Annotated in this window: 49 protein-coding genes, 2 tRNA genes and 1 riboswitch (1 of these 52 only partly in view); of the genes, 20 read left to right on the top strand and 31 right to left on the bottom strand. The window is 64.9% G+C overall.

The genetic code is table 11. The features are described 5' to 3' along the window. A protein-coding gene (locus tag ACOXXX_RS07165) for a valine--tRNA ligase (protein ID WP_422825878.1) crosses the window boundary here: on the top strand, positions 1-3,047 show its 3' portion. 31 nt of this gene lie to the left of the window's left edge; only the last 3,047 of its 3,078 coding nucleotides appear in the window; the start codon falls outside the window, past its left edge; it ends in the stop codon at positions 3,045-3,047. A gap of 201 nt (positions 3,048-3,248) precedes the next feature. Here ACOXXX_RS07165 and ACOXXX_RS07160 read toward each other — a convergent pair whose 3' ends face one another. From ACOXXX_RS07160 to metZ, 4 genes are all read right to left on the bottom strand, one after another. Next, entirely contained in the window at positions 3,249-4,832 is a 1,584-nt protein-coding gene (locus tag ACOXXX_RS07160; protein WP_422825877.1) for a thiamine pyrophosphate-binding protein, read from the bottom strand. Beyond that, positions 4,832-6,280, bottom strand: a complete 1,449-nt coding sequence (locus tag ACOXXX_RS07155) for a TrkH family potassium uptake protein (protein WP_422825876.1) — start codon at positions 6,278-6,280, stop codon at positions 4,832-4,834. The genes ACOXXX_RS07160 and ACOXXX_RS07155 overlap by 1 nt, the downstream gene beginning before the upstream one ends. 108 nt (positions 6,281-6,388) lie before the next feature. Next, positions 6,389-7,489 carry a GTP cyclohydrolase FolE2 gene (gene folE2 / locus ACOXXX_RS07150; protein ID WP_422825875.1) on the bottom strand — a complete coding sequence of 367 codons (1,101 nt, stop codon included), beginning with the start codon at positions 7,487-7,489 and terminating at the stop codon, positions 6,389-6,391. Positions 7,490-7,613: 124 nt separating this feature from the next. Beyond that, positions 7,614-8,783, bottom strand: coding sequence for an O-succinylhomoserine sulfhydrylase (gene metZ / locus ACOXXX_RS07145; RefSeq protein ID WP_422825874.1), 1,170 nt, complete (start codon positions 8,781-8,783; stop codon positions 7,614-7,616). A gap of 59 nt (positions 8,784-8,842) precedes the next feature. Beyond that, positions 8,843-8,942: riboswitch (SAM riboswitch) on the bottom strand. A gap of 110 nt (positions 8,943-9,052) precedes the next feature. Between metZ and ACOXXX_RS07140 the strand changes: the two genes are divergently transcribed. Together ACOXXX_RS07140 and ACOXXX_RS07135 are read left to right on the top strand one after the other, a co-directional pair. Continuing rightward, complete coding sequence (locus ACOXXX_RS07140; RefSeq protein WP_422825873.1) at positions 9,053-9,430, top strand: hypothetical protein; 378 nt, start codon at positions 9,053-9,055, stop codon at positions 9,428-9,430. A 65-nt stretch (positions 9,431-9,495) separates the two neighbouring features. Continuing rightward, positions 9,496-10,155, top strand: a complete 660-nt coding sequence (locus ACOXXX_RS07135) for a glutathione S-transferase N-terminal domain-containing protein (protein WP_422825872.1) — start codon at positions 9,496-9,498, stop codon at positions 10,153-10,155. Between the two features lie 42 nt (positions 10,156-10,197). Here the strand turns inward: ACOXXX_RS07135 and ACOXXX_RS07130 are convergent, their stop codons facing one another. Continuing rightward, a complete protein-coding gene (locus tag ACOXXX_RS07130) occupies positions 10,198-12,624 on the bottom strand; it encodes an ATP-dependent helicase (protein WP_422825871.1) in 2,427 nt (808 codons plus the stop codon). A gap of 300 nt (positions 12,625-12,924) precedes the next feature. Between ACOXXX_RS07130 and ACOXXX_RS07125 the strand changes: the two genes are divergently transcribed. The 7 genes from ACOXXX_RS07125 to ACOXXX_RS07095 all read left to right on the top strand — a co-directional run bounded on the left by ACOXXX_RS07125 (position 12,925) and on the right by ACOXXX_RS07095 (position 20,075). After that, entirely contained in the window at positions 12,925-13,461 is a 537-nt protein-coding gene (locus tag ACOXXX_RS07125) for a hypothetical protein (protein ID WP_422825870.1), read from the top strand. 153 nt (positions 13,462-13,614) lie between these two features. Continuing rightward, on the top strand, positions 13,615-14,754 hold the full coding sequence (locus ACOXXX_RS07120) for an alpha-hydroxy acid oxidase (RefSeq protein ID WP_422826167.1): 1,140 nt from the start codon (positions 13,615-13,617) through the stop codon (positions 14,752-14,754). 128 nt (positions 14,755-14,882) lie between these two features. Beyond that, positions 14,883-18,326, top strand: a complete 3,444-nt coding sequence (locus ACOXXX_RS07115; protein ID WP_422825869.1) for a pyruvate carboxylase — start codon at positions 14,883-14,885, stop codon at positions 18,324-18,326. 196 nt (positions 18,327-18,522) lie between these two features. Beyond that, complete coding sequence (locus tag ACOXXX_RS07110; protein ID WP_422825868.1) at positions 18,523-19,329, top strand: phosphodiesterase; 807 nt, start codon at positions 18,523-18,525, stop codon at positions 19,327-19,329. A 12-nt stretch (positions 19,330-19,341) separates the two neighbouring features. Beyond that, the gene (locus tag ACOXXX_RS07105; protein ID WP_422825867.1) at positions 19,342-19,728 is read left to right on the top strand and encodes an MAPEG family protein; all 387 of its coding nucleotides are present in this window, start codon (positions 19,342-19,344) and stop codon (positions 19,726-19,728) included. 176 nt (positions 19,729-19,904) lie between these two features. Beyond that, positions 19,905-19,979: transfer RNA gene (locus ACOXXX_RS07100), tRNA-Gly, on the top strand. Positions 19,980-20,000: 21 nt separating this feature from the next. Continuing rightward, a tRNA-Gly gene (locus ACOXXX_RS07095) sits at positions 20,001-20,075 on the top strand. Between the two features lie 102 nt (positions 20,076-20,177). Here the strand turns inward: ACOXXX_RS07095 and ACOXXX_RS07090 are convergent. The 11 genes from ACOXXX_RS07090 to glpD all read right to left on the bottom strand — a co-directional run bounded on the left by ACOXXX_RS07090 (position 20,178) and on the right by glpD (position 31,904). Further along, positions 20,178-21,317: an iron-containing alcohol dehydrogenase gene (locus ACOXXX_RS07090; protein WP_422825866.1), complete on the bottom strand. Its 1,140-nt coding sequence runs from the start codon at positions 21,315-21,317 to the stop codon at positions 20,178-20,180. Next, a complete protein-coding gene (gene glpK / locus ACOXXX_RS07085; RefSeq protein WP_422825865.1) occupies positions 21,314-22,801 on the bottom strand; it encodes a glycerol kinase GlpK in 1,488 nt (495 codons plus the stop codon). Before glpK ends, ACOXXX_RS07090 begins: the two co-directional genes overlap by 4 nt. Positions 22,802-22,919: 118 nt before the next feature. After that, positions 22,920-23,765 (bottom strand): N-acyl homoserine lactonase family protein, encoded by an 846-nt coding sequence (locus tag ACOXXX_RS07080; RefSeq protein WP_422825864.1) that lies wholly within the window; start codon positions 23,763-23,765, stop codon positions 22,920-22,922. Positions 23,766-23,884: 119 nt separating this feature from the next. Continuing rightward, positions 23,885-25,597: an ABC transporter substrate-binding protein gene (locus tag ACOXXX_RS07075; RefSeq protein ID WP_422825863.1), complete on the bottom strand. Its 1,713-nt coding sequence runs from the start codon at positions 25,595-25,597 to the stop codon at positions 23,885-23,887. Between the two features lie 69 nt (positions 25,598-25,666). Next, the gene (locus ACOXXX_RS07070) at positions 25,667-25,939 is read right to left on the bottom strand and encodes a DUF2160 domain-containing protein (RefSeq protein WP_422825862.1); all 273 of its coding nucleotides are present in this window, start codon (positions 25,937-25,939) and stop codon (positions 25,667-25,669) included. Between the two features lie 70 nt (positions 25,940-26,009). Beyond that, positions 26,010-26,342, bottom strand: a complete 333-nt coding sequence (locus ACOXXX_RS07065) for a hypothetical protein (RefSeq protein ID WP_422825861.1) — start codon at positions 26,340-26,342, stop codon at positions 26,010-26,012. Further along, positions 26,342-27,208, bottom strand: a complete 867-nt coding sequence (locus tag ACOXXX_RS07060) for a carbohydrate ABC transporter permease (RefSeq protein WP_422825860.1) — start codon at positions 27,206-27,208, stop codon at positions 26,342-26,344. Before ACOXXX_RS07060 ends, ACOXXX_RS07065 begins: the two co-directional genes overlap by 1 nt. Position 27,209: 1 nt before the next feature. Then, a complete protein-coding gene (locus tag ACOXXX_RS07055) occupies positions 27,210-28,079 on the bottom strand; it encodes a carbohydrate ABC transporter permease (protein WP_422825859.1) in 870 nt (289 codons plus the stop codon). Beyond that, positions 28,079-29,170, bottom strand: coding sequence for an ABC transporter ATP-binding protein (locus ACOXXX_RS07050; RefSeq protein ID WP_422825858.1), 1,092 nt, complete (start codon positions 29,168-29,170; stop codon positions 28,079-28,081). Before ACOXXX_RS07050 ends, ACOXXX_RS07055 begins: the two co-directional genes overlap by 1 nt. A 12-nt stretch (positions 29,171-29,182) precedes the next feature. Further along, positions 29,183-30,271: an ABC transporter ATP-binding protein gene (locus ACOXXX_RS07045; RefSeq protein WP_422825857.1), complete on the bottom strand. Its 1,089-nt coding sequence runs from the start codon at positions 30,269-30,271 to the stop codon at positions 29,183-29,185. A gap of 31 nt (positions 30,272-30,302) precedes the next feature. Then, on the bottom strand, positions 30,303-31,904 hold the full coding sequence (glpD, locus tag ACOXXX_RS07040) for a glycerol-3-phosphate dehydrogenase (protein WP_422825856.1): 1,602 nt from the start codon (positions 31,902-31,904) through the stop codon (positions 30,303-30,305). Between the two features lie 288 nt (positions 31,905-32,192). Between glpD and ACOXXX_RS07035 the strand changes: the two genes are divergently transcribed. From ACOXXX_RS07035 to ade, 8 genes are all read left to right on the top strand, one after another. After that, complete coding sequence (locus tag ACOXXX_RS07035; protein ID WP_422825855.1) at positions 32,193-32,960, top strand: DeoR/GlpR family DNA-binding transcription regulator; 768 nt, start codon at positions 32,193-32,195, stop codon at positions 32,958-32,960. Positions 32,961-33,033: 73 nt separating this feature from the next. Beyond that, a complete protein-coding gene (locus tag ACOXXX_RS07030) occupies positions 33,034-33,696 on the top strand; it encodes an ABC transporter ATP-binding protein (protein ID WP_422825854.1) in 663 nt (220 codons plus the stop codon). Next, on the top strand, positions 33,693-36,092 hold the full coding sequence (locus ACOXXX_RS07025) for an FtsX-like permease family protein (RefSeq protein ID WP_422825853.1): 2,400 nt from the start codon (positions 33,693-33,695) through the stop codon (positions 36,090-36,092). Before ACOXXX_RS07030 ends, ACOXXX_RS07025 begins: the two co-directional genes overlap by 4 nt. Continuing rightward, positions 36,082-37,143, top strand: a complete 1,062-nt coding sequence (locus ACOXXX_RS07020; RefSeq protein WP_422825852.1) for a lipocalin-like domain-containing protein — start codon at positions 36,082-36,084, stop codon at positions 37,141-37,143. Before ACOXXX_RS07025 ends, ACOXXX_RS07020 begins: the two co-directional genes overlap by 11 nt. Next, positions 37,136-37,678, top strand: coding sequence for a pyridoxamine 5'-phosphate oxidase family protein (locus ACOXXX_RS07015; RefSeq protein ID WP_422825851.1), 543 nt, complete (start codon positions 37,136-37,138; stop codon positions 37,676-37,678). Before ACOXXX_RS07020 ends, ACOXXX_RS07015 begins: the two co-directional genes overlap by 8 nt. A 69-nt stretch (positions 37,679-37,747) precedes the next feature. Then, complete coding sequence (gene xylB, locus ACOXXX_RS07010) at positions 37,748-39,205, top strand: xylulokinase (RefSeq protein ID WP_422825850.1); 1,458 nt, start codon at positions 37,748-37,750, stop codon at positions 39,203-39,205. Positions 39,206-39,217: 12 nt separating this feature from the next. Next, the gene (locus tag ACOXXX_RS07005; protein WP_422825849.1) at positions 39,218-39,607 is read left to right on the top strand and encodes an acyl-CoA thioesterase; all 390 of its coding nucleotides are present in this window, start codon (positions 39,218-39,220) and stop codon (positions 39,605-39,607) included. Positions 39,608-39,641: 34 nt separating this feature from the next. Then, positions 39,642-41,339: an adenine deaminase gene (ade, locus tag ACOXXX_RS07000; RefSeq protein WP_422825848.1), complete on the top strand. Its 1,698-nt coding sequence runs from the start codon at positions 39,642-39,644 to the stop codon at positions 41,337-41,339. A gap of 233 nt (positions 41,340-41,572) precedes the next feature. On the opposite strand, the gene ACOXXX_RS06995 is transcribed toward ade, so the two are convergent. The 10 genes from ACOXXX_RS06995 to ACOXXX_RS06950 all read right to left on the bottom strand — a co-directional run bounded on the left by ACOXXX_RS06995 (position 41,573) and on the right by ACOXXX_RS06950 (position 50,137). Continuing rightward, positions 41,573-42,403 (bottom strand): 3-keto-5-aminohexanoate cleavage protein, encoded by an 831-nt coding sequence (locus ACOXXX_RS06995; RefSeq protein WP_422825847.1) that lies wholly within the window; start codon positions 42,401-42,403, stop codon positions 41,573-41,575. A 102-nt stretch (positions 42,404-42,505) separates the two neighbouring features. Then, positions 42,506-43,783: an organoarsenical effux MFS transporter ArsJ gene (gene arsJ / locus ACOXXX_RS06990; protein ID WP_422825846.1), complete on the bottom strand. Its 1,278-nt coding sequence runs from the start codon at positions 43,781-43,783 to the stop codon at positions 42,506-42,508. Continuing rightward, entirely contained in the window at positions 43,780-44,778 is a 999-nt protein-coding gene (locus tag ACOXXX_RS06985; RefSeq protein WP_422825845.1) for an ArsJ-associated glyceraldehyde-3-phosphate dehydrogenase, read from the bottom strand. Before ACOXXX_RS06985 ends, arsJ begins: the two co-directional genes overlap by 4 nt. Beyond that, positions 44,775-45,611, bottom strand: a complete 837-nt coding sequence (locus ACOXXX_RS06980) for a helix-turn-helix domain-containing protein (protein ID WP_422825844.1) — start codon at positions 45,609-45,611, stop codon at positions 44,775-44,777. Before ACOXXX_RS06980 ends, ACOXXX_RS06985 begins: the two co-directional genes overlap by 4 nt. A 129-nt stretch (positions 45,612-45,740) precedes the next feature. Then, positions 45,741-45,878, bottom strand: a complete 138-nt coding sequence (locus ACOXXX_RS06975; protein WP_422825843.1) for a hypothetical protein — start codon at positions 45,876-45,878, stop codon at positions 45,741-45,743. Between the two features lie 103 nt (positions 45,879-45,981). Continuing rightward, complete coding sequence (locus ACOXXX_RS06970; protein WP_422825842.1) at positions 45,982-46,719, bottom strand: gamma-glutamyl-gamma-aminobutyrate hydrolase family protein; 738 nt, start codon at positions 46,717-46,719, stop codon at positions 45,982-45,984. After that, entirely contained in the window at positions 46,716-47,675 is a 960-nt protein-coding gene (locus ACOXXX_RS06965; protein WP_422825841.1) for an amidoligase family protein, read from the bottom strand. The genes ACOXXX_RS06970 and ACOXXX_RS06965 overlap by 4 nt, the downstream gene beginning before the upstream one ends. 14 nt (positions 47,676-47,689) lie before the next feature. Then, positions 47,690-49,390 (bottom strand): sensor histidine kinase, encoded by a 1,701-nt coding sequence (locus ACOXXX_RS06960; protein WP_422825840.1) that lies wholly within the window; start codon positions 49,388-49,390, stop codon positions 47,690-47,692. A gap of 28 nt (positions 49,391-49,418) precedes the next feature. Next, a complete protein-coding gene (locus ACOXXX_RS06955) occupies positions 49,419-49,976 on the bottom strand; it encodes an RNA polymerase sigma factor (protein WP_422825839.1) in 558 nt (185 codons plus the stop codon). Then, the gene (locus ACOXXX_RS06950; protein ID WP_422825838.1) at positions 49,973-50,137 is read right to left on the bottom strand and encodes a NepR family anti-sigma factor; all 165 of its coding nucleotides are present in this window, start codon (positions 50,135-50,137) and stop codon (positions 49,973-49,975) included. The genes ACOXXX_RS06955 and ACOXXX_RS06950 overlap by 4 nt, the downstream gene beginning before the upstream one ends. Before the next feature lie 121 nt (positions 50,138-50,258). Here ACOXXX_RS06950 and ACOXXX_RS06945 point away from each other — a divergent pair, with 121 nt between their 5' ends. Continuing rightward, a complete protein-coding gene (locus tag ACOXXX_RS06945; protein WP_422825837.1) occupies positions 50,259-51,059 on the top strand; it encodes a response regulator in 801 nt (266 codons plus the stop codon). Between the two features lie 109 nt (positions 51,060-51,168). Here the strand turns inward: ACOXXX_RS06945 and ACOXXX_RS06940 are convergent, their stop codons facing one another. The 5 genes from ACOXXX_RS06940 to ACOXXX_RS06920 all read right to left on the bottom strand — a co-directional run bounded on the left by ACOXXX_RS06940 (position 51,169) and on the right by ACOXXX_RS06920 (position 54,834). Continuing rightward, entirely contained in the window at positions 51,169-51,333 is a 165-nt protein-coding gene (locus tag ACOXXX_RS06940; protein ID WP_422825836.1) for a DUF1328 domain-containing protein, read from the bottom strand. 20 nt (positions 51,334-51,353) lie between these two features. Continuing rightward, positions 51,354-51,524, bottom strand: a complete 171-nt coding sequence (locus ACOXXX_RS06935; RefSeq protein ID WP_422825835.1) for a PLDc N-terminal domain-containing protein — start codon at positions 51,522-51,524, stop codon at positions 51,354-51,356. Between the two features lie 190 nt (positions 51,525-51,714). Beyond that, entirely contained in the window at positions 51,715-53,115 is a 1,401-nt protein-coding gene (locus tag ACOXXX_RS06930) for a TRAP transporter large permease (protein ID WP_422825834.1), read from the bottom strand. Further along, complete coding sequence (locus tag ACOXXX_RS06925) at positions 53,115-53,744, bottom strand: TRAP transporter small permease subunit (RefSeq protein ID WP_422825833.1); 630 nt, start codon at positions 53,742-53,744, stop codon at positions 53,115-53,117. Before ACOXXX_RS06925 ends, ACOXXX_RS06930 begins: the two co-directional genes overlap by 1 nt. Positions 53,745-53,820: 76 nt before the next feature. Then, positions 53,821-54,834, bottom strand: coding sequence for a C4-dicarboxylate TRAP transporter substrate-binding protein (locus ACOXXX_RS06920; RefSeq protein WP_422825832.1), 1,014 nt, complete (start codon positions 54,832-54,834; stop codon positions 53,821-53,823). A 433-nt stretch (positions 54,835-55,267) separates the two neighbouring features. On the opposite strand from ACOXXX_RS06920, the gene acs reads away from it, so the two are divergent. Then, positions 55,268-57,165 (top strand): acetate--CoA ligase (gene acs, locus ACOXXX_RS06915; protein ID WP_422825831.1); only part of this gene is annotated, 1,898 nt, incomplete at its 3' end.

Here is a 57,165-nt window from a genome sequence, read left to right as displayed (position 1 = left end):
CCGCCGAACAGCGCCTTTACAAGGCCTGGGAAGACGCGGGCGCCTTCAAGGCCGGGGCCAACGCGAAACCCGGCGCCACGCCCTTCTCGATCATGATCCCGCCGCCCAACGTCACCGGCTCGCTGCACATGGGCCATGCGTTCAACAACACGCTGCAGGACATCCTGGTGCGTTGGAAGCGGATGCAGGGGTTCGACACGCTCTGGCAGCCCGGCACCGACCATGCCGGCATCGCCACGCAGATGGTCACCGAACGCGAAATGGCCGCCAATGGAGAACCCTCGCGCCGCCACATGGGCCGCGACGCCTTCTTGGCCCGGGTCTGGCAGCAGAAGATCAAGTCGCGCGGCACCATCATCGGTCAGCTCAAACGCCTTGGCGCGTCGTGCGACTGGTCGCGCGAGGCCTTCACCATGTCCGGCGCCCCGGGCGCGCCCGAGGGCGAAGAGGGCAATTTCCACGATGCGGTCATCAAGGTCTTTGTCGAGATGTACGACAAGGGGCTGATCTACCGCGGCAAGCGGCTGGTGAACTGGGACCCGCAGTTCGAAACGGCGATTTCCGATCTCGAGGTCGAGAATATCGACACCGCCGGGCACATGTGGCACTTCAAATACCCGCTCGCCGGTGGCGCCACCTATGAATACGTTGAAAAGGACGAGGACGGGAATGTCCTGTTCACCGAAACGCGCGACTACATCTCCATCGCCACCACCCGGCCCGAAACCATGCTGGGCGACGGCGCGGTGGCGGTGCATCCGTCAGACGAACGCTATGCCCCCATCGTCGGGCAGCTGTGCGAAATTCCCGTGGGGCCAAAGGAACATCGCCGCCTCATCCCGATCATCACCGACGATTACCCCGATCCCGCCTTCGGCTCGGGCGCGGTCAAGATCACCGGCGCGCATGATTTCAACGACTATGGCGTCGCCAAGCGTGGCGAAATCCCGTGCTACCGGCTGATGGACACCCGCGCCGCGATGCGCGGCGATGGCGCCCCCTATGCCGAAGAGGCCGCAAAGGCCCTCGCCGTCGCGCGGGGCGAGACGACCCTGACCGAGGCAGAGGCCGACGCGATCAACCTTGTCCCCGATCACCTGCGCGGGCTCGACCGGTTCGAGGCGCGCAAACGGGTGGTGGAAGAGATCACCGCCGAAGGTCTGGCCGTGATGACCCAGGCCAACGATCCCCGGCTGGGTAAGGCGGCGCAGAAACCCCTCGCCCCCGAAGAGGGCGGCGAGGCGCGAGAGGACACGCTGGTTCCGCTGGTCGAGGCCAAGACGATCATGCAGCCGTTCGGTGACCGCTCGAAGGTGGTGATCGAACCGATGTTGACCGATCAGTGGTTCGTCGACACCGACAAGATCGTCGGGCCCGCGCTGGATGCGGTGCGCAATGGCGATACGCGCATCCTGCCCGAGCGCGACCGCAAGGTCTATTTTCATTGGCTCGAGAATATCGAACCCTGGTGCATCTCGCGCCAGCTCTGGTGGGGTCATCAGATTCCGGTGTGGTACGCCCCTGCGCCCACGGGCGGCGACGAATGGCACCATGTCTGCGCCGCGACCGAGGCCGAGGCGATCGACAAGCTCAAGGTGCTTTGGGGCGAAGATGCGGATTTCCGCGTCGTCGAGGACGAGCGCGCGGCCATCGACCTGCTGGGGGATCTGGTCGGCAACTGGCGGACCGAAGGCCGCATACAGCAGCGCGAAGCGCCCGCGACGATTCCGCTCTTCCGCGATCCCGACGTGCTCGACACCTGGTTTTCCTCCGGTCTCTGGCCCATCGGCACGCTGGGCTGGCCGGACGACACCGAAGAGTTGGCGAAGTATTTCCCCACCTCGACCCTGATGACCGGCACCGACATCCTGTTCTTCTGGGTGGCGCGGATGATGATGATGCAGCTGACGGTGGTGGATCAGGTGCCGTTCGATACGGTCTACCTGCACGGCCTGGTTCGCGACGCCAAGGGCAAGAAGATGTCCAAGAGCCTTGGAAACGTCGTTGATCCGCTCGATGTCATCGATGAATTCGGCGCAGATGCGCTGCGCTTCACCAATGCCGCGATGGCGTCGCTTGGCGGTACGCTCAAGCTCGACACCCAGCGGATCGCGGGCTACCGCAATTTCGGCACCAAGCTTTGGAACGCCTGCCGTTTTGCCGAGATGAACGGCGTCTTCGAGGCGCGCACCGACGCCCTGCCGCAGCCCGTCCAGACCGCGAACCGCTGGATTCTTGGCGAAACCGCGCGGGTCCGGGAAGAGGTTGACGCGGCGCTGGAAAACTACCGCTTCAACGACGCGGCGCTTGCGCTTTATGGGTTTGTCTGGGGGAAGGTCTGCGACTGGTACGTGGAATTCTCCAAGCCGCTTTTCGCCTCTGATGACAGCGCCGTCATCGCCGAGACGCGCCAGACCATGGCCTGGGTGCTGGATCAGTGCCTGATCCTGCTGCACCCGATCATGCCCTTCATCACCGAAGAGCTGTGGGGCACCCTGGCCCAGCGGAAAAAGATGCTGATCCACGCCGATTGGCCCAGCTACACCACCGCCGACCTGCTCGAGGGCGAGGCCGACCGCGAAATGACCTGGGTGATCGCGCTCATCGAAGGCACCCGGTCGGCGCGCGCGCAGATGCATGTGCCCGCCGGGCTCAAGGTGCCGATGCTGGTCACCGATCTGGACGCCGCCGGTCAGGCCGCCTGGGATCGCAACGCCGACATCATCAAGCGGCTGGCACGCATCGAGTCGCTGGAAAAGACCGACGCCTTCCCCAAGGGCTGCGTCACCATCCCGGTCGAGGGCGGCACTTTCGGCATGCCGCTGGCGGGGCTGATCGACATCGAAGAGGAAAAGGCGCGGCTGGAAAAGACGCTTGGCAAGCTCGGCAAGGAAATCGGCGGCCTCAAGGGGCGGCTCAACAACCCCAAATTCGCAGAAAGCGCGCCTGACGAGGTGGTCGAGGAAGCCCGCGAAAACCTGGCCGCCCGCGAAGAGGAGGAGGCCGCGCTGAAGGCGGCGCTGGCGCGTCTGGCAGAGATCGGCTGAGCCCTATCCGGGCCGGGCCGGCGGCGGTCCGCGGGATGCCGCACCGCGGGCTAGGCGGCGCGCTTTATGTCGGCCATGTCCGGACGACCGGGCCGCTTTTCGCCCAGCTCAGCCAAAGCGGCAGCCCGGTGGGGCGGGCCGACGCTGGCCCGGCACCTTCGGTGCTGTTCGGGCCGGGTGCGGACCAGCCGTTTCAACGGCTCAGGATACCAGATCCCGCGTCATGCGAATGACTGTCGGCACCGGCGCTTCGAACGCCTCCAGCAAAGCCGACTGCAGAGCTGACAGATCCGCAGGCTCTGCCGCGCGCGCACCATAAGCCTTTGCCAGTGCCAGAAAATCCGGATTGCGTGCGACCACGGCATTGGGCGCGATCTGGCTGCGGACCATGGCATCCTCGATCTCGCCCAGCTTGGCATTGTCCCACAGCAGGATCGGCAGGCTGAGGCCCAGTTCGACCGCCGTGCCCAGTTCCTGCAGCGTGTACTGAAAACCGTAATCCCCGGCGATCGCCACCGTGGGCCGCCCGCGCCGCGCAACCGCCCCGCCGATGGCGGCGGGCAGCGCGTAGCCCAGCGTGCCAAATCCGAAAGGGTGGTGCCAATGATGCGGGCGCGGCATGTCCCAGACCTCTTTCGCGCCATAGGCGAACTGCGTCATGTCGGAATATATCATCGCGTCTTCGGGCATGACCGCGCGCAGCGCGTCGCTGACCTCGACCACGCCGGGGCGTTCGGCCTGCACCTCGGCCCGCCAGCGGGCGCGGGTCCGCGCCACCTCTGCCGCGTCCCAGCAGGGCGCGCGATCCTCGACCCGGGCCGGGATCGCCACGGCCATCGCATCCAGAAACGCCGCGGCATCGCCAAGGATGCCGGTGTCGCCCGGGCGCAGGCCGGCCAGCACCTCGGGGTCGATGTCGACGCGGATCATCGGGCCCCCATGGCCCAACGCGTCACGCCAGAGATCCACCTCGGAGAGTTCGGTGCCAAGCGCCACAACCAGATCGGCCTGCGCGCAGACCGACGCCGAGTCGGGCCGCGCGAGATAGGAGCCGAAATGCAGCGGCTGATCCGGCGGCACCAGCCCCCGCCCGGCATAGGTGGTGAAGGACGCGGCCCCGGTCTGGCGCAGCACGTCCACGACCGCGCCGCCGCGCACCCCGCCGCCAAAGACGAAAAGCGGACGCCTGGCCCCCAGGATCGCTTCGATGGCGTCATAAAGCTGCGCATGGCTGGCCTGCGGCAGCGCCACCGGGGCGGCCGGTGCAGGCGCGGGATCAGCCAGCGCCCCCAGTGCCGGGATCGGCACCTTCAGCGCCTTGGGCCGGGGGCGCGAGGCGGCGAATTCCGACAGCGCCCGGTCGATGAGCCTGTAGGCGGCCGCAGGCGCGCGCGCCTCGGCGGACCAGTCACAAACGGTTTCCGCCGCCGCGCGCTGATCGCGCATCTGGTGCAACTGACCACGCTGCGATGTGACATCGTCAAGCGAGGAGGACAGCATCAGCACCGGTACCGAATCCGAATAGGCCTGCCCCAGCGGCGTCAGCGCGTTCAGAACCCCCGGCCCGGTAATCACATAGGCCACCCCGGGCCGTCCGGTGGCGCGGGCATAGCCATCCGCCATGAACCCCGCCCCCTGTTCGTGCCGCGCGAGTACATGGGCGATCCCGGCCTCTTCGATGCCGCGGTACATCTCGACATTGTGCACGCCGGGTATGCCAAAGATCACGTCGACGCCGCGCGCCTTGAGCATGTGCGAAATCTGTGCGCCAAGGGGTCGTTGCATCAGGTCCTCCAGAATCGCACGGTAAAGATCGCGTAGACCGCCAAAAGCTCCAGCCGGCCGATCAGCATGGAGAAGGTGAGGATCCACTTGGCGGTATCGTTGAGTCCCTGGAAATTGCCCGCAGGCCCGATCTGCGGCCCCAGCCCGGGCCCCACATTCGCCAGCGCCGTGGCGGCACCCGAAACCGAGGTGATGAAATCCAGCCCCGTCATGCCCAGCGCCACCGACACGATGCCCAGCGTCACCACGAAGAAGACAAAGAACGAGATGACCGAGGACAGCACGTCATGGCCGACCACGCGGCCATCGTAGCGCGGGGTAAAGATGCCGTGCGGCGCGCGGATCTTGCGCAGCTGCACCTTGATCGACGCGAAGAGCAGCTGATACCGGAAAACCTTGACCGAACAGGCGGTCGATCCGGCACAGCCCCCGATCAGCCCGATGAAGAAGAACAGCGCGATCAGTAAAGGTCCCCAGAGCATGTAATCGACCGAGGCATAGCCGGTGCCGGTGATGATCGAGCTGATATTGAACAGCGCCTCGCGCAGCGCCTGCTCGGGATGGTGCGGAAAGACGGTGAGCAAGACCGTGACTGTCACCAAAACCAACACCGCGATGATCGCGATGAAGGTCCGCACCTGGCTGTCGCTGAACAGCGCGGTGTTGTTGCCGTTGAGCATCTGGACATAGCGGACGAAAGGCAGCGCCGCGAGGATCATGAAGACCGTCGCCACGTATTCCGCCGGGCCGGAGAAGGTGCCGAACGACGCATCGTAGTTGGAAAATCCGCCCGTCGACACTGTCGTCAGCGCGTGCACCGAGGCGTCGAAGGCATTCATGCCCGTGATGATATAGGCCAGCGCGCAGGCCAGCGTGAGGCTGACGTAAATGGTCGAGATACTCGACGCGATCTGGGCCGCGCGGGGCAGAATTTTTCCCATGGTCTCGAATGCTTCGGACCGGAAAACCTGCATGCCGCCCACGCGCAGTTCGGGCAGGAACACCATGGCCACGACGATGATGCCGATGCCGCCCAGCCATTGTAGCAGCCCCCGCCACAGCAGCAGGCCCTTGGGCAGGTCCTCAAGCCCGGTGAACACCGTCGATCCGGTGGTGGTGAGACCCGACATCGCCTCGAAGAACGCGTCGACGAACCGCGCCTCGGTCGCCCCCAGCACAAAGGGCAACGCCCCGAACAAGGGCAGCGCCACCCAGACCGAGGTGGTCAGCAAAAAGGTCTGCTGGATCGACAAGCCTTCGCGCACGGCATTGGCAGAGGCGAGCGCGATCAGCCCGCCCGCCGTCACGGTGATGATGCTGCTCTCGGCAAAGACGTACCATTCGCCGCGCCCTTCGGCGATATCGACCAGCATCGGCAACAGCATCGTCAGCCCAAGAATGGCGACAAGCAGGCCGATGACATAGGCGACGGGGCGCAGATCAAACATGGCGGCAGCGTTGGCCCCGCCCCGCGCCGGTGTCAAGCGGCGCCTAGATTCTGGCCCCCGCCGTCTGCCCAGCTGGTCCTGAAAAACCGCGGCCGCGCCGCGCCCGCATCAGCCGACGTGAAACAGCGTCGCGAAGAGGCGCGGGTCAAGGCTGTCGCTCGCAAAGGTGTCGCCTTCGGTCAGAACCGACACCGCATCGTGGCTGTGCAGGCTTTCCTGGTGGCTGGCCACGACGCGGTAGTCGCCGATCCGGGTATCGGCCTGCAATTGCTCGGCAAAAAGCCGTGCGGCGTCTTCCACGAAGATCGGGTTGGCGGCATTGAGCTCGGCAAAGGCCTGTTCATCCTCGCGCTTGACCATCACCTGCGTTTCGGTGGGCACAGCGGTCCGGCACATCTCGATCAGGTCCTCGAACCACAGGCATTTGCCCGACGTCACCTCGACCGACAGCCGCGCGACAGAGCGTTGCGAATGCGGCGTCGCCAGCTGACCGCGGGTGCTGCGGGCATGTTCGGACAGTTCCAGCGAACACGGGCAGGTCGAGGAATAGACATAGTCGAGATGCATGATCTTGCGGCGCACACCGTCGGTTTCGACCAGTTCGAGGGAGATGTCGTAGTACTGATAGCCCGACAGGCCCGACCTCAGGCTTTCGACCCGCAGCGGGAAGCGGAAAGCCATGTTGATCCGCGCATCGAAGGACTCAAGGTCCGACTTGTAATCGTCCAGCGCCGCTTCGATCACCTCGAAGCTGAAGGTGCGGTCGGCGTGCTTGTAGAACGACCGCATGATCCGGGACATGTTGATGCCCTTCTTGTCGGCCTCAAGGCTCACCGTGCCCGTCACGCTCGTCTCGAGCGCCAGGTCGCCGTTGTCGCGGGTATGATACTGCAAGGGCAGACGGAAGTTCGAGATGCCGACGTGCTGGATTGCCCGGTTTGCCCCCTTGATAAGCGAGGACGGCCCGTTCTGCAGATCGGGCAGACCGGCCTTGTAATCGGCATCCACCTCGAACTTGTGCGGGAAGATTCGCGACAGATCGGGGTAGTCTGCGGCGGGCGCGTCCGCGTTCAACCGCGCCAGCACCGGATCGAGCGCGGCAATCTCGTCATCGGCGCTTTTGCCCGCCCACTGGCGCAGCAGTGCCAAGGCGGCTTCGGCCTCTTCCCGGCTGGGTTTGCGGTCGATTTCTGGTGTGTGCACGTTCATCACAGGCCCTCCGCCTTGCTCAGGACATTAGATAGGGCGTCGGTCGCCTGATATCCAATCTACCTAATGGTCTACGCAGATAAACCGCTGTCGGATCAAAGATTTTCCGCGCGGGCGGCGGCGGTCAGCTGGCCGCCAGCGCCTGCAGGATATCGGCCACCAGATCGTCGGGGTCCTCGATCCCCACCGAAAGCCGCACCAGACCGTCGGTGATGCCCAGTGACGCGCGCTGTTCATCGCTCAGCCGCTGGTGCGTGGTGGTGGTGGGATGCGTGGCGATGGATTTCGCGTCGCCCAGGTTGTTCGATATCAGGACAACCTCCAGCGCGTTGAGAAAGGCAAACGCCGCAGCCTTGCCCCCCGCCAGATCGATCGACACCATCGTGCCCCCGACACCCAGCTGGCGCTGCATCAGCGCGTACTGGGCATGGCTTTTCAACCCCGGATAGAGAACGCGGGCGACCTTTGCGTGCCCCTCGACCGCCTCAGCGATGGCTTGGGCCGATGCGGTCTGCGCCCGCACCCGCAGGTCGATGGTTTCCAGTCCCTTGAGCAACACCCAGGCGGTGAACGGGCTCATAGAGCCGCCGGTGTGCTTCATGTAAGGCTCGACCGTCTTGCGGATGAAATCCTTCGTGCCGAGGATCACGCCGCCCAGAACCCGGCCCTGCCCGTCGATATGCTTGGTCGCGGAATAGACCACCACATCCGCCCCCTGCTCCAACGCGCGCGAATAGACCGGGGTGGAAAAGACGTTGTCGACGATGACCGTGACACCGTTGGCATGGGCCAGGCGCGCGACCCCTTCGATATCGACCAGATCCAGCGTCGGGTTGGCCATCGATTCGAAGAACACCGCCTTGGTGTCCGGACGAATGGCGGCGTCCCACTGGGCCAGGTCGGTGCCATCGACAAAGGTCACCTCTACCCCGAAACGCGGCAGGATGTTTTCAAGGATGTAGAGGCACGAGCCGAAAAGCGCCCGGGCCGACACCACGTGATCGCCCGCCTGCAGCATCGACACCAGCGCGCCGTTGACCGCCGCCATCCCGCTGGCGGTGGCAAAGCCGTCTTCGGTGCCTTCGAGCATGGCAATGCGTTCTTCGAACATGCGCACGGTCGGATTGCCGTAGCGGGCGTAAATGTATTCATCCTCGCCGGCCTCGATGAACCGCGCCTCTGCGGATTCGGGGCTGTCATAGGCAAAGCCCTGGGTCAGGAAAATCGCTTCGCTCAATTCGCCGTACTGGCTGCGCTTGGTGCCGCCATGCACCAGTTTCGTCCGCGTCTTCATCACATCGTCTCCCGGCCCGTCGGCCACAAAAAAACCCCATCGCGGTCAAGCGAAAGGGGTTCCCTTGTCGTCTGACCTCTTTAGCGGTGTGTTTTCCGAGGCTGTCATCGACACCCCGAGTGGCCCGCAATCCGGTAACAAATCGCCACGTCTCTCCATTAGGGCCGGGGGCGGCGGCGGTCAAGCCTGTCACGGACCTGTAACAGAGGCTTCACCTCTTCTTCGTATGGTTCCGCTACGCAGCACATACAAGATGTAGAGGATGCACCATGACATTCTTTGACACAGGTCTGGGCCTCTCGACGGTGTCGGGCTGGCTGCGATGGGACGGCTGGCGCGACAGCCTGCTGGAAGCGGCCAACCGGGCGCTGCCCGACGGCGCCATCGAAGAGGAATTCACCGAAGCGGTGCTGTTCGTCCTGTCGATCCGGCTCAACGGACTGACCGGCGGGGAACGTGATATGACCTTCTCGGCGCGCTGCCACCTCTCTACCCTGCGCGCCCGGTGGTGGCCGGTCCGGGCGCTCTGGGCCGGGATGAGCGCCGTGATCGACCTTTATTGCGCGGCTTTCCGGAACGAGCCCACGCATTGCCGCACCGCCTGGCGCAATCACCGCAGACGCATCCGGCGGCTCAACCGTCTTTGACCGGGCCGGGCTTGCCCTTTCGGGGCCAAGGCGCATGATGGGGTCACCCTACCCCGGAGATGCCGATGACCGCCCCGATTGATCTTTATTTCTGGCCCACGCCCAACGGATGGAAAGTGTCCATCGCGCTCGAGGAAATGGCCCTGCCCTACACCACGCATCTGGTGAATATCGGCCAGGATGACCAGTTCGCCCCCGATTTCCTCAAGGTGTCGCCCAACAACAAGATCCCCGCGATAACCGACCCCGACGGCCCCGACGGCGCGCCGATCCATATCTTCGAATCCGGCGCGATCTTGCAGTATCTGGCGCGCAAGACCGGCCTTTTCTGCGGCGCCACCGAACGCGACCGCATCGCCGTCGACCAGTGGCTGATGTGGCAGATGGGCGGCGTTGGCCCGATGGCGGGCCAGGCGCATCATTTTCTGAAGTTCGCGAAAGAAGATATTCCCTACGCCAAGGACCGCTACCGGTCAGAGGTTGCGCGCCTCTACACCGTGCTCGACACCCAGCTCGGCCGCAACGCCTATGTCGCGGGGCCCGACTACACGATCGCCGACATGGCGCTCTGGGGATGGTGTTCGCTCTGGGAAGGTCAGCAACAGACGCTGGAGGACAAGCCGCATTTCAAGCGCTGGCTCGACACCGTCGGCGCCCGCCCCGCCGTGCAGCGCGGCCGCGCCCTGAATGCCGACCTGCGCCGCGATCCCACCGCCAAACCCTGACACCCGCGCAGACGCCCGCACGGGCGGATAAGCGGCGCGCCGTCAGAACGGCACGTCGTCCGCCGCCATGATGAACCGCGCCACCACCTTCTTGACCCCGGCCTTGTCGAAGTCGATCTCGAGCTTGTCACCCTCGATCCCGGTCACCGCGCCATAGCCGAATTTCTGGTGAAACACCCGTTCGCCCATCGTATAGGCCGACACCGCATCCAGATCGATCACCGTCGTCCGGCTTTCGCGCGGCTGGCTCACCGGCCGCTCGCTGGAGCGGGCCTGCAAGCGCTTCCAGCCCGGCGAATTGTAGACATTGGCCTCCGCCGCCCGCGCCTCGATCCCGCTCGACATGCCCATGCCCGCAGCACCATAGCCGCCGCCGTAAAGCCCCGGCGGCGTCAGCACGTCCACATGCGCCTCGGGCAATTCGTCGATGAACCGCGACGGCATCGACGATTGCCACTGGCCAAAGACCCGCCGGTTGGCGGCAAAGGAAATGGTGCACAATTCCTCGGCCCGGGTGATGCCCACATAGGCCAGCCGCCGCTCTTCCTCGAGCCCCTTGACCCCCGACTCGTCCATGGACCGTTGAGACGGGAACAGCCCGTCCTCCCAGCCCGGCAGGAACACGGCCGGAAACTCCAGCCCCTTGGCCGCGTGCAGGGTCATGATCGACACTTTCGCGCCACCATCATCGGTCTCGTTGTCCATGATCAGGCTGACGTGCTCCAGAAACCCCTGAAGGTTTTCAAAGCCTTCCAGCGCCTTCACCAGTTCCTTGAGGTTTTCCAGCCGTCCCGGCGCCTCTGGCGTCTTGTCGTTCTGCCACATGGCGGTATAGCCCGACTCATCCAGGATGATCTCGGCCAGTTCCATGTGGCTGATGTCGGACGGGCCGTGCTCCATCCGCACCGCGCGATCCTCGTCATCGACCACCCGGTCGGCATCGACGCCGACCTCGCGCAGCGGACCGCGCAGTTTGCCGGTCCAGCGCGCCAGCCCGTCGACTAGTTCGCGCAACGCGCCGCCGCCCTTGCCCTTGATCAGCCCCTGCTCCACCGCGATCCGCGCCCCTTCGAGCAGCGACACGCCATTGGCCCGCGCGGCGACCTGGATGGTCTGCTGCGCCTTGTCGCCAAGGCCCCGCTTGGGGGTATTCACGATCCGCTCGAACGCGAGATCGTCGTCGGGGCTGACCACCAGCCGGAAATAGGCCATGGCATCGCGGATCTCCATCCGCTCGTAAAAGCGCGGGCCGCCGATCACCCGGTAGGGCAACCCGATGGTCAGGAACCGGTCCTCGAAGGCGCGCATCTGATGGCTGGCGCGCACCAGAATGGCCATCTGGTCGAGCGACAGCGGGTCCATCCCGCGCGATCCGCGCTGCAGCGCCTCGATCTCGTCCCCGACCCAGCGCGCCTCTTCGTCGCCGTCCCAATGGCCGATCAGCCGGACCTTTTCGCCATCCGGTACCTCGGTCCAAAGCTCCTTGCCCAGCCGCCCCTGGTTGCCGGAAATGACCCCCGACGCGGCCTTGAGGATATGCGGGGTCGAGCGGTAGTTCTGTTCCAGCCGCACCACATGTGCGCCGGGAAAATCCTTTTCGAACCGAAGGATATTGCCCACCTCGGCGCCGCGCCAGCCATAGATCGACTGGTCGTCGTCGCCGACGCAGCAGATGTTCTTGTGCCCGCCCGCCAGCAGCCGCAGCCACAAGTACTGCGCCACGTTGGTGTCCTGATATTCGTCCACCAGGATGTAGCGGAACCAGCGCTGGTACTGTTGCAGCACGTCCTCGTGGGTCTGGAAGATCGTGACCATGTGCAGCAGCAGATCGCCGAAATCCACCGCGTTGAGTTCGCGCAGTCGCGCCTGATAAGCGGCATAAAGCTTGGGCCCCTTGCCGTTGAACGCGCTGGCATCGGCGGCTGGCACCTTTTCGGGCGTCAGCGCGCGGTTTTTCCAGCCGTCGATCACCCCCGACAGCATCCGCGCGGGCCAGCGTTTGTCGTCGATGCCTTCGGCGGCGATGAGCTGCTTCATCAGACGGATCTGGTCGTCGGTGTCCAGAATGGTGAAGTTCGACTTCAGCTCGACCAGTTCGGCATGGCGCCGCAAAAGCTTCACGCAGATCGAATGGAAGGTGCCCAGCCACGGCATGCCTTCAACCGTTTCGCCCAGCATCCGGCCCACGCGCAGCTTCATCTCGCGCGCCGCCTTGTTGGTGAAGGTCACCGCCAGAATTTCGTTCGGGCGGGCCCGCCCGGTGTTGAGCAGGTGCACGATCCGCGCGGTCAGCGCCTTGGTCTTGCCCGTGCCGGCCCCCGCCAGCATCAGCACCGGGCCATCCAGCGCCTCGACCGCGGCGCGCTGTGCGGGGTTCAACTCGTCCAGATAAGGCGCGGGCCGGGCGGCCATGGCGCGCGCGGACAGCGATGCGCCCTCGAAGGCGTCCATTTCGTCGAAACTGCTCATGGCGGCACAATAACCCGGCTTCCGCCGAAGGGGAAGCGCATGTTCACGCTGTGTTCGCAGGGATTTTTGCGCGGCGACCGGCTCTGCCACACGCCTCGGGGCCGGGTCCGGTGGCAGGTTTCGGGCCTGATCCCTCGGCGGAAAACCGCCCCGCCGAAATTCCGTTCGCTGTCAGCACCTTGCCTGGAAATCGGTCCTTTTGCACGGCGCTGCGGCCCGGATGCGCAGCGCACCGCCACGGAACGAAGCCGCCCGCGCAAGGGTTGAGCCAGCGAAGTTCACATACCGGAGGAGAAGAAGATGACACGGAAGATGACAAGCGTGATCGCGATTTGCACGGGCCTCGGCCTTGCCGGGCCTGCAATGGCGGATTGCAAGGCGGAATTGGCCGAACTGACCGGCAAAACCCAGATGGACAGCAGCGCCGGCATTTCCAAAGACGGCAGCCTCGCACCGCTCGAAACCGCCGAGGGGGACTCGACCGGGATGTCCGATGGCGGCACCACGGAAACGGCGCAAAACGATGACGGCATGAGTGACGAGCAAGACGGCATTTCCAAGGATGGCAGCCTTGCACCGCTGGAAAACGCCGATGCCGGATCGGACGACATGAGTGACAGCGACGCGCAGATCGCCAAGGACGGCGACACCGCACCGCTGGAAACCGACACCTCGGCCATCGCAACCTCGGGTCAGGCCGCGGCCGATCAGCAGGACATGGCGGCGGGCGAGAAATCGCAGGAATATCAGGACGCTATCGAGGTGGCAGAGGCCGCGCTTGAGGCGGGCAATGAATCGGCCTGCATGGAAGCCGTCGAAGAGGCGCGCAGCCTGTAAAGCACGAGCCGCAGCTTTGCGGCTTTTCGCGACAGACATACTTCGCCGCCCTCTGCCGGGCGGCGGAGTTTTTTGTGGCCGCGCTTACCGCAAGTCCCCAGTACCATGTGATTTCCCTGTTCGGCCCGCTCCCGCCTTGCTATCGCTATGGGCATGCCGATTGCCGCCCGCTACCCCTCGATCCCCGATCTGCGCGACGCCGCCCGGCGCCGCATCCCGAAATTCGTCTGGGAATACCTCGACAGCGCCACCGGAACCGAAGCGACCAAGGCACGCAACCGCGGCGCGCTGGATGCCGTCGCCTTCACCCCGTCGATCCTGCACGGAGAGATCACGCCCGACCTGTCGACCACGCTGATGGACGAAAGGTACCCGCTGCCCGTCGGTATCGCGCCCGTGGGCATGTCGGGGCTGGTCTGGCCCGATGCCGAACGCAGTCTGGCGCGCGCCGCGACAAAGGCGCGCCTGCCCTACTGCCTGTCGACCGTCGCCACCCAGACGCCCGAGGTCATCGGGCCGCTGACGGATGGTCGTGGGTGGTTTCAGCTCTACCCGCCGCGCGATCCGCAGATTCGCCGCGACATGCTGGCCCGCGCCCGCGACAATGGATTCTCGACGCTGGTGCTGACCGTCGACGTGCCCGTGGCCAGCCGCCGCGAACGGCAGTTGCGCTCGGGCCTGACGCAACCGCCCCGGCTGACCCCGCGCCTGCTTGCGCAGGTGGCGCTGCGGCCCCGCTGGGCGCTGGACACCTGGATGCACGGGATGCCGCATATGCGCACCCTCGATCCCTATTCCAGCGACACGTGTGCCAAGGACTCCACCGCCCACATCGGCTATCTGCTGCGCACCTCGCCAGACTGGGACTACCTGCGCTGGCTGCGCGACCACTGGACCGGCGCGCTGGTGGTCAAGGGTGTGCTGAACCCCGCCGATGCGCCGCGCCTGCAAGCGGCGGGCGTCGATGCGATCTGGGTGTCGAACCATGCCGGTCGGCAGTTCGACGCCGCCCCCGCCAGCATCACCGCCCTGCCTCAGATCCGCGCCGCCACCGATCTGCCGCTGATCTTCGACAGCGGGGTCGAAGGCGGCCTCGATATCCTGCGGGCCATCGCGCTTGGCGCGGATTTCGTCATGCTGGGCCGCGCCTGGCACTATGCTCTGGCGGTGCTGGGACGCGAAGGCCCGGCGCATCTTGTGGACATCCTGACCCGCGATCTGACCGCCAACCTGGGTCAGCTGGGCGCCGCCCGGCCCATCGACCTGCGCGGCCTCCAGACCAACGCCGGTTGACCCTTTAGCGCTAACGCCGCAAAAACGGGCATCCGAACGGGCAGCACCGCCCTACCCATTTCTACGAGTTGTTATGCAGCCCCCAGCCGCTATAAACTCCCTCAAGCCCTCACATTCAGGAAGCGCAGATGCCCGATTTCAAGAAGATCCTTATCGCGAACCGTGGAGAGATTGCGATCCGCATCATGCGGGCTGCCAATGAAATGGGCAAAAAGACGGTCGCCGTCTTCGCGGAAGAGGACAAGCTGGGCCTGCACCGGTTCAAGGCTGACGAGGCCTACCGCATCGGCGCCGATCTGGGCCCGGTCGCGGCCTATCTCAGCATTTCCGAGATCATCCGCGTCGCCAAGGCGTCGGGCGCAGACGCGATCCACCCGGGCTATGGCCTACTGTCGGAAAACCCCGAACTGGTGGATGCCTGCGACAAGGCCGGCATCACCTTCATCGGGCCGCGCGCCGAAACGATGCGCGCGCTTGGCGACAAGGCCAGCGCCCGCCGGGTCGCCATCGAGGCGGGCGTGCCGGTGATCCCCGCGACCGAGGTGCTGGGCGATGATATGGACGCCATCCGCAAGGAGGCAGAAGAGGTCGGCTATCCGCTGATGCTCAAGGCCTCGTGGGGCGGCGGCGGGCGCGGCATGCGCCCGATCATGAACGCCAAGGAACTTGAAGAGAAGGTCAAGGAAGGCCGCCGCGAGGCCGAGGCCGCCTTTGGCAACGGCGAGGGGTATCTGGAAAAGATGATCCTGCGCGCGCGGCACGTCGAGGTGCAGATTCTGGGCGACAAGCAGGGCAACATCTACCACCTTTACGAGCGCGACTGTTCGGTCCAGCGCCGCAACCAGAAGGTCGTGGAACGCGCTCCGGCGCCCTACCTGTCAGAGGCGCAGCGGGAAGAGATCTGCGAACTGGGCCGCAAGATCTGCGCCCACGTGAACTATGAATGCGCGGGCACGGTCGAATTCCTCATGGATATGGACACCGGCAAGTTCTACTTCATCGAGGTGAATCCCCGCGTGCAGGTCGAACACACCGTCACCGAAGAGGTGACAGGCATCGACATCGTGCAGGCGCAGATCATGATCGCCGAGGGCAAGACCCTGGCCGAGGCGACGGGCAAGGCCAGCCAGTACGACATCCGCCTGACCGGCCACGCCCTGCAGACCCGGATCACCACCGAGGATCCGCAGAACAACTTCATCCCCGACTATGGCCGCATCACCGCCTACCGGTCGGCGACCGGCATGGGTATCCGCCTGGACGGCGGGACCGCCTACGCAGGCGGCGTCATCACGCGCTTTTACGATTCGCTTTTGGTCAAGGTCACGGCCAGCGCCCAGACCCCGGAAAAGGCCATCGCCCGGATGGACCGGGCCCTGCGCGAATTCCGCATCCGCGGCGTCAGCACCAACATCGCCTTTGTCGAGAACCTGCTGAAACATCCGACGTTCCTCAACAACCAGTACCACACCAAGTTCATCGACCAGACGCCCGAGCTCTTCAATTTCAAGAAGCGGCGTGACCGCGGCACCAAGGTGCTGACCTATATCGCCGACATCACCGTGAACGGCCATCCCGAGGTCGAAGGCCGCGCCAAGCCCCTGCCCGATCTCAAGGATCCCCGGCCGCCACGGCTGCGCAGTGAAGGCATCCCCAAGGGCACGCGCGACCTGCTGGACGAAAAGGGCCCGCAGGCGGTGGCCGACTGGATGGCCGCGCAGAACGAACTGCTGATCACCGACACCACCATGCGCGACGGACATCAGTCGCTGCTGGCAACACGGATGCGGTCGATCGACATGATCAAGGCCGCCCCGGCCTATGCCGCCAACCTGCCGGGGCTTTTCTCGGTGGAATGCTGGGGCGGGGCGACCTTCGACGTGGCGTACCGTTTTCTGCAGGAATGCCCCTGGCAGCGCCTGCGCGACATCCGCGAAAAGATGCCCAACATCATGACGCAGATGCTGCTGCGCGGCGCCAACGGCGTGGGCTACACCAACTACCCCGACAACGTGGTCAAGGCCTTTGTGGAACGCGCGGCGCTGTCGGGCGTCGATGTCTTCCGCGTCTTCGACAGCCTCAACTGGGTCGAGAACATGCGCCTTGCCATGGATGCGGTGATCGAGAGCGGCAAGATCTGCGAAGGCTCGATCTGCTACACCGGCGATATCCTCGATCCGGACCGCGCCAAGTATTCGCTGAAATACTACGTCGATATGGGCAAGGAGCTGAAGGCCGCGGGCGCGCACATCCTGGGCCTCAAGGACATGGCCGGGTTGCTCAAGCCCTCGGCCGCCGGACCGCTGGTCAAGGCGCTGAAGGAAGAGGTGGGCCTGCCCATCCATTTCCACACCCACGACACCTCGGGCGCGGGCACGGCGTCGATCCTCGCGGCCGCACAGGCCGGTGTCGATGCGGTCGATGCGGCGATGGATGCGCTGTCGGGCAACACCTCGCAGCCGACGCTGGGATCGGTCGTCGAGGCGCTGCGCTTCACCGACCGCGACACCAAGCTCGACATGGCGGCGATCCGCGACATGTCGACCTACTGGGAACAGGTGCGGATGCAATACGCCGCGTTCGAAAGCGCCATGCAATCCCCCGCCTCCGAGGTCTATCTGCACGAAATGCCCGGCGGCCAGTTCACCAACCTGCGCGCCCAGGCAAGGTCCCTCGGGCTCGAGGAACGCTGGCCCGAGATCGCCCGCACCTATGCGGATGTGAACCAGATGTTCGGCGATATCACCAAGGTCACACCGTCCTCCAAGGTGGTCGGCGACATGGCCCTGATGATGGTGAGCCAGGGACTGACCCGGGCGCAGGTCGAGGATCCGGAGACCGACGTCAGCTTCCCCGACTCGGTCATCGACATGATGAAGGGCAATCTGGGCCAGCCGCCGGGCGGCTTTCCCGACAAGATCGTGAAAAAGGTGCTCAAGGGCGAAAAACCCAACACCGAGCGTCCGGGAAAGGGCGTGCCGCCCGCCGATCTGGAAAAGATCCGCGCCGAGGTCAGCAAGGAGATGGAAGGCAAGGAGGTCGATGACGAGGATCTGATGGGCTACATGATGTATCCCAAGGTCTTCCTCGACTACATGGGCCGCCACCGCACCTACGGCCCGGTGCGCACCTTGCCCACGCGCACCTTCTTTTACGGCATGAAACCCGGCGAGGAGATCACCTCGGAGATCGACCCGGGCAAGACCATGGAGATCCGCCTGATCACCGTCGGCGAAACCCATGAGGACGGTGAAACCCGCGTGTTCTTCGAACTCAACGGTCAGCCGCGCACGATCCGCGTGCCCAACCGGAAGGCCAAGGCCAGTTCGACCGCGCGGCCCAAGGCCGAGGTGGCGAACCCCAACCACATCGGTGCGCCGATGCCCGGCGTCGTGGCCTCGGTCGCGGCCACCCCGGGCAAGAAGGTCAAGCAGGGCGACCTGCTGTTGACCATCGAGGCGATGAAGATGGAAACCGGCCTGCACGCCGAACGCGACGCCACGGTGAAAGCGGTGCACGTGAGCGCGGGCGCCCAGATCGACGCCAAGGACCTGCTGATCGAACTGGAATAGACCCCGGCAATCCGGCACCCGGGTTTGCGCCCGGTGCCGGTCGCCCCACCCTTAAAGCGCCCCCCTTCTTCGGTTTCAAAATACCCTCAGAGAGCACGAGAGACAGCGTCTCTCGTATGCTCGGCACGGGCATCCCGCAGGTTGCCAAACGCGTCGATCCACGGTCTTCTCAAGGCGCCAGCGAAAGGGCGCGCCGATGCACAAATGCCTGCTCTTCTCCGATCTGCACATCACCGCCCCGGGCGAGACCATCATCGGCCTCGACCCGTCCGCGCGCTTCTCCGCCGCGCTCGACCAGGCATTGCGCCATCATCCAGATGCCCGCCAGCTGTTGATTCTCGGCGATCTCACCCACACCGGCCATCCGCAGGAATATGCCCGCCTGCGCGACCTGCTGACTGACTGCCCGGTGCCGGTCACCGCGACCCTGGGCAACCACGACGACCGCGCCGCCTATTTCTCGGCCTTCCCCGGTGCCGCTCGGGACGCGAACGGCTTTGCCCAGGCCGCGCTCGACATCGGCCCCTGCCGGGTGTTGCTGCTCGACACGCTGGACGAGAGCGGTGTCCATACGCGCCATGCAGGCTACCTCTGCGACGCACGGCTGGACTGGCTGCGCGCCCGCCTGGCAAAGGCGCCGGACCGCCCCACCCTCATCGCGATGCACCACCCGCCGGTGCGCACGGGCTTTGACGGCATGGACCGCATCCGGCTCTGCAACGACGCCGCGTTCCTGGCGCTTCTGCGCGCCCACCCGCAGGTCCGGCAGCTGGTCTGCGGCCACGTCCACCGCGCCATTTCCGGCAACCATGCAGGCCTCGCCTGGAGCATCCTCAAGAGCCCCTGCCACCAGATGCCGATGCTGTTGGGGGCGGACGGATCGGGCCATTCGGTGGACGAGCCCGGCGGCTATGCCATCGCCCTGCTGGACGCCGAAACGATGATCCTGCATGCCGAGGATGTCACCCCCGCCCGCCCGGTCGGGCAATCGTCCCATTCCTGAAAGGACCCTAACATGGCGCCCGTCACCACGCTTTACGCCAGTCTCATCGCGCTGCTCTTTCTCGCCCTCAGCCTGCGCGTGGTCGCCTATCGCCGCGCCCGACAGATCTCGCTTGGGGACGCGGGCGATCCGGCGCTCCGGGCGCGCATCCGGGCCCAGGGCAACTGCGCCGAATACGCGCCGATCGGCCTGCTGCTGCTCTTGCTGGTCGAACTGCAATCGGCCCCGCCGGTGGCGCTGCACGTCCTGGGGCTTCTGCTGCTCGCGGGCCGCGTGCTGCACGGCCTGGCGCTGTCGCGCCATCCGCACCCGATGGTGCTGCGCGTCGGCGGCATGATCCTGACCTTCACGATGATCGGCCTCGCCGCCCTGGGCCTTCTGCTGCACCGGCTCATCTAGGCCCGGCCCCCCTGCTTCTTCGGTTCAAAAATACCTCGGAGAGCACGAGAGGCAGCGCCTCTCGTATGCCGGAACGGCATCGCGCCGACCACGCGCGGAACAATCCGGCCGGAGCAGCCAAATTTCCCCTTGCAGCGCGGCGCGCATGGCCTTAAATCCCCCTCACCCATCGGTAAGCGGGCGTAGCTCAGGGGTAGAGCATAACCTTGCCAAGGTTAGGGTCGGGCGTTCGAATCGCCTCGCCCGCTCCAATGGGACAGACCGACTGAAGCGCGGGCGTAGCTCAGGGGTAGAGCATAACCTTGCCAAGGTTAGGGTCGGGCGTTCGAATCGCCTCGCCCGCTCCAGTCGGATCCTCGAAACCTGCCGTTCCAGTCAGTTTCAGTGTGCGCGCCGAAAATTTTGAGATTTCCGGGCCTGCTTTCCTCAAGAAAAACAGCCTCGACGCCTCACGCTCCGGCAGCTCTCAGAATGCCGTGCAGCGCGGCCTCGGACAGCACCACCGGGTTGCCCTTCATCGAAGACGCGCCCTGCGCGGCGGCCACGGTCTCTACCGGATCAAGCGGCCTGCCGCCCATGGCACGCAGCCTTGGCAGACCGGCCTCGTCGATCCAGCGTTCCAGCGTGTCGAATGCGTCGGCCGGCGTGCTGTCAAAAGCCTGCGCGATCCAGCCCCGCACCTCGTCCATCCGCTGCGGCACCGCGCCTGCGTCGGCATTGGCGCGCAGCACCGGCACCAGAAGGCGCCCGCAGATCGCGCCATGCGCGGCACCGGTGGTGCCGCCGATGACCCCGGCAAAGCCGTGCACCGCCCCAAGCCCCGCATTGGCCAGCGCGATACCGCTGTAAAGGCTGGTGAGCGACAGCGCGTCGCGCGCGTCCGGATCGTCGCGCGCCATCACCTGACGCAGGGCCCGCAGCCCGCGCGGGATGGCATCGCGGCACAGCGCATCGGTCAGCGGCGTGGCCTTGCAAGACAGATACGGCTCGACCACCTGCGTCACCGCATCAAGGCCCGAGGCCAGCGTGATGCCGCGCGGACAGCCATCCGTCAGCGCCGGGTCGACCAGCGCCAGATCGGCCAGCATCCTGTCGTCGCGCAGGCTGACCTTGCGGTCATGTTCCGGCAGGCCGATGACCGCGTTCTTCGTGGCCTCCGCCCCGGTCCCCGAGGTGGTCGGCATGGCGACAAACGGCAGTGGATCAGAGGTCAGCGGCAGGCCCTTGCCCACGACCTCGAGGTGATCAAGCGGATCGCCCTGCCCAGGTGCCAGCGCCGCGACGGCCTTGCCCAGATCGAGCGCAGCACCGCCGCCCACCGCCACGACGCACCCGGCCCCGAAGGCCCGCGCTTGATTCAGCGCGGCCACCAGATGCGATACCTCCGGCTCTCCGCCGGAAAATACCACCTCGACCGCCAAGCCCCTCGCCCGCAACGCATCCTGCAAGGTGTCCGCCCAGGCGACCGACCGGCCCCGCACCAGCAGCACCCTTCGGCCCAGGCGCTCGACCTCTTCCGCCGCGCCGGTGCGGACCCCGCGGCCAAAGATGATCCGGCGCGGGGTTTGCAGCGTGAAAGCCAGCGTCAAAAGCTCATCGTGGCCTGAACCGCGCGCTGCCAGGCGGCATAGCGGTCGCGTCGGGTGTCCTCGGACATGTCCGGCTCGAAATTGCGGTCAAGCTTCCAGGCCTCGGCAAACTCCTCCATCCCCGGATAGACCCCGGCGCGCTGACCTGCCAGCCACGCCACGCCCAGCGCCGTCGTCTCGAGCACTTGCGGCCGGTCCACCGGCGCGCCGATGATGTCCGACAGGAACTGCATGGCATAATCGCTGGCCGACATGCCGCCGTCCACGCGCAGCACCTGATCGCCCCCCTCGGGCGTCCAGTCCGCATGCATCGCCTCGAGCAGATCGCGGGTCTGGAACCCGACGGATTGCAACGCCGCCTTGGCGAATTCAGCTGGCCCTGAATTGCGGGTTAGGCCGAAGATCGCACCGCGGCATTCCGCGTTCCAGTATGGCGCGCCAAGGCCGGTGAAGGCCGGAACCAAAACCACGTTCTGGTTGCTGTCCGCAGTCTCGGCCAGCGGCTGGGTTTCCTTGGCTTCGCGGATGATCTTGAGCCCGTCGCGCAGCCATTGCACCACGGCGCCTGCGATAAAGATCGACCCTTCCAAAGCGTAGGTCGGCTTGCCATCGAACTGGTAGGCAATGGTGGTCAGCAGCCGATTGTTGCTGCGCACCGGCGTGTCACCGGTGTTCAAAAGCGCAAAGCACCCGGTGCCGTAGGTCGATTTCAGCATCCCCGGCTGGAAACAGGCCTGGCCCAGCGTGGCCGCCTGCTGATCGCCCGCGACGCCCAGGATCGGGATTTCGCGACCGAAGAGATCGGGCCGGGTCATGCCGAAATCGGCGGCGGTGTCCTTGACCTCGGGCAGCATTTCCATCGGGATATCAAAGAGATCGCAGATGGTCTTGGACCAGCGGCCTTTGCGGATGTCATAAAGCAGCGTGCGCGCGGCGTTGGTGGCGTCGGTCACATGCGCAGCACCGCCCGTCAGCTTCCAGATCAGGTAGCTGTCGACGGTGCCGAACAGCAGCTTGCCCTCCCGCGCCTTTTCCCGCGCGCCGTCCACGTGATCCAGGATCCACTTAAGCTTTGTGCCCGAGAAATAGGGATCGAGCAGCAGGCCGGTGCGGTCGGTGAACATCTCTTCGTGGCCCTGCTCGCGCAGTTCGGCACAGATGGACGCGGTGCGGCGGTCCTGCCAGACGATGGCGCGGTGAATCGCCTGCCCGGTGTCGCGGTCCCAGACCACGGTGGTTTCACGCTGGTTGGTGATGCCGATGCCGGCGATGTCCTCCGCGCTGATGCTGGCCCTTTCGATCACCTGTCGGCAGGTCCCGGCCGTGGTCGACCAAAGGTCGGACACCTCATGTTCGACCCAGCCGCTGTCGGGATAGTGCTGTTCGAATTCCTCCTGCGCGATGGCCGCGACCTTCATCGACTCGTCGAACAGGATCGCGCGGCTGGAGGTCGTCCCCTGGTCGATGGCAAGAATGTAGGTCACGCGCTGTCCTCCTCTTTTTTCGGTTAGCGGAGTGTCGCGCGGATGCCCCCCGGGAGTCAACGTCCCCCCGGGGGCAAAGTGCGGGCTAAAAATCCAGCCCGCCCCGTAAGTTAGCCTTTTATTTCGCGGCCTCGGGAAAGGTCGGCAGCTTGCCGACATCGCGCGGGTCGTGCTGGATGATCAGGGTGGCCCCGGTGTTTTCGACCAGCTTTTTCAGCCGGTCGATCGAGGCCAGCGTTTCCGACCGGTCGTAGTTGAAGGTCGGCACCCCGTCGATGTCCAGCTGTTCGGCAAAATGCACGACGTCGCCCGACAGCAGCACCGGTCCGGTGTCGGCCAGTTGCACCATCAGCGCGGTTTCGCCCGGGGTGTGGCCCGGCATGGCCAGCATCATCACCGAACCATCGCCAAAGATGTCGGTGTCGCTGGTGATCTGCTGGGTCTCGCCCGCGCCGGACAGCCAATGTTCGAGCGGCTTGGGGTCGGCAAAGCCCTGCGCGTAGGCCGGCAGCGGCTGCATTTCCAGGGTTTCGAAATCCTGCGCCCCGATCAGGAGCTTGGCATCGGGAAAGTCGGGCGCCTGGCCGGTGTGGTCAAAGTGGTAGTGGCTGATCCCGATCATGTCGATATCGGCAGGCGAAAGATCGAGCTGTTCCAGTTGGCTGGGGATATCGGTCTTGAGCGTGGGGGCGATCGGCGCCTTGGGGTCCTGTTCGGCGCCCAGAAGGCCCGCGGGCAGGCCGGCGTCCCACAAAAAGTACTGATCGTCGTGCTGGATCAGGTAGCAGCTGCCCACAAGGCTCTTTTTCTCGCCGCTATAGGCATTCGTGTCGGAGAACAGGTTGAGATAGTTCACCTGGACGTCGCCGCAGTCCAGCCGCCAGAGCGAGACATCCGCCGCGGCGGCAGAAGCGGTGAGCGCGGCAAAGGCGGTGGCTGTGGCGAGTTTCGGGAAATAGGTCACAATAACTGGACTCCTGTTTTGTTACAGTCGTCAGGTAGCCGTCCCCGCGCCAAAGAAAACCCGCGCAGACAAAAAACGGGGCCCCGAAGGGCCCCGCCGATGGTGTCGTACGGGCACGTTTATTTCCACGAAGCGATCAGCTCGTCGTACGAAACGGTTTGCGGATCCTCGTCCTCGTTCTCGAGCTTGGCCTTCGGAGAGCCGGGCTGGCTCAGCCACTCCTGGGGGTCGATCTGCTCGTTCAACATCGGACCGATGTCGCCCTGGATACCGGCACGCTCAAGACGTTCCATCACCGATTCCATGTCCGAACACAGCGAATCCAGCGCCTCTTTCGGGGTCTTCGCGCCCGACATGGCGTCGCCGATGTTCTGCCACCACAGCTGCGCCAGCTTGGGATAGTCCGGCACGTTCGTGCCCGTGGGCGACCATGCCACCCGCGCGGGCGAGCGGTAGAATTCGATCAGACCGCCCAGTTTGTCCGCCCGTTCCGAGAAGTGATCGGACTGGATGGTGGATTCGCGGATGAAGGTCAGGCCGGTGTCGGCCTTCTTCAGGTCCACGGTCTTGGAGGTCACGAACTGCGCATAAAGCCATGCGGCCTGGGCGCGGTCCACCGGGGTGGATTTCATCAGCGTCCAGGAGCCCACGTCCTGATAGCCGACCTTCATGCCGTCTTCCCAGTAGACGCCGTGCGGGCTGGGGGCCATGCGCCACTTGGGCGTGCCGTCCTCGTTCATGACCGGCAGGTCGGGCAGCACGGTCGCCGCGGTGAAGGCGGTGTACCAGAACATCTGCTGCGCGACGTTGCCCTGCGCCGGGATGGGACCGGCCTCGGAGAAGGTCATGCCCATGGCGGAGGGCGGCGAATACTTCTGCAGCCACTCGATCGCCTTGTCGACCGCGTAGACGGCGGCAGGCGAATTCGCGGCACCGCCACGGTCCACGCAGGCACCGACGGGCTGCGAGTTTTCGTTCACCCGGATGCCCCATTCGTCGACCGGCAGGCCGTTGGGTTCACCCACGTCGCCCATGCCGGCCATGGACATCCACGCGTCGGTGTAGCGCCAGCCAAGGCTGGGGTCCTTCTTGCCGTAGTCCATGTTGCCGTAAACTTCGCCCTCGACACCCAGATGCGACAGATCGCGCCCGGTAAAGAATTCGGCGATGTCCTCGTAGGCCGACCAGTTGACCGGAACGCCCAGGTCATAGCCGAACTGTTCCTTGAAATCGGCCTTGTTCTTTTCGTCGTTGAACCAGTCGTAGCGGAACCAGTAGAGGTTCGCGAACTGCTGGTCGGGCAGCTGATACAGCTTGCCATCGGGCGCGGTGGTGAACTGCGTGCCGATGAAATCGTCCAGATCGAGCCCGGGGTTGGTCACGTCCGCACCTTCGCCCGCCATCCAGTCGGTCAGGTTGCGCACCTGCTGGTAGCGCCAGTGGGTGCCGATGAGGTCGGAGTCGTTGATGTAGGCGTCATAGATGTTTTCGCCCGACTGCATCTGCGTCTGCAGCTTTTCGACCACGTCGCCTTCGCCGATCAGGTCATGGGTGACCTGGATGCCGGTGATCGCGCTGAACGCGGGCGCCAGAACCTTGGATTCGTAGCTGTGGGTGTCGATGGTTTCCGACACGACCTTGATTTCCATGCCCTGGAAGGGGGCCGCAGCGTCGATGAACCACTGCATTTCTTCTTCCTGGCCGGCGCGGTCGAGCACCGACATGTCGCCGATTTCGCTGTCGAGGAAGCTGCGTGCAGCCTCCATATCGGCGAAGGCCGGCCCGGCCAGCACAAGCAGTGCCGCCGTTGTGGATTTGAGGTTCAGGTTCATTAGGTTCCTCCCGTTATCGAACCGTTTTGTAGTATCCGAGATCTCCTCGCGCCCCGGATGTATCCTGTCTCAGACGTAGCGGAACACCGCCACGGCATAGATCAGGCAGACGATCAGCGCATAAGGTTGGTTTGCGCCGACGATCCCGAGCCAGGCCAGATTGATGAAGGCCGAGCCCAGAAGGGTGATGAAGAGGCGGTCGCCCCTAGTCGTTTCGATCCTGAGAATGCCCGTGCGGGGCGTCTCGGGAAATTTGATCGCAAGGATCGTGAAGGTGATGAGCAAGAGCGCGATCACCCCGAAGAAGGCCGCCGTGGGCCAGGTCCAAGCCATCCATGCCATCGTTACGTTCCTTTCGTGCTGGCAGCGCTGCGCCCTGCCGGTCTTGTGTCCTTGGGTCCGGCGCGATCCGTCACGGGATCATCTCGCACCAGCCGGTGTGGAACCAGCCGGTCTGCTGAAGGCGCCGACCGTCCTTGTTGATGCTTTCGGCGAAACACCACTTTCCGCGGCACTTGCGCGTGTCGATGGGCATCGAGTCGCCGTTGCGCACGCGCAGGATCTCGGAATAGCTCGACCCTGGCCCGGTGCGGATCGACAGGAACCCGTCGCCGTTGGGATCAAGGTGCCGCATGATGCAGGCCGCTTCCCAGGGTTCGGCGGCCTGGGCCTGGGTCTGGCTGGCGCCGAATGCCGATAACGCGACGAAACCCGAAATGAAGCATGTTCTAAGCAGAATGGTCATCAAACCCTCCCCAGGGCAAAGCCCTTCGCGATGTAGTTGCGCACGAAATAGATCACGAGCGCGCCCGGCACGATGGTCAGCACCCCCGCCGCCGCGAGCACGCCCCAGTCAAGGCCCGAGGCCGAAACCGTTCGGGTCATGGTGGCGGCGATGGGTTTCGCGTCCACCGAGGTCAGCGTGCGGCTCAGCAGCAACTCCACCCACGAGAACATGAAGCAGAAGAACGCCGCGACGCCGATACCCGATGCCACCAGCGGCATGAAGATCTTCACGAAGAACCGGCCAAAGCTGTAGCCGTCGAGATAGGCCGTCTCATCAATTTCCTTGGGCACGCCGCGCATGAAGCCTTCGAGGATCCAGACCGCCAGCGGCACGTTGAACAGGCAATGCGCCAGCGCCACCGCGATATGCGTGTCGAAGAGCCCCACGCTGGAATAAAGCTGAAAGAACGGCAGCGCAAAGACGGCCGGCGGCGCCATGCGGTTGGTCAGCAGCCAGAAGAACAGGTGCTTGTCGCCCATGAAGCTGTAGCGCGAGAACGCATAGGCCGCAGGCAACGCCACCGAGATCGAGATCACCGTGTTGATAACCACGTAGATGAGCGAGTTCACGTAGCCCATGTACCAGCTCTCGTCCGTAAGGATGGTGATGTAGTTGTCAAACGTCAGGTTCTGCGGCCAGAGCGAGAAGGACCCGAGGATCTCGGTATTGGTCTTCAGGCTCATGTTCAGCAGCCAGTAGATCGGCAGCATCAGGAACAGCAGGTAGAGCGTCATCACGACGACCGATCCCTTGACCTTGAACCGTTTCTTCGTGCCCTCGGCGGTCAGATTGCCGGGAATGGAGGAGGTGGTTGCGTCGGTCATCTCAGCTCTCCCGTTTATCAAGGTTGACCATCACCGTGTAGAACACCCATGAAATCAGCAGGATCACGAGGAAATACATCAGGCTGAAGGCGGCGGCGGGGCCAAGGTCGAACTGTCCCAGCGCCATCTTCACAAGGTCGATGGACAGGAACGTCGTGGCGTTGCCGGGGCCACCGCCGGTGACGACGAAGGGTTCGGTGTAGATCATGAAGCTGTCCATGAAACGCAGCAGGATGGCGATCATCAGCACGCCCATCATCTTGGGCAGTTCGATGAAGCGGAACACCTTCCAACGCGATGCCTGGTCGATCTTGGCGGCCTGGTAATAGGCGTCGGGAATGGATTGCAGCCCGGCATAGGCCAGAAGCGCCACGAGCGAGGTCCAGTGCCAGACATCCATGACGATGAGCGTGGCCCAGGCGGCAAAGAAATCCTGCGTATAGTTGTATTCGATCCCCAGCGCATCGAGCGTGTAGCCCAGAAGGCCGATGTCGACACGGCCGAAAATCTGCCAGATCGTGCCGACCACGTTCCACGGGATCAGCAGCGGCAGCGACATCAGGACAAGGCAGAAGCTGGCCCAGAAGCCTTTCTTGGGCATGTTGAGCGCGACGAAGATGCCCAGCGGAATTTCGATCGCAAGGATGATCGCGGAAAAGATCATCTGCCGCTGCAGGGCGTCCCACATCCGGTCCGAATGCAACAGATCGTCGAACCAGCTGAGGCCGGCCCAGAAGAACTGGTTCTGGCCAAAGCTGTCCTGCACGGAATAGTTCACCACGGTCATCAGCGGGATGACGGCGGAAAAGGCCACAAGCACCAGCACCGGCAGCACCAGGAACCAGGCCTTCTGATTGACTGTCTTGTCCATTAGGCGGCCTCCCCTCTTGCGGCACCGGATGGCGCGACGCGCCAGTCGTCCACGTAGACGTTGATATGCGCCGGATCGAAGGTGACGCGGGTCATGTCGGTGCTGACCGGCTGGGATTCGTCGGCGATGATGTTGATGTCATGGCCGTCGAGGCTGGCGCGGACGATCTTGTGACGGCCCACATCCTCGATCCGGTTGATCGTGACCGGCAGGCCTTCGTCCCCCAGCACGCAGAATTCGGGCCGCACGCCGATTTCGACCTTGCCGCCCGACACCGCGTAGCCATCCGCCAGCGGCACCTTGTGGCCCGCGACGTGGGCCGTGGCCCCGTCGATCTGCGCGGGCAGCACATTCATGCCGGGCGAGCCGATGAAATAGCCCACAAAGGTGTGCGCCGGTGTCTCGAACAGCTCTTCCGGGGTGCCGATCTGCACGACGCGGCCATCGTACATTACCACCACCTTGTCGGCGAATGTCAGCGCCTCGGTCTGGTCGTGGGTCACGTAGATCATCGTGTGGCCGAAATCGTGGTGCAGCTTTTTCAGCTGCGTGCGCAACTCCCACTTCATATGCGGGTCGATCACCGTCAGCGGCTCATCGAACAAAAGCGCATTGACGTCCTCGCGGACCATGCCCCGCCCCAGCGAAATCTTCTGCTTGGCATCCGCCGTCAGGCCGCGACACTTGCGGTCCAGCTCTGCCTCCATGCCGATCATCTGGCCGATCTGCTGGACCCGCTGGGCGATATACTTGGGATCCTCGCCGCGGTTCTTCAGCGGAAAGGCCAGGTTCTCGCGCACCGACATCGTGTCGTAGACCACCGGAAACTGGAACACCTGCGCGATGTTGCGCTGTGCTGTGGTGGTGTTGGTCACGTCCTGCCCGTCAAAGAGGATGCGGCCCTGGCTGGGATGAAGCAGACCCGAAATGATGTTGAGCAGCGTGGACTTGCCGCAGCCGGACGAGCCCAGCAGAGCGTAGGCCTCTCCATCGACCCAGTCGTGGTTGAGTTCCTTGAGCGCGAAGTCGTCTTCGGAGGACGGGTTCGGCAGGTAGGAATGCGCGAGATTGTCGAGCGTGATCTTGGCCATGTGTCGCCCTCCTCAAGCCGCAAGCGCGTAGGATGCGGGTGCCACAAGGCTGCCGTCCTCGCCGAAAATGTAGATGTGTCGGGGGTCGAGGTAGACCGTCAAGGCCTCGCCCAGCGCCAGCTTGTGGACGCCGTGGAACAGCCCCACCCAGCGCGACCCGTGGTGGTCGAGGTGCACAAAGGTTTCAGACCCGGTCAGCTCGGTGACCACCAGCTTGGCCTCGAACGCCAGCGCTTCGCCGGAATGCTTGTTGATGTCCAGATGGTTGGGGCGGAAGCCTGCGGTATAGTCACCATCCTTCAACTCGGCCAGCTTGCCGCTGGCGGGGGCGTTCTGCCCGTCGCCGAAATGCAGTGCATCGCCGCGTTTCGTCATGTCTAGGAAATTCATCGGCGGGTCGCTGAAGACCCGTGCCGTGGTGGCATCGTTGGGCCGGCGGTAGACCTGCGGGGTCGGGCCGAATTGCGTCACCCGGCCCTGCCAGAGCGTCGCGGTGTTGCCGCCCAGAAGCAGCGCCTCCTCGGGTTCGGTGGTGGCGTAGACAAAGATGCTGCCCGCTTCTTCGAAGATCTTGGGGATTTCGATGCGCAACTCTTCTCGCAGCTTGTAGTCGAGGTTGGCGAGCGGTTCGTCCAGCAGCACCAGGCCTGCGTCCTTGACCAGCGCGCGGGCCAGCGCGCAGCGCTGCTGCTGCCCGCCCGAAAGCTCCAGCGGCTTGCGATCCAGCATCGGGGTCAGCTTCATCAGGTCGGCGGATTTGCGCACCGCAGCGTCGATCTCATCGCGCGACTTGCCCATGATCCGCATGGGCGAGGCGATGTTGTCGTAGACGGTCATCGAGGGGTAGTTGATGAACTGCTGATAGACCATCGCCACCTTGCGGTCCTGCACCCGCATGCCGGTCACATCGTCGCCTTGCCAGATGATCTTGCCGGTGTTGGGCACATCAAGGCCCGCCATCAGCCGCATCAGCGAGGTCTTGCCCGACAGCGTCGGCCCCAGCAGCACGTTCATCGTGCCCTTTTCCAGTGTCAGATCCGTCGGGTGGATATGCGTTTGACCGCTCACCACTTTGGACACACCGCGAAGCTCGAGTGTCATCAGTCCCCTCCCATGTCCCCGATCGGGCCGCTTATTCGGCGGCCTCTTTACGGGTGTGATGTCGTTTGTCCGACATCCATTTGTCCAGTTTGGCGATCTCGTCCTTGCTCAGACGCAGACCCAGTTTGTTGCGCCGCCAGACCACGTCTTCGGCGGTCTTGGCGAATTCCTTGTCCATCAGCCATTCGATCTCGCGCGCTGTCAACGTCGCGCCGAAGGCATCGCCCAGATCAAGCTCTGTCTTGGCCCCGCCCAACACGTCCCAGGCCTCGAGCCCGTAGGCACGCACCAGTCGACGTGCCCAGAACGGCGTCAGGAAGGTGTATTCGCCCGCCAGCTTTTCGACCAGCTGGTCGAATTCCTTGACGCGGAAGTCGCCGCCCGGCAGGGGCACGCCCGCGGTCCAGTGCCCCTTGGTGCCCGGAAAGAACGGCACGATCTTGTCAAGCGCGCCTTCCGCCAGCTTGCGGTAGGTGGTGATCTTGCCGCCAAATACGTTCAGCACCGGCGCCCCGCCCTGATCCTCGACCTTGAGCGTGTAGTCCCGGGTTGCCGCCGTGGCGCTTGACGCGCCGTCGTCGTAAAGCGGGCGGACCCCAGAATACGACCAGACCACGTCGTCGACCGTGACCGGCTTTTCGAAATAGTTCGACGCAAAGGCGCACAGGTAATCGCGTTCCTCGGGCGTGCATTCCGGGCGCTTGTCGGGATCCTCCTGCTCGGAATCGGTGGTGCCGATCAGGGTAAAATCCGTCTCGTAGGGAATGGCAAAGATGATCCGCCCGTCTTCGCCCTGGAAGAAATAGCACTTGTCGTGATCGTAAAGCTTCTTCGTCACGATGTGCGAGCCGCGGACCAGTCGCACGCCTTCCTTGGAATTGATGCGGATCTTGGTCTGGATGATGTCGCCAACCCATGGCCCGCCCGCGTTCACCAGCATCTTGGCATGATGTGTACGGGTCTTGCCGGTATCGCGATCCTCGGTCGTAATTTCCCAATGGTCATCGACGCGCGCGGCCGACACCACCTTCGTGCGGGTCAGCACCTCGGCGCCGCGTTCTGCCGCGTCGCGGGCGTTGAGCACAGTCAGGCGCGAATCCTCGATCCAGCAGTCGGAATATTCATAGGCCTGCGCGAATTTTTCCTTGAGCGGCGCGCCCTCGGGCCCCTTGCGCAGATCGACCGTCTTGGTCCCGGGCAGAATCTCCCGCCCTCCCAGATTGTCATACATGAACAGCCCCAGCCGGATCAGCCAGGCCGGACGGCGCCCCTTCATCCACGGCATCACGGTGTTGAGCAGCTTCGACGTCGGCGTCGAATTTTCGAACCGCATGTCCTTGTGATAAGGCAGCACGAACCGCAGCGGCCACGAGATATGCGGCATCGCCTTCAGCAGAACCTCACGTTCGATCAGCGCCTTGCGGACAAGATTGACCTCGAAATACTCGAGATACCGCAGCCCGCCGTGAAAGAGCTTGGTCGAGGCCGACGAGGTGGCAGAGGCCAGATCGTTCATCTCGGCCAGCGTCACGGACAGGCCGCGCCCGGCGGCGTCTCGCGCGATTCCGGCGCCATTGATACCGCCGCCGATCACGAAAAGGTCTGTCATACTGTCTTTGCGGGTCGTGGACATGATCCCTCCCTAGGACATTGTTGCGCCTATACTGTTGTGACTCGCACGGAAAAGAAAGCCAATTGTTTTCGATTCTTTTCCTTTTTGCGAAAATCTCTATTTTTGAGGGGGATAGCGCGGCGATGATGGCATGCTGCCGCAACGGTATGCGCAAAAACCCTGCGCGACTGCCTAAAACACAGGCAGAATCAACACAGGTTGCGCGGATATTTTCGCACCCCTCGCCAAAGCGCGCATTTTCGCGTAAAAACGAACATACCCCGGGTCTGGCCAACAGGAGGAGGCGCCATGTCCCAGACATTCCGATTGCCACAGATCCTCGACATTGCCCGCAAGGAGGGCATGGTCACGGTCGAGGAACTGGCCGACCGCTTCGGCGTGACGCTGCAAACGATCCGGCGCGATCTTACCGAATTGTCGGACGCCGGGCGGCTGGAACGCGTGCACGGCGGCGCGGTCCTGCCTTCGGGCGTGTCCAACATCGCCTACGAGGAACGCCGCTCGCTCAATGCCGCGGCCAAGGCGGCCATCGCCCGCGCCTGCGCGCAGCACATCCCCGAAGATGCGTCGGTCTTTCTCAACATCGGCACCAGCACCGAAGCGGTGGCCCACGAACTGCAGGGCCACAAGAACCTGCTGGTGGTGACCAACAACCTCAATGTCGCGCAGATCCTCAGCCGCAATGCCGATTGCCGCACGGTTCTGACCGGCGGCACGCTGCGGCAGGCCGACAACGGGCTGATCGGCAACCTCGCGATCGAGACGATCCAGCAATTCCGCTTCGACATCGCCGTCGTGGGCTGTTCGGCGCTGGACGAGGATGGCGAGATGCTGGATTTCGACATCGAAGAGGTGGGCGTGAGCCAGGCCATCATCGACCGGTCGCGCAAGGTCTTCGTGGTGGCGGATCAATCGAAGTTCCAGCGCAACGCGCCGGTGCGGATCGCCTCGCTCAGCACTGTGGACCTGATCTTTACCGATGCGCCTCTGCCCGGCAGCCTGCCGGGGCGCTGCGCCGACTGGCAGACCGATGTGGTGATCTGCGGCGCCGATTGACCCTGCGACCAAACGGTCCCGCCCTTTAACCCCGGCCCCGGGCTGCTAGGTTGCGGCGCAGCTTACCCGAAGGATGCCCCGCGTGCTGATCGCCCACGACCTGACCAAGACCTATCCCACCGCCGACGGCCCGCTTGAGGTGCTGCGCGGCGTGTCGCTGCAGGTGGCCGCGCGCGAAAGCGTGGCCCTGACCGGCGAAAGCGGGTCGGGCAAGAGCACGCTGTTGCATTTGCTGGGCTGCCTCGACGCGCCCGACAGCGGCAGCATCACGCTGGAAGGCCGCGCGTTGCAGGATCTGGACGAGGCCGGGCGCGCCGCTGTCCGCCGACAAAGCATCGGCGTGGTCTTTCAGCAGCTCAATCTCATCCCGTCGCTGACGGTGGCGCAGAACCTGGGCTTTCAGGCGCGGCTGGCCGGGCGCGAGGATGCCGACTGGCAGGCGCGTATCGCCACGCGGCTGGGGCTCGACTCGATGCTCTCGCGCTATCCCGAACAGCTTTCGGGTGGGCAGCAGCAGCGCGTGGCCATCGGGCGGGCCATCGCCAACCGGCCCGCCGTTGTGCTCGCGGACGAGCCCACAGGCAACCTCGATGAAGCCACCGCCGACACGGTGCTGGACCTGATGCTGGACCTGGTGCGCGACAGTGGCGCAGCCTTTCTGATGGTGACCCATTCGCCGCGGCTGGCCGACCGGATGGACCGGCGACTGCATCTGAAACAGGGGCGGATCGTATGAACCGCGCGGCCTTTGCGGCCCTTTTCGCCCATTGGCGGCGGCATCCCGTGCAGATTGCCACCCTTTGCCTGGGCCTGATGCTGGCCACGGCGCTCTGGTCCGGTGTGCAGGCCGTGAACGCCGAGGCGCGGCGCAGCTACGACAGCGCCGCCGCGACGCTTGGGCAGGATGCCTTGCAGCGGCTGGTGGGGCCGGGCCGGATCGCGCTGGAGGAGTATGTCGCCCTGCGCCGGGCGGGCTGGAATGTGTCGCCGGTGATCGACGGCAGTTTGCGCGCGGGCGACACGCGGCTGCGCATTCTGGGTGTCGATCCGCTGACCTCGCCACCGCAGGCGGGGCTGACGGCCCTTCTCGACGGAGATGCCGAATTCGGGCCGTTCATCACACAGCCCGGGCGGATGCTTGTCGCGCCGGAAACCGCCGCGCGGCTCGAGGGGGCCGACCTGCCGCCACGCATCATCGCCGCCGATGTCCCCCCCGGCACGGCGATTGTCGACATCGGCATCGCCCAAACCCTGCTGGGGCAGGACGGGTTCGATCATCTGCTCCTCGCCCGCGATCAGCCCATGGGGCTGACGCCGCTCAATGAGCTGACCGACCTGCAAATCCGCGACGCGCCGCAGGGCGGTGACATGGCACAGCTGACGCAGAGCTTTCACCTCAACCTCACGGCCTTTGGGCTTCTGTCCTTCGCGGTGGGGCTTTTCATCGTGCAATCGGCGATCGGTTTGGCCTTTGAACAGCGCCGCCCGACCTTCCGCACCCTGCGCGCGCTGGGTCTGGGCCTGCGGCGACTGGTGCTGCTGCTGATGGCCGAACTGCTGGGCATCGCGGTTCTGGCAGGCCTTGCCGGGATCGCGCTGGGATATGCCATCGCGGCGGCACTGCTGCCGGGCGTGGCGGGCACGCTGCGCGGGCTTTACGGGGCCGAGGTGTCGGGCAGCCTGAGCTTCGATCCCGGCTGGGCGCTCGCGGCGCTGGCGATCACGCTTCTGGGCGTGGCCGCCGCGGGGTCGCAGGCACTCTGGCAGGTGGCGCGGATGCCGCTTCTGGCGCCGGCGCAGCCGCGCGCCTGGGCACGGGCGTCGCAGACCACGATCCGCGCGCAGCTGGCCGCATCGGCCGGCCTGCTGCTGGCCGCCGTGGCACTGGCGGTCTGGGGGCAGTCGCTGATCGCCGGGTTCGCCTGCCTCGCCGCGCTGCTGATCGGCGCGGCGCTCGCCCTGCCCGCGCTGCTGATCGGGCTGTTGCGGCTGGCCGACGGTCTGGTGCGCAGCGCGCTTGGCGAATGGCTGCTGGCCGATGCGCGCCAGCAGGTGCCCGCGCTGTCGCTGGCGCTGATGGCGCTGCTGCTGGCGCTGGCCGCCAATGTCGGCGTCGGCACCATGGTCGGATCGTTCCGCCAGACCTTCACCGGCTGGCTGGACCAGCGGCTGGTGGCCGAGCTTTATGTCACCGCCCGGACCGAGGCCGAAGCCGAGGACATCCGCACCTATCTGGCCCCCCGCGCCGACGCGCTGCTGCCGATCTGGTCGGTCGACCTGCCGCTGCGCGGCGCGCCAGGAGAGGTGTTCGGCATCGTCGATCACCCGACCTACAGCGAAAACTGGCCGCTCTTGCAAGCCGTGCCGGAGGTCTGGTCCCGGGTGACGGAGGACACCGGCGTGCTGATCAACGAACAGCTCGCGCGGCGCGAAGGCATCGCATTGGGCGAAAGCCTGACGCTGACCGACGACTGGGCGCTGCCGGTGGTGGGGGTCTATTCCGACTATGGCAACACCCAGGGCCAGGCGATCACCGGCATCGACGGGCTGGCCACACGGTTCCCCGATGCGCCGCGCCTGCGCTACGCCGTGCGCATCGCGCCCGATGCCGTCCCGGCCCTGCAGCAGGACCTGCGGCAACGCTTTGACCTGCCGGATCGAAACGTGATCGACCAGCAGGCGGTGAAACGCTTTTCGCTTGAGGTGTTCGACCGGACCTTCCTTGTCACCGGCACGCTCAACGTGCTGACCCTGGGGGTGGCGAGCTTTGCGATGCTGACCAGCCTGCTCACGCTGTCGGGCCTGCGCCTGCCACAGCTGGCCCCGGTCTGGGCGCTGGGGCTGACACCCGCGCGGCTGGCCCGGTTCGAGGTGGCGCGGACCGTGCTTCTGGCGCTGCTGACCTGGGCGCTGGCGGTGCCGCTGGGGCTGGTGCTGGCCTGGGTGCTGCTCACCATCGTGAACGTAGAGGCGTTCGGCTGGCGCTTGCCGATGTCCGTGTTCCCCACCGACTGGCTTTGGCTGGGGCTTTGGGCGGTGGTGGCGGCGCTTCTGGCCTGCGCCTGGCCGGTGCTGCGTCTGACCCGCGTTCCGGCGGGGCAATTGCTGCGGGTGTTTGCGCATGAACGTTAAGGCCCTTCTTGTCTCCGCGCTGCTGACGCTCGCGCCGCCGGTACTCGCCCAGGGCTTTGCCGGGCTGGGCAGCGAAAGCGACGGGTTTGCCGTGCCGCAGGCGGGCACGGCGCTGGAGTTTCCCCGCGATCACCTGCCGCATCCCGCCTACCGGATCGAATGGTGGTACCTGACCGCCAACCTGACGGGCCCCGACGGCACGCCCTATGGCGCGCAATGGACGCTCTTCCGCTCTGCCCTGCGGCCCGAGGACGGCGTCGGCTGGGACACGCCGCAGCTGTGGATGGGGCATGCCGCCGTGACCACGCCCGACGCGCACCACGTGGGCGAACGGCTGGCACGCGGCGGGATCGGACAGGCCGGGGTCACCGCCGGTCCGTTTGAGGCATATATCGACGATTGGGCGCTGCGCAGCATCGCGACCGTGGGCGATCCGCTCGGCGGTCTGGCGGTCACGGCGCGCGGGGCCGACTTTGCCTACGACCTGACCCTGAATGCCACGGGGCCGCTGCTTTTGCAGGGCGACGCGGGCTATTCGGTGAAATCGCCAGAAGGTCAGGCCAGCTATTACTATTCGCAACCCGGCTACGCCGTGACCGGCACGCTTAGCCTGCCGGGTGGCCCGGTCGAGGTCACGGGCCAGGCCTGGCTGGACCGCGAATGGTCGTCGCAGCCGCTGGCCCAGGATCAGACCGGTTGGGACTGGTTTTCCCTGCATTTCGCCTCGGGCGCGAAACTCATGGGCTTTGGTCTGCGCAGCCGCGATGGCGGGCACTTCACCTCGGCCACCTGGGTCGCGGCGGATGGCACGGTCACGGCCTATGGCGACGGGGCGCTGCAGATGGAGCCGCTCGAAACCGCCACCGTCGCGGGGCGCGAGGTGCCGGTGGCTTGGCGGCTGAGGCTGCCCGCGCAGGGCGTGTCGGTGGAAACACAGGCCGTGAACCCGCAAAGCTGGATGGACACGCTCTTTCCCTACTGGGAGGGGCCGATCCGGTTTTCCGGCAGCCATGAAGGGCGCGGATATCTGGAGATGACAGGATATGACTGACCTGACCGCCTTTCTCGACAAGGGCTGGGATCTGCTGGCGCAGGGCGTTGCCCGGCGCGACCATGCGGCGCGGCACGTGGTGCTGGCGAGCCTTGGGGCGGACGGGCCGGAGCAGCGCATCCTGGTGCTGCGCGGCGCGGACCGCGATGCCGGACGGATCGAGCTGCATACGGACAGCGCCAGCGCCAAGGTAACCGAGCTGGCCCGCGATCCGCGCGCCGCCGTACTGGTCTGGGTGCCGGAGGCGCAGATGCAGCTGCGCCTTGCAGGCCGGGTCGCCTTTCTGCACGCCGATCCCGACCGCTGGGGCCGCATCCCGCAGGCGGCGCGCACGGTTTATGGCGGCGCGCCCCGCCCCGGCACCCCGATCGACAGCCCCGAGGCCTTTGTCACGGGGGCCGAGATCGACCGGTTCACGGTGCTGCTGTGCCACTTGCGCCGGATCGAGGTTCTGGAATTGGGCGATAGGCCCCACCGCCGCGCGGTCTTTGACCAACCCGGAAACGGCTGGCGCGGGCGCTGGGTCGCCCCCTGAGCGCACGCCCGATTGCACCCTCCGGCCCAGACGCTATGGTGCCCGCAGTGGCAGCAAAAAGGGGCGCGCATGTTTCTGGGAATCGACGTAGGCACTTCGGCGGTCAAGGTTTGCCTGACGGATCGCGACCGCACGCCGGTCGCCACGGCCACCGAACCGCTGGAAATTTCGCACCCCCACGCAGGCTGGAGCGAACAGCGCCCCGAGGATTGGTGGAAAGCGGTGCGCGCCGCGATGACCCGGGTGCTGGCCGACGCGCCGCAGGCGGCCACCGACACCGCTGCCATCGGGCTGTCGGGCCAGATGCACGGCGCGGTGCTGCTGGGCAAGGACAACCAAGTGCTGCGGCCCGCGATCCTGTGGAACGATGGCCGGTCGGACGTGGAGTGCCGCGAACTGGCGGAAACCGCGCCCGAGCTTGCCGCCGTCGCGGGCGCCCGCCCCATGGCGGGGTTCACCGCGCCGAAACTTCTGTGGCTGCGCAAGCGTGAGCCCGATGTTTATGGCCAGATCGCCCGCATCCTTTTGCCAAAGGACTACATCGGCTATTGCCTGCACGGCGGCTTTGTCACCGATCCCTGCGATGCCGCAGGCACCTGGTGGTACGACGAGGCCGCGCGCCGCTGGTCCGACGCGCTGTGCGCCGCGACCGCCACCGACCCGGCCTGGCTGCCCGAGGTGCGCGACGGCTCTGACGTGGCGGGCACGCTGACGGCGCAGGCCGCCGAGATGCTGGGCCTGCCCGCAGGCATTCCGATCGCCGCAGGCGGGGGCGACGCCGCCGCCGGGGCCATCGTTGCGGGGGCCACGGCGCCCGAAACCGGCTTTGTGTCGCTCGGCACCTCGGCGCAGTTCTTTGTCACCAGCGACAGCTTCCGCAGCGCGCCGGAACAGGGCCTGCATTCCTATGCCCATTGCCTGCCTGACCTGTGGTTCCAGATGGCCGCGATGCTGAACGGCGCCCGCCCGATGAGCTGGTTTTCCGAGGTCACCGGCGTGTCCGTGGCGCAGTTGCTGGAGGAGGCCGCGACCGCGCGCACCGACCGGCTGCCGCTGTTCCTGCCCTACCTCACTGGTGAGCGCACGCCGCATGGCGACACGCGCATCCGGGGGGCGTTTTACGGGCTGGGCAACGACACGGGCCGGGCCGAGATGATGCGCGCGATCATGGATGCCATCGCCTACAGCCTTGCCGATGCCTGCGACGGCGTGGCGTCGGTCACGAAAGTGCCGCATCCGCTGCTGGCCATCGGCGGCGGCGCGCGCAGCGACCTGCTGCTGCAGACCATTGCCAACGTGCTGGGCCGCACCCTGCAGCGCGGCGAGGCGGCGGATGTCGGCCCGGCCCTGGGCGCCGCGAGCCTTGCCGCCGTGGCCACGGGCGCCGCCGCGGTCAGCGATATCGGCGTCGCGCCCAAGGTCACGGCGGTGTTCGAGCCCGAGGACGATCCGCGCCATGCCGACCGGCTGGCCGCCTACCGGGCGCTTTACCCCGCCCTGAAATCCGTCCGCGACATGCCGTTCTAAGGGACCGCGAAGATGACACAAGAGGTCGAAACCCCCGATGGCGAACTGACCCTACGCACCCTGGCGATGCCTGCGGATGTGAACGTGAACGGCGACATTTTCGGCGGCTGGGTTCTGAGCCAGATGGACATCGCCGCCGGAATCGTCGCGGGCACCCGCGCGCAAGGCCGCGTGACCACGGTGGCGCTTGATGCGATGAAGTTCATCCGACCCGTCAAGGTCGGCGATGTGCTGTGCATCTATGGTGAAATCGAACGGGTTGGCCGCACGTCCATGAGCGTTCATATCGAGGCATGGGTCAAGCGCAACAGGATCGGCGACCGCGAGAAGGTGACCGAAGCAACGTTCACCTTTGTCGCCATCGACGAAGATGGCCGCCCCACCCCGGTGCCGCCGGAATAAGACCCGGCAGCATCCCCGAACAAGGAACCTTCGCATGGCCGATCTGGAAACCCGCATCGCTCAGGCGCGCGGCGATGCCCCTGCCGATCTTGTGCTGCGCGGCGGGCAGGTCTTCGATCTGGTGACCGGCGCCATGCTGCCGGGCGACGTGGCGATCTGCGGCGACACCATCGTCGGCATCTGCGAGGACTATCCTGACGCGAAAGAGGTGTTCGACGTCAGCGGTCTGGTGCTGGTGCCGGGGTTCATCGACACGCATCTGCACATCGAATCCTCCCTTGTCACACCCTATGAATTCGACCGCTGCGTCGCGCCGCGCGGCGTCACCACGGCGATCTGCGATCCGCACGAAATCGCCAACGTGATCGGCGCCGAGGGCATCCGTTATTTCCAGGAGGCATCCGAGCGCACGGTGATGGACATTCGTGTGCAGCTCTCGTCCTGCGTGCCCTCTACCCATATGGAAACCGCCGGGGCCGCGCTTTCGGCCGATGATATCGCGGCGCTCATGGGCCATCCCTCGGGCATCGGGCTGGCGGAATTCATGAACTACCCCGGTGTGATCCACCGCGACCCTGCTGCAATGGCCAAGCTGCGGCTGTTCGGCGGAGGCCATGTGGACGGGCATTGCCCGCTGTTGTCGGGCCGCGACCTCAATGCCTATGTGGCCGCCGGGATCCGGACCGAGCATGAAGCGACAAGCGCCGAAGAGGCCCTGGAAAAGCTGCGCAAGGGCATGCGCGTGCTGATCCGCGAAGGGTCGGTGTCCAAGGACCTGCACGCGCTACAGCCGTTGCTGGACGAGCGCACGAGCCCCTACATGTGCCTGTGCACCGATGATCGCAATCCGCTCGACATCGGCGAACACGGGCATCTGGATTACATGATCCGCACCCTCATCGCCCTTGGCACGCCGCCGCTGGCCGCCTACCGCGCCGCGTCGCTGTCGGCGGCCGAGGCGTTCGGCCTGAAGGACCGGGGCATGATCGCGCCGGGCCGCCGTGCCGATATCGTGGCGCTTGGCTCGCTGGAGGCCTGCGACGCGCAGCTGGTGCTGTGCGCGGGCCAGCGTGTGAACGACGCGGCCTTTGCCCGGCGGCGGGTGACCGCCCCGGTAGGCCGACAATCTGTCAAGGCGCCGACCGTGCAGGCGGCAGATTTCCGGGCCACCGCCAACCGCGAGGACACGGATGTGATCGGCATCCGCGAAGGCCAGATCCTGACCGACCATCTGCACGAACGCATCGACATCCTGGATGGCGACAAGCGGCCCGATCCGGCGCGCGATCTGGTCCGCATCGCGGTGATCGAGCGGCACCGCAGGAACGGCAACATCGCCACCGGCTTTGTCCGCGGGTTCGGGATGCGCGCGGGGGCCATCGCGTCGACCGTCTGTCATGATCACCACAACATCGCCTGCGTCGGGGTCGATTACGACGACATGGCGCTGGCGGCGAACCGTCTGGGCGAGATCGAGGGCGGATTTGCCGTGGTCAGGGACGGCAAGGTGCTGGCGGAACTGGCCTTGCCCGTCGCGGGGCTGATGAGCCTTGAGCCGTTCGAGGCGGTACGCGACCGGCTCGTCGACCTGCGCGCCGCTGCGCGGTCGCTGGGTGTGACGCTGGAAGAGCCGTTCCTGCAACTGGCGTTTCTGGCGCTGCCGGTGATCCCGGCGCTGAAGATCACCGACCGGGGGATGGTCGATGTGACGAAGTTCGAGATCATCGTTTGATCTGAATGGCCTGTACTACATCGATGCAGAGCGGCTCGCGCGAATAGCGGCCAAAGGCCGCCGCGCGATCGCCGGACCGCCCCCCCGGGCTGGCGATTGGCTGATACCTGCAAGGCGCGGGTAAGATTCGCGGAAACTGCCGGGATAAAGCGCGCTGCTCAGATGGCCGGATCGCCAACCCGCGGTCTGGCGATCGCGCGGCGGCCTCGACCGGACCCGTACTTGCCCCCTCCCTAAGCCGCGCGCAGCCCCAGGATTTCGCGCGCCTGCGCGGGCGTCGCGACGGGCCGCTCGTACTTGGCGCAGATCTCGACCGTGCGCTCCACCAGCGCCGCGTTCGATGGCGCCAGCCGCTCCTTGTCCCAGCGCACATTGTCCTCGAGCCCCGTGCGGGTATGGCCACCGGCGGCAATGCTCCATTCGTTCACGACCACCTGGTTGCGCCCGATCCCGGCCGCGCACCACTGCGCATCCGGGGCCAGCCGCTCGACCGTCTTGATGTAGTAGTCGAACACATCCTTGTCGGCGGGCATGGCATTCTTCACCCCCATGACGAACTGCACGTAAAGCTGGCCGGGAATGCGCCCGTCGCGGTTCATCTCGGCGGCCTTGTGGATGTGGCTGAGATCAAAGGCCTCGATCTCGGGCTTGACCTCATAGCTGCGCATTTCCGACGCCAGCCAGTCCACCAGATCGGGCGGATTTTCGTAGACGCGGGTGGGAAAGTTGTTCGACCCCACAGACAGCGACGCCATATCGGGCCGCAGGGGCAGCATGCCGCCGCGCGCGGTCCCTGCCCCCGACCGCCCGCCGGTCGACAGCTGCACGATCATGCCGGGGCAGTGTTTCCGGATCCCCTCCATCAGCGAGGCGAACTTGTCGGGGTCCGACGTGGTGGAGCCGTCGTCGTTGCGCACGTGGCAATGCGCGATGGAGGCGCCCGCCTCGAACGCGGCCTGGGTGCTTTCCACCTGTTCGGGCACGGTGATCGGCACCGCCGGGTTGTCGGATTTCTGCGGCACCGATCCTGTGATGGCCACGCAAATGATGCAGGGTTTGGACATGGAAGGCTTCCCCGATGTGGATGGCGCGGGCTGGCGCCGGTCGGGCGGACGATAGCGAACGGCGCGGATATGTAAAACCGGTTCTCCTGCGGTGGCCTCTCCTTACGCCTGCACCCCCTCTGGATCGGCCCCGGCGCTCAGCCGGCCCGCGGCAAGCGCGCTCAGCCCCAAAAGGACCGCAGCGGTCAGAAGGCACAGCGCCACACCGCCCCACTGGTAGGTCAGCCCCGACAGCAGCGTGCCCAGCAGCCGCCCGGCAGCGTTCGCCATGTAGTAGAACCCCACATCCATCGTTACCCGCGCGCCGGTGGTGAAGGACAGGATCAGGTAGGAATGCAGCGCCGAATTGACCGCGAAGATCGCACCAAAGACCAGCAGACCGGCGATCAGCGTGCCCGTCAGCCAGGTTGCCGGAGCGCCCGCCCCCCAGACCAGCGCCGCCAGCAGCAATGGCACGCCCAGCAGCGCCAGCGCCCAGCCCCGCGCCGCCGACACCAGCGCCGCCGCAGGGCGCCTGTCGGCCTGCAAGAGCCGTGGTGCGAGGCCCTGGACGACGCCGTAAAGGATCGTCCAGACCGCCATGAAGCTGCCGATGGTGAAGAAGGCCGCGCGGTTGCCCGCCTCGGACCCGTCCGACAAGACCGCGTAGAAATAGATCGGGATGCCGACGACGAACCAGACGTCGCGCGCGCCGAACAGAAAGACGCGCGCCGCGCTCAACCAGTTGACGTTGCTGTTGCCGGAAAACACCTGGCGGAACTTAGCGTCCTTGCGGCCCGTCGGCAGGCCGGTCGGCATGCGCCAGACAACCGCCACGAGGATCAGCGCCAGAACCGCTGCCATGCCCAGCACGGCCGCCTTGAACCCCGCAAGCGCCAGCAAGGCCGCCCCCAGCAGAAAGCCGCAGCCCTTGACCGCGTTCTTCGATCCGGTCAGCACCGCCACCCAGCGAAAGAGGCCTGCGTGGCCGGTGGGTGCCAGCAGCTTGACCGCCGACTTGCTGCTCATCTTGGTCAGGTCCTTGGCCACGCCCGACGCCCCCTGCACCGCCATGACAAAGATGACCGACGCGCCGATGGCCCAGCCCGGATCAAGCTGCGCCAGCACCAGAAGGGCACCGACCTGCAACCCCAGGCCCGCATAAAGCGTCATGGTCAGCCCGAACCGCGCGGCGATCCATCCCGCGCAAAGGTTCGTGACGACGCCCGCGACTTCGTAAAGCACGAAAAGATAGGCCAACTGAACCGGCGAAAAGCCCAAGGTGTGGAAATGCAGCAACACCAGCATGCGCAGCGCGCCATCGGTCAGCATGAACGCCCAATAGGCGGCGGTGACGGCGATATAGGCGGGCAGGCCTGCGGATCGGTCGGCTGCGGTCACAGCGACGCCCCCACCATCCGCGCGACGTCAACCAGCCGATTGGCATAGCCCCATTCGTTGTCATACCAGGCAAAGACCTTGAGCTGCGTGCCGTCCACCACCATCGTCGATGGCGCATCGACGATGCTCGACCGTGGATCGTTGGTATAGTCGCAGGACACCAGCGGGCGTTCCTCGTAGCCCAGAATGCCCTTCAGCGGCCCTTCGGCGGCTGCCTTGAAAAGCGCGTTGACCTCTTGCACGGTCGTCTCGCGCCCGACCTCGAACACGCAGTCGGTCAGCGAGGCATTGAGCAGCGGCACCCGCACGGCATGGCCGTTGAGCTTGCCCGTCAGCTCGGGGTAGATGAGCGTGATCGCCGTGGCGCTGCCGGTGGTGGTCGGGATCAGCGAATTGAGCGCGGATCGCGCGCGGCGCAGGTCCTTTGCCGGGCGGTCCACGATGGTCTGGGTGTTGGTCACGTCATGGATCGTGGTGATCATCCCGTGACGGATGCCCAGGTTTTCGTGGATCACCTTGACCACCGGCGCCAGGCAATTGGTGGTGCAGCTGGCCGCCGTGACGATGCGGTGCCGCGCCGGTTCGTAGATGTCGTGATTGACGCCGTAGACGATGTTCGCGACGCCATCATCCTTGACCGGCGCGGACACGACGACCTTTTGCACGCCGGCGTCGAAATAGGGCGCAAGCTTCGCCTCGGTCTTGAAGACGCCGGTGCAGTCGATCATCACGTCGACACCGTCGAGCGGCAGATCCTCAATCCGCCGCGTGCCAAGGCAGGGAATGCGCGTACCGTCGATCGTGATGCTGTCGGCATCCGCGCCGAATTCTGCAGGCCAGCGGCCATGCACCGTGTCGAATTCCAGCAGATGCGCGTGCATCGCCGGATCACCCACGGCGTCGTTGACAAAGGCCACCTGGGCCCCGCTTTCCAGAAGCGGGCGCAAGGCCAGTTTTCCGATCCGGCCCAGCCCGTTGAGTGCATATGTGGTCATGTGGTCGCCCTTTGCCTTCCTATGTCATCCACATGGGCCTGCAGCGCCATGCGGTCCAAGCTGTCCAGCGGCAGCGCGACGAACAGCGAGATGCGGTTGTGCAACGCGCCATAGGTCTGCTGGAACGCCAGCCTCTTTTCCGCCTCTGTCCCGGTCACCTTCACCGGATCGGGCTGGCCCCAGTGGGCCGATATCGGCTGGCCGGTCCAGGCCGGACAATCCTCGTTCGCGGCACGGTCGCAGACGGTAAAGACGAAATCCATCACCGGGGCGTCCGGGCCCTGAAACTCGGCAATATGCTTGGCACGTAACGGTGTGATGTCATGGCCCTTGGAGGTCAGCAATTCGACCGCATTGGGATTGAGTTCGGACCGCGCCCGGGTGCCCGCCGAATAGGCAGTGAACCGATCCCCGGCGAGGTCGCGCAGAAGGGTTTCGGCCATGATCGACCGGGCGGAATTTCCGGTACAGATGAAAAGAACGTTGTATTTTCTGTGCGCCATGGTGCGTCCCTCCCTGGGGTTGAATGCAGCCGGACGGCAAAGGTCCGGCCTGCTGCGGCAACAGTCTTCGAAAAGGTAGCTGGTCAGCCGTCCGGCGGCGTCGACATCCGCGGCATAAAGCAGCGACGTGCCCTGCCGGTGTTGACTGATCAGCCCAGCATCGCGCAGCGCCGACAGATACACCGACAGGGTCGAGCCTCGCAGGTCAAGCGCCGCTGCGATATCGCCCGCTGACACACGGTCCGGATAGCGCCGCATCAGCAGCCGAAAGACCGCCAGCCGCTGCGGGTGTCCGAGGACGGAGAAAAGCTGTGATGATTCTATTTCCATATTTCATGAAATACGGAAATATTACGCGAACCGCAATCCCTGTTGCACCGAAACACGAAAAAAGGCGACCCCCGTTGGGATCGCCCTTCTTTCTTGGTTCAGGTCTGGTGACGCACTACCGTCCCGTTGTTATCGGCCTCTATACCCGCGGTCTTCATCGTTCCGCTGGCGGTCCGTTTTTTCAAGGCTGCGCGTGCCTGTCAGAGCGACGATCAACGCGGCAACCAATGTCAGTGCGGCCAGACCGGCAATGAAAGTATCGGCCATAGCTCACTCCTTTTCGGTTCGACTAATCAACGAACCACCCGCTGAATCGTTCCCCCTGAAAGCCAGACTGTTCCCCAGCCGTCACGGTATTGTGATATTTTCATCACATGCCGCGCCTGGCTTCGGCCTCGATCGCCTCTGCCTCGGCGGCGTCCAGCTGGCCGCGGCTGGCCATTCTGGCGCGCGCAGCCTCGACCAAGGCCTTGAATAGCCTGCGATGTGCGCGGCGATAGAACAGATGCTCCGGATGCCACTGAACGCCCAGGGCAAAGGGATCGCGGGTCCGCTCGATCGCCTGGACCATGCCGCCTTCGTCGCGGGCAGCGACCTGCAGGCCGCGCCCCAGCTTGTCGACCGCCTGGGTGTGCAGGGCATTCACGTCCAGGCAGGGAACGCGCGTCACGCGGTAAAGCAGGCTGTCGTCGGTGATCGTCACCCGCTTGCGCGGCAGGATCGTCTTGACGAACCGCGAGTCGTAGACGCTGTAGGCTTCCTGGTGCAGGGTGCCGCCCAGCACGATGTTGAGCATCTGCGACCCACGGCAGATGCCCAGGATCGGCAGCGCCGTGTCGAACGCGGCCTCAAGCACGCCTTTTTCCATGGCGTCCCGGTCGGGATCGAGCCGTACACCCATCCGCACCTCGCCGCCGTAAAGCGTGGGCGCGATATCGTCACCGCCGCCGATGATGACACCATCCACCGCGTCCAGATCCACCGCCGCGCGGCTCTGCCAGCGCACCGCCTTGCCGCCCGCCAGCCAGACACTCAGCGCCATGAGCGGAAAGATGCGCCAGCCCGACCGGCGCGACACGGTGACCCCGATGCGCGGTTTTGCGGTCATAGGCCCGCGTCCTTGATCATCCGGGCGGACTCCCGCGTCCAATCGCCGCGCGTCGTCGTCAGCGCCGCGCGATGCTTTTTCCAGCCTGATTTCAATTGCTCCAGCAGTTCGGCATCGGCGGCGATGCGCTCGACCCGCACCCAGCGATTCCATTCCAGGGTCAGCGACCAGTCCGCTTCGTCGATCCGGCAGTCGGGCAGACGGTAATGATAGGTCGGGCGGCCCGAAATCGGCGCCATGTCCATCACCGCCGCCACCCTGTCGTAATCAAGGTGGGTGAACAGCGCCAGCATATCCAGCGCGTAGTTTCGCGACGCCGCGTGGGCAAGGTATATGTCGATCAACTGTGCCATTTCACTGATCGCACCCTGCGCCAGCGCGTCCAGCAGCGCGCGCGGATAGGGATCGACAAAGGGCAGCACGCGGCGCGCAAGATCGATGCCCGCCTCCTGGCGCAGCGCGTCCTCGCACAGCGCAAAGGCGGTGAGGACCGGCAGGATATCGTCCAGTGTCTCGCCCGTGACCTCGGGGTTGAAGTGCACGCCAAAGCCCAGAAGCACCCCGGCGGTGGTGCCGGTGGCGCCCAGTTCGCGCAGGTGATCCATCAGGTCGTCGAGCGGGTCGAAATCCGACGGCTCCAGCGGTTCGGTCACGATCTCGATCGGGACGACGCTGCCTGCGAGTTCGCGCATATGGCCCTTGAGCCCGTCCTTCGCCTCGTTCAGGAACCGGCTGTCGAGGTAGACCTGAACATCGCCCAGGCGGGTGCCTTCAACCAGCAGGCCGCGCTTGGCCTGCCCAGCGGTGCCGCCCAGCGTGTCGGCCACGGCCTGCGCCACGCGTTCCTCGGGCAGCCCGCCCAGTTCCACCTCGACCCCGACGCGGCGCGGATCCCCGCTGGCGGTTGTCGTGATGGGCAGCGTATCGCGCGAAGCGCGGTTCGGCGATGCAGACATCGGCAGAGCCTTTCCTAGTAATCCACGACTTCTGGTTTGAAGTCGGACAGCGCAAAAGCGACGTGCACCCGGTAGATGCCGTCCTCTTCACCTTGCGTCAATTCCCCGCCAAGCTGCGTGGCGAAGGCCCGGATCAGCTTTTCCCCCAGGCCGCTGGAATCGCCCTGCCCTGCCGCCGTGGTGCCGCAGGTGTTGGTGATGTCGATTTCGGCCGACCGTTCGTCGATCCGGCGGAACCGCACCGTCAAGAGCCGCTGCCCGTCGGGCCCGTCGCCGATATATTTGCTGGCGTTGGTCAGCGCCTCGGCGGTCAGCAGCGACAAGGGCACCGCCTGATCGGGATAGATCTCGATATGCTCCAGCTCGGTCCTGAGCTTGATCTCGGATCCGGCGTGGCTCGACACGATCGACATCTGGCGGATCAGCTCGTCCAGCAGCTGGCCAGCGTTCACATGGCCCAGATCCTCGGTCAGGTAGAGGTTGCGGTGGATGGTCGCCAGCCCGCGGATGCGTTCCTGCAACCGCCGCAGCACCTGCTGGGTCTCCTTTTCGCTGCTCTGGCGGATCTGCATGTTCATGATCGAACTGATCAGCTGCAGGTTGTTCTTGACCCGGTGATGGACCTCTTTCAGCAGGATGGTCTTTTCGCGCAGCGCGTTTTCCAGCCGCGCCTCGTCCTGGATGATGGCGTCGGCCATGTGGATGAAATCGCTTTCCATGTCCCGCAATTCCAGCGACATGTCCGAGGTTATGACCTCTTGCGGCATGCGACGGTTGCGGGCAAAGGCGCGCATCTGCTGGCCCAATGTACGGATGTGCCGGATCACCAGACGGTTGATCGCAAGGAACGCCACCACGACGCTGGCCGCCCACATCAGGAACGGCAGAATCTGGGTCATCCGGCTGACCTCGACCGCCGTCGCCGCGCGGCTGTCCTGTGGCCAGACGCTGAGCGCATAGACAAGATCGGGTACGAGCGGCGCCACGGCATAGATCCGCGTCACCCCGTCGACGCTGCGGGTCTGAAAGCTGTGGGCCTGCTGCCCCACCAGCGACGACAGCGATACCGTGTTGGGCAGCAGCTGTTGCGCCCGGTCCTTGGGAGAGCGTGACGACAGCAGCTGCCCCCGGTGGTTGAAGGTCACAAGCTCGGTCAGATCGTTGTCAAGGTCGGGCAGCACATCCTGGCGCAGCCCGGATGCCGGAAAGGACAGGGTGCTGTAACCGGCAAATCGCCCGCCGCGGAAATAGGGCTCTGACACCACAAGCACAGGCTGATCGCTGACCCGTGGCGTATCGTTTCGGGTGACCAACTGGCGCGGATTCGCCATGCGTTCGGCAAAGCCGGGAAGATCGCGCAGATCAAGCTCGTCCCCGGCGCTGGAACAGGTCATCACGCCCGACAGCGGCAGGAAGCCGACAAAAGTATAAGGGGCTGCGGCATTGATGAAGGTGCGCAGGGCGGCGCTGCACTCCTGCGACGACAGGTCGGTGAGATCGGTGAGCGCGCCAAGCGCCTGCGCGTTGCCCAAGGCCCGCAGGATCGAATCCCGCTCGCCCGAGGCAGAGGTTTCGGTCAGAGTGACGAGGCTGAGTTCCGACCGCGCCCGCGTTTCGACCCCCAGCGACGCCGTCTGCAGGTATGCAACGGCGCCGATGGGCAGAAGCGCTATCGACAAAAAGCCGATGATCCGCGCCGCCAGACCGCTGGGCACAGGTCGAGGTCCGGGGGCGCCGATCATCTCAACTCACCGATGCGGGCCTGTTGCCTGTGACCACTGCAAGGGTCGCGCCATCGGTCATTTCAAGCGCATCCTCGGCGTTGAGGTGCATGAGCTCGGCCAGTCGTGACCGGGCCCGGTTTGTACGGCTCTTGATCGTGCCGACCGCGACACCGCACATGTCGGCCGCCTCTTCGTAGGAAAAGCCTGATGCGCCGACAAGGATCAGCGCCTCGCGCTGTTCGTCGTTGAGCTTGGCAAAAGCTTCGCGGAAATCGGCAAGCTGCAGGTGCCCGTCGTGGGCGGGCTTCACCGACAGGCCGTCGGTGTGCACACCGTCGATATCCGCAACTTCCCGTCCGGCCTTGCGCCGGTTGGAATAGTAGGTGTTGCGCAGGATGGTGAATAGCCACGCACGCATGTTGGTGCCGGGCTCGAACTGGGCGATCTTCGTCCAGGCCTTGACCAGGCTGTCCTGAACCATGTCATCGGCGAGGGAACCGTTGCGGGTCAGGCTGAGCGCAAATGCGCGCAGTGCGGGAATGTGTTCGACGATTTCGTCGCGCGGATCATCGCTCATTTCGCACCGTTGCCGCTCTTCCCGGTGTCCTGCTCTTTCAATTGAGCGAGAAGGTCCAGAAACCGGTCAGGAACACGTTCGTCCAGCATGTCCTGGTACACCCTTTTTAGGTTGTCATCGATCACGTGGCCCTGCCCCGACTGCTTGCCGTCGTTTCCCATACCGTTCCTTGCGTTTCCTGTTCACCCGCGCCAATAAATAATGTGCGGGCACGTGTTCCTCGGGAACAAACAGCCTATAACAGCGTTTGGTTCCAGAAAAAGTGAAAAGAGGGAATAATTCATGACACAGGTGGACCTGAGCAGCGAGATCGGCGCAGCCCTGCCGTTTCTGCGGCGCTATGCGCGTGCGCTGACCGGCAGCCAGAACAGCGGTGACAGCTATGCCGCCGCAACGCTGGAGGCTGTGCTCGCGGACCGCTCGATGGTGCAGGAGTCCAGTGGCGCGAAGGCCGGTCTTTTCAAGGTGTTTCACGGCATCTGGGTGACCACCGGTGCCCCCGTCGTGGAAGAGGATGAAGGCCCCCGCGCCGCCGCACAACAGTACCTGCAGCGTCTGACGACCAACAGCCGCGAGGCGCTGCTGCTTCACACGATCGAGGAATTCACCGTCTCCGAAGTTGGTGAGATCATGCAGATCGGCGAAGACGAGGCCACCCAGCTGATCAACGTGGCACGCCAGGAAATGGCCGACCAGGTGTCGGGCCGGGTGCTGATCATCGAGGACGAGGCGATCATCGCCATGGACCTTGAAAGCATCGTGGCCGATCTGGGTCACAGGGTTACGGGTGTTGCCCGCACACGCGACGGCGCGGTGAAGCTTGGCAACGCCGAGGTGCCGGATCTGATCCTTGCCGACATTCAACTGGCCGACAATTCGTCGGGCGTCGATGCGGTGCGCGATCTGCTGAATGATCTGGGCAATCGTCCTGTCATCTTCATCACCGCCTTCCCCGAACGGCTTTTGACTGGTGAACGGCCGGAACCGGCCTTCCTGATCTCCAAACCGTATTCCGAAGAGCAGGTCCGTTCGGCCATCAGCCAGGCGATGTTCTTCTCATCGACGGAAACCCTCAAGGCCTGACCCCTGCCGGTTTTGCCCGAAAAAAAACGCGCCGGATTGCTCCGGCGCGTTTTTCCGTGCCTGGCCCGCCCGTGTCGCATGAGGGTACGAACACGGTAGGCCAAAACCGTCACACCTTGCGGACGGCCCGCATGATCAGCGTCGCCACGAACAGGACGAGGAAGATCACAAAGAGGATTTGCGCGATCCCGGCCGAAGCCGATGCGATGCCGCCAAAGCCGAACACACCGGCAATAATGGCGACGATGAAAAACAGAACTGCCCAGTAAAGCATGGTCTTTCTCCTAAGGCGGCTCAGGCGGTGCGCGAGCTGCGCGGCCCGAACAAGAGCCAGATGATGAAGCCAAGGATCGGCAGCACCAGAATAAGCAGTACCCACAGGACTTTCGGTCCGGTGTCCCGGTTCGACCCCACCACCGAGATGATGGCCCAGAGGTCAAGCGCGAGGACGATAAGGCCGCTCAAACCAGCATATTCAAACAATGTGCCGCTCCTTCGTGATGAGGCCGCGCCGGTCCGGTGCGGTTTAGTACATGGATAACGCCGCCCGAGGCGCGGCGGTTCCCGCAACAAAGCGCAGGCCGCAAATTCTTTCAGCCGCGCCGAAGGAGGCGGGTTTCAGGCACCGCAATGGGGTAAACGAACCGTCGTCCGGTCAGGCCAGCGAGGGCAACCAGAGCACGATCCACGGAAACGTCACCAGCAGGCCAATGGTGATCCCGTCGGCCAGAAAGAACGGCATCACGCCCCGGAACACATCCTGCACGCTGATGTCGTCACGCACCCCCGCCACCACAAAGCAGTTGAGCCCGATGGGCGGGGTGATCAGACAGAATTCGGCCATCTTGACCACCAGGATGCCGAACCAGATCGCGCACATCGTCCCGTTCATGCCAAAGGCGCTGTCGGCGGCAGTCACGAATTCGCCGCCGTTCAGCGCCATGACCGCCGGATAGACCACCGGCAGCGTCAGAAGCAGCATCCCGATGGCGTCCATGAACATGCCCAGCACCGCATAGGCCAAAAGAATGCAGATCAGGATCATCATCGGGCTGTAGTGCAGCGAGGTGATCCAGTCGGCGAAGGCGCTTGGCAGGTCGGCAAAGCCCAGAAACCGGACATAGATCAGCACGCCCCAGATGATCGAAAAGATCATCACGCTCAGCTTGGCGGTTTCCAGCAATGCGTCCTTCAACTCGGGCCAGCGCATGCCGCGGAAAAGCGCCATCAGGAAGACGATGAAGGCCCCGATGGCGCCGCCTTCGGTCGGCGTGCCCCAGGCATCTCCGCCAAAGGGGTTGTAGACGAAGAAGATGATGATGATCACCACCGCAAAGATCGGCAGCGCCGGGGGCAGCGACACCAGCCGCTGCTTCCAGGTAAAGCCGGTGACCGGCGGGCCAAAGCCCTTGATGGTCAGCGCCAGCACGATGATCAGCGAGGTGTAGACAAGGGCCGAAAAGACGCCGGGAATAAACCCTGCCAGCAGCAGCTTGCCCACATCCTGCTCCACGATGATCGCGTAGATCACAAGGATCGCCGAGGGCGGGATGAGGCTTGCCAGCGTGCCCGCTGCCGCCACCACCCCGGCGGCAAAGCGTTTGTCATAGCCCACCGCCAGCATCTCGGGGATGGCGATGCGCGCAAAGACCGCCGCCGTCGCCACGCTGGCCCCTGACACCGCGGCAAAACCGGCGGTCGCGAACACGGTCGATACCGCCAGTCCGCCCGGCACCCAGGCGACCCAGCGTTTCGCCGCCTCGAACAGCGCCCGCGTCAGACCCGCGTAATAGGCCAGATAGCCGATCAGGATGAACGTCGGGATCAGCGAGAGCGCCTGGCTCGCGACCTTGCCATGCGGCACCTGCCCTGCGGTCTTGACCGCAACGGTCAGCGCCCAGCCGAATTCCGCCAGTTCGTAATCCTTCTTCTCCCAGAAGATCCAGATCAGCCCCACCAGCCCCGCCAGTGCCGCGGCAAAGGCCACGCGCATCCCCAGCACGACCAGCACCAGCATCCCGCCCGTGACCCACAGGCCAATTTCCACCGGTTCCATCAGTCACGCCCCTGAATGTGTTCGGCCTCGGCCGCGGCCTGTTCGGCCACCGACATGATCAGCGGCACGGCCACCGGTGTCTCGTCGCCGCGCAGGAAGGCACGCCCGTACCCCCAAAGCTGCAGGACAAGCCGCAGCGCCATCACCGAAAAGGCCACCGGCACCACCAGCTTGGCGGGCCAGAGCGGCAGGCCGATGTCGATGGTGCTGTCCCGGCTCCACATCGGTTTGGTCATGTCAAAGCTGCGGTCGAAATGTGCGTAGGTGCCCCAGACCAGCGCCACGATCAGCAACAGGATCCCCAGCGTGCTGATGAATTCCACCAGCCACAGCACCCGCCCCCTGAGTTGCCCCACGACGATGTCCATGCGGATGTGACCGCCGTCGCGCTGGACATAGCTTACCCCCAGAATCGCGATCAGCGGCATGAACGTCTCGATCCAGTCCACGTAGCCGGGCAAGGGTTCGTTGAACCCGTTGCGCCCGGTGACGGACACCACCGCCAGCACCATCAGACCAAAGGCGAAAAGCCCCGCGATCAGGGCAAAGAACCGTTCAAGCCGATAAAGACGCCTGTCCAGATGGCTGAGCAGGCTGTCGTCGCGCAATACGGTGGATGAGCCGGCCATGGCGGTCGCTCTCCTATGTTGGGCAGAGGCAGGAAAAGATGCGGCCCCGGCGTCAGCGCCGGGGCCTGATGGCGGATCAGTTGCTCATCCGCTGCTTTTCCAGCGTGTCGTTCACCAGATCCAGAAGCTCCTGACCGGGGATGCCCTGCGCCGTCATCTCTTCCACCCAGGCGTCCGAGATCGAGGCGGTCTTCTCGCGGAAGGCCTCCAGCTCCTCGTCTGAAACGGTGACTTTGGTCACACCTTTCTCTTCCAGCACCTGGTCCCAGCGATCCAGCAGTTCGCCGTAGTTCTCGAGGTAGTAGTCGATCGCCTCGTCGACCGAGCTGTCGAGCGCTTCACGCTCGTCGTCCGACAGGCTTTCATAGGCGTCGATGTTGACGACGACCGGGCAATTGACCGTACCGGGGTTGAGGTTTTCGGTCCACCAGGCCGCCTGGTTGATGGTGCCAAAGCTCAGATGCGCGTGCTGGGCAAAGGCCACGGTATCGACGACACCCGACTCCATCGCCTGATAGGCCTCGGACGATGTGACAGAGGTCGGAACCGCACCCACGGCGCTGAACGCCTTGCCCAGACCGCCGGTGGCGCGCACGCGCATGCCGTCGAATTCCGAAAGCTCGTCGCGCGGCTCGCCCGTACCCACGATGTTGTACTGCGGCATGGGCGAGGTCATGAGCATCTTGGCGTTCCACTGCGCCATTTCCTCGGCCACCGCCGGATGCGCATAGACCGCGTGGCTGACCGCCACCTCCTCGTCCAGGTTCTTCACCCCCAGGAACGGCAGCTCGAGCACGGTGATCGCGCGGTTCTTGTCGGCGTGATAGCCCGCACAGAACTGCGCCATCTCGAAGGCGCCGATGCTGATGCCATCCAGGTTTTCGGTGTTCTTGGACAGGCCACCGTAGCTGATGTTCATGGTGAATTCGCCGTTGGTCTTTTCCTCGACCAGCTCGGCGAGCTTGTGGACATGCTCGGTAAAGGCGCGGCGTTTGCCCCAGAGCGAGACGTTCCATTCGGTGGCCATGGCTTCGGTGGCAAAGGCAGTGCTGATGGCCGCGACCGTCAGCTTCATCGCGATGTTTTTCATTGGTTCTCTCTCTCCCGTTGGCAGGCGGTGTTCCCCGCCTCGTCTGCTGAACCTAGAGGATACGGTCGGGCGTGCAAGCATGGATGCCCCGTTGATTGCGCTAACCGAGTCGCGCACGCCGGACGGCATCTCGGGCTCTTCGCGCAGGAACGGAACGATTTGTCACACCCGACACCCGCCTCGGTTGCAGCCGTTAGCGCATGACACCCAAAGCTGGCCGCGAATTCCGGCGTGCGGCAAATCCCTTGCCAGCAAGGGCTTTCCTTAACGTCAGTCAAATTTCTTTACAAAAATTGTACGCGCCAGGCAAACAATTTACAGATTAATTCATATATTTCATCAGCTTGTTTATTTTGTTTCTTAATTCTGTATTGTTCGCGTCAACGATCCAGGCGCCCGCCGCAGCGGTGCGCCCATCTGACGGAGGACAGATATGACCGATCAAACGCAAAGCCCCGGCACGGAAACCCATCCGCCCAGCGACGCGGCCATCGCCCGCGCCCACGTTGACGCGTCGCGGTATGAGGAGATGTATGCGGCGTCGGTGTCGGATCCTGAGGGGTTCTGGGCGGAGCATGGCAAGCGGATCGACTGGATCAAGCCTTATTCGACCGTCAAGAACGTCGACTTCACGCTCGGCAATGTCGGCATCAAGTGGTTCGAGGATGGCACGCTCAACGTCGCGGCCAACTGCATCGACCGGCATCTCGAGACCCGCGGCGACCAGACCGCGATCATCTGGGAGCCCGACGACCCCGAGGACGCGGCCAAGCACATCACCTACCGCGAGCTGCACCGCAGCGTCTGCAAGATGGCCAACATCCTCGAAGAGCTGGGCGTGCGCCGCGGCGACCGCGTCGTGATCTACCTGCCGATGATCCCCGAGGCCGCCTATGCCATGCTTGCCTGCGCGCGCATCGGCGCCATCCACTCCATCGTCTTCGCGGGCTTTTCGCCCGACGCGCTGGCCGCGCGGATCAACGGATCCGACGCCAAGGTACTGATCACCGCCGACGAGGCGCCCCGCGGCGGCAGGAAGACCGCGCTCAAGACAAACGCCGACCAGGCCCTGCGCAACTGCAAGGACAGCGTCAAATGCCTGGTGGTCAAGCGCACCGGCGGCCAGACCACCTGGGTCCAGGACCGCGACTATGATTACAACGAGATGGCCGCCGAAGCCTCGGACGTGAGCCAGCCTGCCGAGATGAACGCGGAGGACCCTCTCTTCATCCTCTACACCTCGGGCTCCACCGGGCAGCCAAAGGGCGTCGTGCATACATCTGGCGGCTATCTGGTTTATGCCGCGTTAACGCACGAGATCACGTTTGATTACCACGACGGCGACGTCTACTGGTGCACCGCCGACGTGGGCTGGGTGACCGGGCATTCCTACATTGTTTACGGGCCCTTAGCGAACGGCGCCACCACCGTGATGTTCGAAGGCGTGCCGACCTATCCGGACGCCAGCCGCTTCTGGCAGGTCTGCGAAAAGCACAAAGTCGCGCAGTTCTACACCGCGCCCACGGCGATTCGCGCGCTGATGGGCCAGGGTAATGATTTCGTAACCAAATGCGATCTATCCTCGCTGAAACTGCTGGGCACCGTGGGCGAACCGATCAACCCCGAGGCCTGGAACTGGTACAACGAGGTGGTGGGCGGCGGCCGCTGTCCCATCGTCGACACCTGGTGGCAGACCGAAACCGGCGGGCACCTGCTGACCCCGCTGCCCGGCGCGCATGCGACCAAACCCGGCGCCGCGATGAAGCCGTTCTTCGGCATCAAGCCGCTGGTGCTGGACCCGCAGACCGCCGAGGTGCAGGAACAGAACCCGACCGAGGGCGTGCTGGTCATCGCCGACAGCTGGCCCGGGCAGATGCGCACGGTCTGGGGCGATCACGAGCGGTTCGAGAAGACCTATTTCTCGGACTACAAGGGCTATTACTTCTCGGGCGATGGCTGCAGGCGCGACGCGGACGGGGATTACTGGATCACCGGCCGGGTCGACGACGTGATCAACGTCAGCGGCCACCGCATGGGCACGGCCGAGGTGGAATCGGCACTGGTGGCCCACGCCAAGGTCGCCGAAGCCGCAGTCGTCGGCTACCCGCACGAGGTCAAGGGCCAGGGCATCTATTGCTACGTCACCCTGATGAACGGGGTGGAACCTTCGGACGAGCTGACGAAAGAGCTGCGCACCTGGGTCCGCCAGGAAATCGGCCCCATCGCGTCCCCGGACCTCATCCAGTGGGCCCCCGGCCTGCCCAAAACCCGATCCGGCAAGATCATGCGCCGCATCCTGCGCAAGATCGCCGAAAACGACTACGGATCCCT

This window comes from Thalassococcus sp. BH17M4-6 (assembly GCF_049323015.1).
GTDB lineage: Bacteria > Pseudomonadota > Alphaproteobacteria > Rhodobacterales > Rhodobacteraceae > Puniceibacterium.
Note: the sequence above shows the minus strand (reverse complement) of the source record. Positions and strands in the feature narration are given on the sequence as shown.

What these genes read in the sequence shown, in the direction of transcription:
- ACOXXX_RS07065 (WP_422825861.1), bottom strand. Translation starts at nt 26,342, where the DNA reads ATGACCATTCTGCTTAGAACATGCTTCATTTCGGGTTTCGTCGCGTTA.
- ACOXXX_RS07025 (WP_422825853.1), top strand. Translation starts at nt 33,693, where the DNA reads ATGAACCGCGCGGCCTTTGCGGCCCTTTTCGCCCATTGGCGGCGGCAT.
- ACOXXX_RS06980 (WP_422825844.1), bottom strand. Translation starts at nt 45,611, where the DNA reads ATGGAAATAGAATCATCACAGCTTTTCTCCGTCCTCGGACACCCGCAG.
- ACOXXX_RS07020 (WP_422825852.1), top strand. Translation starts at nt 36,082, where the DNA reads ATGAACGTTAAGGCCCTTCTTGTCTCCGCGCTGCTGACGCTCGCGCCG.
- ACOXXX_RS06970 (WP_422825842.1), bottom strand. Translation starts at nt 46,719, where the DNA reads ATGACCGCAAAACCGCGCATCGGGGTCACCGTGTCGCGCCGGTCGGGC.
- ACOXXX_RS06955 (WP_422825839.1), bottom strand. Translation starts at nt 49,976, where the DNA reads ATGAGCGATGATCCGCGCGACGAAATCGTCGAACACATTCCCGCACTG.
- ACOXXX_RS07060 (WP_422825860.1), bottom strand. Translation starts at nt 27,208, where the DNA reads ATGACCGACGCAACCACCTCCTCCATTCCCGGCAATCTGACCGCCGAG.
- ACOXXX_RS07070 (WP_422825862.1), bottom strand. Translation starts at nt 25,939, where the DNA reads ATGGCATGGATGGCTTGGACCTGGCCCACGGCGGCCTTCTTCGGGGTG.
- ACOXXX_RS06985 (WP_422825845.1), bottom strand. Translation starts at nt 44,778, where the DNA reads ATGACCACATATGCACTCAACGGGCTGGGCCGGATCGGAAAACTGGCC.
- ACOXXX_RS07105 (WP_422825867.1), top strand. Translation starts at nt 19,342, where the DNA reads ATGGCGCCCGTCACCACGCTTTACGCCAGTCTCATCGCGCTGCTCTTT.
- metZ (WP_422825874.1), bottom strand. Translation starts at nt 8,783, where the DNA reads ATGAAGACGCGGACGAAACTGGTGCATGGCGGCACCAAGCGCAGCCAG.
- ACOXXX_RS07130 (WP_422825871.1), bottom strand. Translation starts at nt 12,624, where the DNA reads ATGAGCAGTTTCGACGAAATGGACGCCTTCGAGGGCGCATCGCTGTCC.
- ACOXXX_RS06975 (WP_422825843.1), bottom strand. Translation starts at nt 45,878, where the DNA reads ATGGCCGATACTTTCATTGCCGGTCTGGCCGCACTGACATTGGTTGCC.
- ACOXXX_RS07135 (WP_422825872.1), top strand. Translation starts at nt 9,496, where the DNA reads ATGACCGCCCCGATTGATCTTTATTTCTGGCCCACGCCCAACGGATGG.
- ACOXXX_RS07075 (WP_422825863.1), bottom strand. Translation starts at nt 25,597, where the DNA reads ATGAACCTGAACCTCAAATCCACAACGGCGGCACTGCTTGTGCTGGCC.
- ACOXXX_RS06920 (WP_422825832.1), bottom strand. Translation starts at nt 54,834, where the DNA reads ATGAAAAACATCGCGATGAAGCTGACGGTCGCGGCCATCAGCACTGCC.
- ACOXXX_RS07045 (WP_422825857.1), bottom strand. Translation starts at nt 30,271, where the DNA reads ATGACACTCGAGCTTCGCGGTGTGTCCAAAGTGGTGAGCGGTCAAACG.
- ACOXXX_RS06945 (WP_422825837.1), top strand. Translation starts at nt 50,259, where the DNA reads ATGACACAGGTGGACCTGAGCAGCGAGATCGGCGCAGCCCTGCCGTTT.
- ade (WP_422825848.1), top strand. Translation starts at nt 39,642, where the DNA reads ATGGCCGATCTGGAAACCCGCATCGCTCAGGCGCGCGGCGATGCCCCT.
- ACOXXX_RS07160 (WP_422825877.1), bottom strand. Translation starts at nt 4,832, where the DNA reads ATGCAACGACCCCTTGGCGCACAGATTTCGCACATGCTCAAGGCGCGC.
- ACOXXX_RS07050 (WP_422825858.1), bottom strand. Translation starts at nt 29,170, where the DNA reads ATGGCCAAGATCACGCTCGACAATCTCGCGCATTCCTACCTGCCGAAC.
- ACOXXX_RS07030 (WP_422825854.1), top strand. Translation starts at nt 33,034, where the DNA reads ATGCCCCGCGTGCTGATCGCCCACGACCTGACCAAGACCTATCCCACC.
- ACOXXX_RS07055 (WP_422825859.1), bottom strand. Translation starts at nt 28,079, where the DNA reads ATGGACAAGACAGTCAATCAGAAGGCCTGGTTCCTGGTGCTGCCGGTG.
- ACOXXX_RS06965 (WP_422825841.1), bottom strand. Translation starts at nt 47,675, where the DNA reads ATGTCTGCATCGCCGAACCGCGCTTCGCGCGATACGCTGCCCATCACG.
- folE2 (WP_422825875.1), bottom strand. Translation starts at nt 7,489, where the DNA reads ATGAACGTGCACACACCAGAAATCGACCGCAAACCCAGCCGGGAAGAG.
- ACOXXX_RS07140 (WP_422825873.1), top strand. Translation starts at nt 9,053, where the DNA reads ATGACATTCTTTGACACAGGTCTGGGCCTCTCGACGGTGTCGGGCTGG.
- ACOXXX_RS06995 (WP_422825847.1), bottom strand. Translation starts at nt 42,403, where the DNA reads ATGTCCAAACCCTGCATCATTTGCGTGGCCATCACAGGATCGGTGCCG.
- ACOXXX_RS07120 (WP_422826167.1), top strand. Translation starts at nt 13,615, where the DNA reads ATGCCGATTGCCGCCCGCTACCCCTCGATCCCCGATCTGCGCGACGCC.
- ACOXXX_RS07155 (WP_422825876.1), bottom strand. Translation starts at nt 6,280, where the DNA reads ATGTTTGATCTGCGCCCCGTCGCCTATGTCATCGGCCTGCTTGTCGCC.
- ACOXXX_RS07035 (WP_422825855.1), top strand. Translation starts at nt 32,193, where the DNA reads ATGTCCCAGACATTCCGATTGCCACAGATCCTCGACATTGCCCGCAAG.
- ACOXXX_RS06950 (WP_422825838.1), bottom strand. Translation starts at nt 50,137, where the DNA reads ATGGGAAACGACGGCAAGCAGTCGGGGCAGGGCCACGTGATCGATGAC.
- glpD (WP_422825856.1), bottom strand. Translation starts at nt 31,904, where the DNA reads ATGTCCACGACCCGCAAAGACAGTATGACAGACCTTTTCGTGATCGGC.
- ACOXXX_RS07015 (WP_422825851.1), top strand. Translation starts at nt 37,136, where the DNA reads ATGACTGACCTGACCGCCTTTCTCGACAAGGGCTGGGATCTGCTGGCG.
- ACOXXX_RS06930 (WP_422825834.1), bottom strand. Translation starts at nt 53,115, where the DNA reads ATGGAACCGGTGGAAATTGGCCTGTGGGTCACGGGCGGGATGCTGGTG.
- ACOXXX_RS06940 (WP_422825836.1), bottom strand. Translation starts at nt 51,333, where the DNA reads ATGCTTTACTGGGCAGTTCTGTTTTTCATCGTCGCCATTATTGCCGGT.
- ACOXXX_RS07125 (WP_422825870.1), top strand. Translation starts at nt 12,925, where the DNA reads ATGACACGGAAGATGACAAGCGTGATCGCGATTTGCACGGGCCTCGGC.
- ACOXXX_RS07110 (WP_422825868.1), top strand. Translation starts at nt 18,523, where the DNA reads ATGCACAAATGCCTGCTCTTCTCCGATCTGCACATCACCGCCCCGGGC.
- ACOXXX_RS06925 (WP_422825833.1), bottom strand. Translation starts at nt 53,744, where the DNA reads ATGGCCGGCTCATCCACCGTATTGCGCGACGACAGCCTGCTCAGCCAT.
- xylB (WP_422825850.1), top strand. Translation starts at nt 37,748, where the DNA reads ATGTTTCTGGGAATCGACGTAGGCACTTCGGCGGTCAAGGTTTGCCTG.
- ACOXXX_RS07115 (WP_422825869.1), top strand. Translation starts at nt 14,883, where the DNA reads ATGCCCGATTTCAAGAAGATCCTTATCGCGAACCGTGGAGAGATTGCG.
- ACOXXX_RS07005 (WP_422825849.1), top strand. Translation starts at nt 39,218, where the DNA reads ATGACACAAGAGGTCGAAACCCCCGATGGCGAACTGACCCTACGCACC.